53 protein-coding genes (2 of these 53 cut by a window edge) are annotated in these 57,671 nt (G+C 39.4%); 26 read left to right on the plus strand and 27 right to left on the minus strand.

The window, feature by feature from the left end; all coding sequences use genetic code 11:
• A protein-coding gene (locus NXS00_RS23115) for a B12-binding domain-containing radical SAM protein (RefSeq protein WP_258101659.1) crosses the window boundary here: on the plus strand, positions 1-117 show its end. 1,254 nt of this gene lie to the left of the window's left edge; only the last 117 of its 1,371 coding nucleotides appear in the window; its start codon lies off the left edge, out of view; its stop codon occupies positions 115-117.
• Here NXS00_RS23115 and NXS00_RS23120 read toward each other — a convergent pair.
• Positions 87-1,736: a glycosyltransferase family 87 protein gene (locus tag NXS00_RS23120; RefSeq protein ID WP_258101660.1), complete on the minus strand. Its 1,650-nt coding sequence runs from the start codon at positions 1,734-1,736 to the stop codon at positions 87-89. The genes NXS00_RS23115 and NXS00_RS23120 overlap by 31 nt on opposite strands.
• Complete coding sequence (locus tag NXS00_RS23125; RefSeq protein WP_258101661.1) at positions 1,723-2,472, minus strand: glycosyltransferase family 2 protein; 750 nt, start codon at positions 2,470-2,472, stop codon at positions 1,723-1,725. Before NXS00_RS23125 ends, NXS00_RS23120 begins: the two co-directional genes overlap by 14 nt.
• 98 nt (positions 2,473-2,570) lie before the next feature.
• On the opposite strand from NXS00_RS23125, the gene NXS00_RS23130 reads away from it, so the two are divergent.
• The 5 genes from NXS00_RS23130 to NXS00_RS23150 all read left to right on the plus strand — a co-directional run bounded on the left by NXS00_RS23130 (position 2,571) and on the right by NXS00_RS23150 (position 7,593).
• Positions 2,571-3,755, plus strand: coding sequence for an MATE family efflux transporter (locus NXS00_RS23130; protein ID WP_258101662.1), 1,185 nt, complete (start codon positions 2,571-2,573; stop codon positions 3,753-3,755).
• Complete coding sequence (locus NXS00_RS23135; protein WP_258101663.1) at positions 3,748-4,641, plus strand: glycosyltransferase family 2 protein; 894 nt, start codon at positions 3,748-3,750, stop codon at positions 4,639-4,641. Before NXS00_RS23130 ends, NXS00_RS23135 begins: the two co-directional genes overlap by 8 nt.
• Before the next feature lie 63 nt (positions 4,642-4,704).
• Entirely contained in the window at positions 4,705-5,418 is a 714-nt protein-coding gene (locus NXS00_RS23140; RefSeq protein ID WP_258101664.1) for an FkbM family methyltransferase, read from the plus strand.
• A 67-nt stretch (positions 5,419-5,485) separates the two neighbouring features.
• Positions 5,486-6,934 carry a B12-binding domain-containing radical SAM protein gene (locus tag NXS00_RS23145; protein WP_258101665.1) on the plus strand — a complete coding sequence of 483 codons (1,449 nt, stop codon included), beginning with the start codon at positions 5,486-5,488 and terminating at the stop codon, positions 6,932-6,934.
• A 62-nt stretch (positions 6,935-6,996) separates the two neighbouring features.
• Positions 6,997-7,593, plus strand: coding sequence for a methyltransferase (locus tag NXS00_RS23150; protein ID WP_258101666.1), 597 nt, complete (start codon positions 6,997-6,999; stop codon positions 7,591-7,593).
• Position 7,594: 1 nt separating this feature from the next.
• Here the strand turns inward: NXS00_RS23150 and NXS00_RS23155 are convergent, their stop codons facing one another.
• On the minus strand, positions 7,595-8,710 hold the full coding sequence (locus NXS00_RS23155; RefSeq protein WP_258101667.1) for a hypothetical protein: 1,116 nt from the start codon (positions 8,708-8,710) through the stop codon (positions 7,595-7,597).
• A 98-nt stretch (positions 8,711-8,808) separates the two neighbouring features.
• Entirely contained in the window at positions 8,809-12,054 is a 3,246-nt protein-coding gene (locus NXS00_RS23160) for a DEAD/DEAH box helicase (RefSeq protein WP_258101668.1), read from the minus strand.
• Between the two features lie 200 nt (positions 12,055-12,254).
• Here NXS00_RS23160 and NXS00_RS23165 point away from each other — a divergent pair, with 200 nt between their 5' ends.
• The 4 genes from NXS00_RS23165 (at position 12,255) to NXS00_RS23180 (ending at position 15,519) form a co-directional block, all read left to right on the plus strand.
• Positions 12,255-12,605 (plus strand): hypothetical protein, encoded by a 351-nt coding sequence (locus NXS00_RS23165; RefSeq protein WP_258101669.1) that lies wholly within the window; start codon positions 12,255-12,257, stop codon positions 12,603-12,605.
• 130 nt (positions 12,606-12,735) lie between these two features.
• On the plus strand, positions 12,736-13,560 hold the full coding sequence (locus NXS00_RS23170) for an MbnP family protein (RefSeq protein ID WP_258101670.1): 825 nt from the start codon (positions 12,736-12,738) through the stop codon (positions 13,558-13,560).
• On the plus strand, positions 13,547-14,575 hold the full coding sequence (locus NXS00_RS23175; RefSeq protein WP_258101671.1) for a cytochrome-c peroxidase: 1,029 nt from the start codon (positions 13,547-13,549) through the stop codon (positions 14,573-14,575). The genes NXS00_RS23170 and NXS00_RS23175 overlap by 14 nt, the downstream gene beginning before the upstream one ends.
• An 8-nt stretch (positions 14,576-14,583) precedes the next feature.
• Positions 14,584-15,519 carry a hypothetical protein gene (locus tag NXS00_RS23180; RefSeq protein ID WP_258101672.1) on the plus strand — a complete coding sequence of 312 codons (936 nt, stop codon included), beginning with the start codon at positions 14,584-14,586 and terminating at the stop codon, positions 15,517-15,519.
• Position 15,520: 1 nt separating this feature from the next.
• Here NXS00_RS23180 and NXS00_RS23185 read toward each other — a convergent pair whose 3' ends face one another.
• The gene (locus NXS00_RS23185) at positions 15,521-16,366 is read right to left on the minus strand and encodes an AraC family transcriptional regulator (protein ID WP_258101673.1); all 846 of its coding nucleotides are present in this window, start codon (positions 16,364-16,366) and stop codon (positions 15,521-15,523) included.
• Positions 16,367-16,476: 110 nt separating this feature from the next.
• On the opposite strand from NXS00_RS23185, the gene NXS00_RS23190 reads away from it, so the two are divergent.
• Positions 16,477-17,418, plus strand: a complete 942-nt coding sequence (locus tag NXS00_RS23190) for an NADP-dependent oxidoreductase (protein WP_258101674.1) — start codon at positions 16,477-16,479, stop codon at positions 17,416-17,418.
• A gap of 184 nt (positions 17,419-17,602) precedes the next feature.
• On the opposite strand, the gene NXS00_RS23195 is transcribed toward NXS00_RS23190, so the two are convergent.
• The gene (locus NXS00_RS23195; RefSeq protein ID WP_258101675.1) at positions 17,603-17,974 is read right to left on the minus strand and encodes a DoxX family protein; all 372 of its coding nucleotides are present in this window, start codon (positions 17,972-17,974) and stop codon (positions 17,603-17,605) included.
• A gap of 123 nt (positions 17,975-18,097) precedes the next feature.
• Between NXS00_RS23195 and NXS00_RS23200 the strand changes: the two genes are divergently transcribed.
• From NXS00_RS23200 to NXS00_RS23220, 5 genes are all read left to right on the plus strand, one after another.
• Positions 18,098-18,451, plus strand: coding sequence for a winged helix-turn-helix transcriptional regulator (locus NXS00_RS23200; protein WP_258101676.1), 354 nt, complete (start codon positions 18,098-18,100; stop codon positions 18,449-18,451).
• An 80-nt stretch (positions 18,452-18,531) separates the two neighbouring features.
• Positions 18,532-19,566, plus strand: a complete 1,035-nt coding sequence (locus tag NXS00_RS23205) for an LLM class flavin-dependent oxidoreductase (protein WP_258101677.1) — start codon at positions 18,532-18,534, stop codon at positions 19,564-19,566.
• Positions 19,563-20,057 carry an NUDIX hydrolase gene (locus NXS00_RS23210; RefSeq protein ID WP_258101678.1) on the plus strand — a complete coding sequence of 165 codons (495 nt, stop codon included), beginning with the start codon at positions 19,563-19,565 and terminating at the stop codon, positions 20,055-20,057. The genes NXS00_RS23205 and NXS00_RS23210 overlap by 4 nt, the downstream gene beginning before the upstream one ends.
• Positions 20,050-20,535 carry a nucleoside 2-deoxyribosyltransferase gene (locus tag NXS00_RS23215; protein ID WP_258101679.1) on the plus strand — a complete coding sequence of 162 codons (486 nt, stop codon included), beginning with the start codon at positions 20,050-20,052 and terminating at the stop codon, positions 20,533-20,535. The genes NXS00_RS23210 and NXS00_RS23215 overlap by 8 nt, the downstream gene beginning before the upstream one ends.
• Positions 20,536-20,783: 248 nt before the next feature.
• Positions 20,784-21,842, plus strand: coding sequence for an N-acetylmuramoyl-L-alanine amidase family protein (locus NXS00_RS23220; protein WP_258101680.1), 1,059 nt, complete (start codon positions 20,784-20,786; stop codon positions 21,840-21,842).
• Positions 21,843-21,854: 12 nt separating this feature from the next.
• On the opposite strand, the gene NXS00_RS23225 is transcribed toward NXS00_RS23220, so the two are convergent.
• Positions 21,855-22,529, minus strand: a complete 675-nt coding sequence (locus NXS00_RS23225) for a phage tail-like protein (RefSeq protein ID WP_258101681.1) — start codon at positions 22,527-22,529, stop codon at positions 21,855-21,857.
• Positions 22,530-22,898: 369 nt separating this feature from the next.
• Between NXS00_RS23225 and NXS00_RS23230 the strand changes: the two genes are divergently transcribed.
• From NXS00_RS23230 to NXS00_RS23250, 5 genes are all read left to right on the plus strand, one after another.
• Entirely contained in the window at positions 22,899-24,017 is a 1,119-nt protein-coding gene (locus tag NXS00_RS23230; protein WP_258101682.1) for a dipeptidase, read from the plus strand.
• A 59-nt stretch (positions 24,018-24,076) separates the two neighbouring features.
• The gene (locus tag NXS00_RS23235) at positions 24,077-24,634 is read left to right on the plus strand and encodes a Crp/Fnr family transcriptional regulator (protein ID WP_258101683.1); all 558 of its coding nucleotides are present in this window, start codon (positions 24,077-24,079) and stop codon (positions 24,632-24,634) included.
• 106 nt (positions 24,635-24,740) lie between these two features.
• Positions 24,741-25,349, plus strand: a complete 609-nt coding sequence (locus NXS00_RS23240) for an NAD(P)H-dependent oxidoreductase (protein ID WP_258101684.1) — start codon at positions 24,741-24,743, stop codon at positions 25,347-25,349.
• A gap of 3 nt (positions 25,350-25,352) precedes the next feature.
• Complete coding sequence (locus NXS00_RS23245; protein WP_258101685.1) at positions 25,353-26,114, plus strand: type 1 glutamine amidotransferase domain-containing protein; 762 nt, start codon at positions 25,353-25,355, stop codon at positions 26,112-26,114.
• A 200-nt stretch (positions 26,115-26,314) separates the two neighbouring features.
• The gene (locus tag NXS00_RS23250) at positions 26,315-27,226 is read left to right on the plus strand and encodes a beta-propeller fold lactonase family protein (RefSeq protein WP_258101686.1); all 912 of its coding nucleotides are present in this window, start codon (positions 26,315-26,317) and stop codon (positions 27,224-27,226) included.
• A gap of 16 nt (positions 27,227-27,242) precedes the next feature.
• On the opposite strand, the gene NXS00_RS23255 is transcribed toward NXS00_RS23250, so the two are convergent.
• From NXS00_RS23255 to NXS00_RS23270, 4 genes are all read right to left on the minus strand, one after another.
• Entirely contained in the window at positions 27,243-28,385 is a 1,143-nt protein-coding gene (locus tag NXS00_RS23255; protein ID WP_258101687.1) for an MFS transporter, read from the minus strand.
• A 303-nt stretch (positions 28,386-28,688) separates the two neighbouring features.
• Positions 28,689-30,326 (minus strand): ABC-F family ATP-binding cassette domain-containing protein, encoded by a 1,638-nt coding sequence (locus NXS00_RS23260; protein WP_258101688.1) that lies wholly within the window; start codon positions 30,324-30,326, stop codon positions 28,689-28,691.
• Positions 30,327-30,406: 80 nt separating this feature from the next.
• The gene (locus NXS00_RS23265; protein ID WP_258101689.1) at positions 30,407-31,408 is read right to left on the minus strand and encodes a toll/interleukin-1 receptor domain-containing protein; all 1,002 of its coding nucleotides are present in this window, start codon (positions 31,406-31,408) and stop codon (positions 30,407-30,409) included.
• A 185-nt stretch (positions 31,409-31,593) separates the two neighbouring features.
• Positions 31,594-32,046, minus strand: coding sequence for a DUF3592 domain-containing protein (locus NXS00_RS23270; RefSeq protein WP_258101690.1), 453 nt, complete (start codon positions 32,044-32,046; stop codon positions 31,594-31,596).
• A gap of 265 nt (positions 32,047-32,311) precedes the next feature.
• Here NXS00_RS23270 and NXS00_RS23275 point away from each other — a divergent pair, with 265 nt between their 5' ends.
• Entirely contained in the window at positions 32,312-33,556 is a 1,245-nt protein-coding gene (locus NXS00_RS23275) for an exonuclease SbcCD subunit D (protein WP_258101691.1), read from the plus strand.
• Positions 33,553-37,278 carry an SbcC/MukB-like Walker B domain-containing protein gene (locus NXS00_RS23280; protein ID WP_258101692.1) on the plus strand — a complete coding sequence of 1,242 codons (3,726 nt, stop codon included), beginning with the start codon at positions 33,553-33,555 and terminating at the stop codon, positions 37,276-37,278. The genes NXS00_RS23275 and NXS00_RS23280 overlap by 4 nt, the downstream gene beginning before the upstream one ends.
• A gap of 339 nt (positions 37,279-37,617) precedes the next feature.
• Here the strand turns inward: NXS00_RS23280 and NXS00_RS23285 are convergent, their stop codons facing one another.
• The 6 genes from NXS00_RS23285 to NXS00_RS23310 form a co-directional block, all read right to left on the minus strand.
• Positions 37,618-38,313 (minus strand): M949_RS01915 family surface polysaccharide biosynthesis protein, encoded by a 696-nt coding sequence (locus tag NXS00_RS23285; RefSeq protein WP_258101693.1) that lies wholly within the window; start codon positions 38,311-38,313, stop codon positions 37,618-37,620.
• 144 nt (positions 38,314-38,457) lie between these two features.
• A complete protein-coding gene (locus tag NXS00_RS23290; protein ID WP_258101694.1) occupies positions 38,458-39,225 on the minus strand; it encodes a toxin-antitoxin system YwqK family antitoxin in 768 nt (255 codons plus the stop codon).
• Between the two features lie 202 nt (positions 39,226-39,427).
• The gene (locus NXS00_RS23295; RefSeq protein WP_308709737.1) at positions 39,428-40,438 is read right to left on the minus strand and encodes an NAD(P)/FAD-dependent oxidoreductase; all 1,011 of its coding nucleotides are present in this window, start codon (positions 40,436-40,438) and stop codon (positions 39,428-39,430) included.
• The gene (locus tag NXS00_RS23300) at positions 40,425-40,640 is read right to left on the minus strand and encodes a putative antibiotic biosynthesis monooxygenase (RefSeq protein ID WP_258101695.1); all 216 of its coding nucleotides are present in this window, start codon (positions 40,638-40,640) and stop codon (positions 40,425-40,427) included. Before NXS00_RS23300 ends, NXS00_RS23295 begins: the two co-directional genes overlap by 14 nt.
• A gap of 8 nt (positions 40,641-40,648) precedes the next feature.
• The gene (locus NXS00_RS23305) at positions 40,649-41,245 is read right to left on the minus strand and encodes a short chain dehydrogenase (RefSeq protein ID WP_258101696.1); all 597 of its coding nucleotides are present in this window, start codon (positions 41,243-41,245) and stop codon (positions 40,649-40,651) included.
• Positions 41,246-41,441: 196 nt separating this feature from the next.
• On the minus strand, positions 41,442-42,293 hold the full coding sequence (locus NXS00_RS23310) for a helix-turn-helix domain-containing protein (protein WP_258101697.1): 852 nt from the start codon (positions 42,291-42,293) through the stop codon (positions 41,442-41,444).
• A 237-nt stretch (positions 42,294-42,530) separates the two neighbouring features.
• On the opposite strand from NXS00_RS23310, the gene NXS00_RS23315 reads away from it, so the two are divergent.
• Positions 42,531-43,178, plus strand: a complete 648-nt coding sequence (locus NXS00_RS23315) for a DUF6261 family protein (RefSeq protein WP_258101698.1) — start codon at positions 42,531-42,533, stop codon at positions 43,176-43,178.
• Between the two features lie 332 nt (positions 43,179-43,510).
• Here NXS00_RS23315 and NXS00_RS23320 read toward each other — a convergent pair whose 3' ends face one another.
• From NXS00_RS23320 to NXS00_RS23350, 7 genes are all read right to left on the minus strand, one after another.
• Entirely contained in the window at positions 43,511-44,035 is a 525-nt protein-coding gene (locus NXS00_RS23320) for a hypothetical protein (RefSeq protein ID WP_258101699.1), read from the minus strand.
• Between the two features lie 256 nt (positions 44,036-44,291).
• Entirely contained in the window at positions 44,292-44,594 is a 303-nt protein-coding gene (locus tag NXS00_RS23325; protein ID WP_258101700.1) for a hypothetical protein, read from the minus strand.
• A 35-nt stretch (positions 44,595-44,629) separates the two neighbouring features.
• A complete protein-coding gene (locus tag NXS00_RS23330; protein WP_258101701.1) occupies positions 44,630-44,962 on the minus strand; it encodes a hypothetical protein in 333 nt (110 codons plus the stop codon).
• A 1-nt stretch (position 44,963) separates the two neighbouring features.
• Positions 44,964-45,332 carry a DUF7677 family protein gene (locus tag NXS00_RS23335; RefSeq protein WP_258101702.1) on the minus strand — a complete coding sequence of 123 codons (369 nt, stop codon included), beginning with the start codon at positions 45,330-45,332 and terminating at the stop codon, positions 44,964-44,966.
• Positions 45,333-45,617: 285 nt separating this feature from the next.
• Positions 45,618-45,914 carry a hypothetical protein gene (locus NXS00_RS23340; RefSeq protein WP_258101703.1) on the minus strand — a complete coding sequence of 99 codons (297 nt, stop codon included), beginning with the start codon at positions 45,912-45,914 and terminating at the stop codon, positions 45,618-45,620.
• The gene (locus tag NXS00_RS23345) at positions 45,914-46,210 is read right to left on the minus strand and encodes a barstar family protein (RefSeq protein WP_258101704.1); all 297 of its coding nucleotides are present in this window, start codon (positions 46,208-46,210) and stop codon (positions 45,914-45,916) included. The genes NXS00_RS23340 and NXS00_RS23345 overlap by 1 nt, the downstream gene beginning before the upstream one ends.
• Positions 46,211-46,384: 174 nt before the next feature.
• Positions 46,385-46,822, minus strand: a complete 438-nt coding sequence (locus NXS00_RS23350; RefSeq protein ID WP_258101705.1) for a hypothetical protein — start codon at positions 46,820-46,822, stop codon at positions 46,385-46,387.
• A 972-nt stretch (positions 46,823-47,794) separates the two neighbouring features.
• On the opposite strand from NXS00_RS23350, the gene NXS00_RS23355 reads away from it, so the two are divergent.
• Positions 47,795-52,090: an ELWxxDGT repeat protein gene (locus NXS00_RS23355; protein ID WP_258101706.1), complete on the plus strand. Its 4,296-nt coding sequence runs from the start codon at positions 47,795-47,797 to the stop codon at positions 52,088-52,090.
• A gap of 6 nt (positions 52,091-52,096) precedes the next feature.
• On the opposite strand, the gene NXS00_RS23360 is transcribed toward NXS00_RS23355, so the two are convergent.
• On the minus strand, positions 52,097-55,714 hold the full coding sequence (locus NXS00_RS23360; protein ID WP_258101707.1) for an FG-GAP-like repeat-containing protein: 3,618 nt from the start codon (positions 55,712-55,714) through the stop codon (positions 52,097-52,099).
• Positions 55,715-55,902: 188 nt separating this feature from the next.
• Positions 55,903-56,079: a hypothetical protein gene (locus NXS00_RS23365; protein WP_258101708.1), complete on the minus strand. Its 177-nt coding sequence runs from the start codon at positions 56,077-56,079 to the stop codon at positions 55,903-55,905.
• 281 nt (positions 56,080-56,360) lie between these two features.
• On the opposite strand from NXS00_RS23365, the gene NXS00_RS23370 reads away from it, so the two are divergent.
• On the plus strand, positions 56,361-57,374 hold the full coding sequence (locus NXS00_RS23370) for a hypothetical protein (RefSeq protein ID WP_258101709.1): 1,014 nt from the start codon (positions 56,361-56,363) through the stop codon (positions 57,372-57,374).
• Between the two features lie 11 nt (positions 57,375-57,385).
• Here the strand turns inward: NXS00_RS23370 and NXS00_RS23375 are convergent, their stop codons facing one another.
• Positions 57,386-57,671: the 3' portion of an SRPBCC family protein gene (locus NXS00_RS23375; protein ID WP_258101710.1), read on the minus strand. It continues 119 nt past the right edge of the window; only the last 286 of its 405 coding nucleotides appear in the window; its start codon lies beyond the right edge, outside the window; it ends in the stop codon at positions 57,386-57,388.

The following is a 57,671-nucleotide window of genomic DNA, read 5'->3' on the forward strand; positions in this document are numbered from 1 at the left end:
TGGGTGGTGAGTGAAGTGAATTATGAAAAACAAAATGGTTTTTTCAATAAGCGAAAATTTAAGCTTAAAGTAAATTCATTCATAGGTCAATTAGGTATGAAGGTATATAAAGACTGAGTCAAATTTTTGTTCAATTGGGTTGAAATGTTGATTTTTTTTAGTGTAAACGCACCTCTTCTTGATCTTCTGTCAGTTAGATAATATATGTCTTCATTATTGATGATCATTGGTTTTTTCTTTAAGGAAGGATCAAAGGTTATTTGATTATTGTCCAGATAAATTTGGTTGTTCCGAATCGAACATCGTGAAGTGTCATTTGCAAATACTTTGATGTTTGTTTCAATTTGTAAGCTTCCACCAGCAGTAATCACGTTATAGAATAATTGATCGTTTCTAACTCCAAAATCATGTACAATGAAATGCTCCCTTTTGGATAATACATATTCTGAGTGGTCAATTAATTCATTGTCCAAGTTTTTGTAGTTGATGAGTAGTATAAAAGCTATGCCAGTTAACATATACCTATAGTCCAGCTTAGGAAGTATCAGTGCAAGAAACATTATAGAGCCTGCAACAGTAAACCATAACCTTACATATTGAAAAATAATTGGCATGTTTACAAAAAGAGGGTAAGGAACATTTGCTATGGAAAATACTAGTATAGCAAAAATTATAGTCTTCTTTATGCTCGGACTTTCTGTTTGATATACGATTAATGGGATACACCACATAATTTGCGCATAACTAGCTGTCCTAGATTGCCATAAAAAACCCGTAACAATCCAAATAGCTAATAATTTGAAAAGATGGGTGCGGTTAATAACACTTGCATATACAGCAACTCCGATAATCACACCTTTAATTAAGAGTTTTAAAGTTCTGTAGAGTATGGGTGATTCAAATAATACATTCGGATTATAATATGGGTCATATATGAATAGCGATTTACACAATACATCAAAAGACTGAGCTCGAAAATCGAAATCGATAGAACTTTCATTTGCAGAGGCATTTGGAAGTACATCAGTCAGCCAGCTTTCCCAAAACCCAAATCCACCAAGCATTATTGAAATTGTGAGGAGTAGGAATGCAGATATTGATGTCCATACCAATGAGCTCCACTTCTTGTTTGCAATTAAAGCAGGAACATAAAGGATTGGGAATACCTTAATAAACCCAGCTAATACAAATAGTCCTGGGCCAATTCGAGGGTTTTTCTTATCTATTAAAAGAAATCCTAAAGCAATCAGTGAGAATACTAATAAATAGGATTGTCCAAATAATAAATTATTTTTAATGGGTATTATGAAAATCAAAGGGATAATTCCAATTAACCAGCCATTTACGGAAAGCTGTTTAAACATTAAATAACTAGCTAACAATAGAATAGCTATACTCAGTAGATTGAATATTGCTTTCGATAAATAGGCATTTTCAATTAGTGCAAAAGGGTAGAAGAATGTGGATGTGAACGGACTGTTTAGGTAAAAATCAATAAAGACTTCCGGGTATCCTTTATTCCATGCATATGTATTGAAATCATAGATGTCAAAGACGACTTTCTCGGGTTGAATGCCATCAATCAGAAGTGTTGAAGGAAAATAGCTATTCGAATAATCATGTAGTGGAAAATTTAAGGACTTCAAGTAAAATAGGCCACAAATTAATATCAGTGGGATGAAGACTAATTTTCTTTTAAATCGATTGAGTGAGTCTAGATAATTACTTTTGTTCATATCGCCTATGCTTTATCAGCCTTGTTTTGTGTAAAAGATGCTGAGCAGAGACCAAAAGAACACCAAGGCCGTATTTAATACTGCGAAGAGCGCTTATTGATGAGGCATCCTTAAAATATCTTGTAGGGCAAGTGACTTCAGATATTTTATAACCAGCCATGATAATTTGAGATAGCATTTGGTTGTCAAAAATGAAATCATCTGAGTTTTCATCAAGATTAACCTGTTTCAAAACAGATACCTCAAATGCTCTATATCCAGTGTGGTATTCGGATAGTTTAGCACCAGTAGCAAGGTTTTGAATGAATGTCAATGCACGATTTGATATGTATTTATAAACAGGCATACCTCCTTTTAATGCTCCATTTCCTAAAATTCGAGAGCCCAACACTACTTGGTAAAGATTGCTGTTGATAATCTGAATCATCGCAGGAAGTAATTTAGGAGTATATTGATAATCCGGGTGGAGCATGATGATGATATCAGCACCTAATTCAATAGCCTTCTTATAACATGACTTTTGGTTGCCTCCATAGCCTTTGTTATTTAAGTGTTGGATGATGTGTGAAATTTTGAGCATATTAGCTATTTCCACCGTATCATCAGTACTGCCATCATCTACTAAAATTATTTCAGAAACCCAGTCTATTGGAATTTCTTCTACTGTCTTGCGAAGTGTACTTGAGGCATTGTAAGCGGGGAGTACTACGATTACCTTTTTCTGACTCTGATTCAAAAAATATATAGTTAGATTCGGTAACTAAGATAATTAGGTTAATCCATTATATTTCAATTTTGAATAAAACGGCCAAATGACCGCACGCTATTGCCTGAATGAAAAATCTAGGTAAGAAATTAAGACTAAGAATTAGTACGGCTGCACTTTACGGTGGAAGTCAAACTGTAAGTACAGTTGTTTCACTGTATACGACATACTTGGTTTTTCAAATCAAACCATCTTTATGGGGAGAGTATGTTGAAGTTTTGATCGTTGTGCAGTTGCTTAATTTGGTAACAGGCTGGGGAAATAGGGATTACTTGCTTAGAAGCTTTAGTGAAAGTCCAAAAGAAATGGTAAAGTGCTGGAATGTCAATATTTCTAATAGGTTACTGATTTTAATTTCCTCGATTTTTTTATTAGTGGTTTGGCCATTCAGTTTGTCATTGAAACTTTTGGTTGCCTTTTGGGTTATAGCTCACTTCATATCAAATTCGTTTCAGGTTTTGATTCTCTATGAAAAGAATTTTAAGTATGCATTTTTTGTAGAATGCATAGCTAGCAGTGTTTTACCAATATTAGTTCTAATAAGAGGATTAGACATAAATCTTCAAACCCTGTTGGTCGGAACAATGCTCGCCGAATTCATTAAAGCTTCGGCCTATGTGGTTCGTTATAACAAGACCTTACAATTTAGTTACTGGAAGTATGATAGAAGCGAATTGATTAGGTCTTCATCGTTTGTAATCCCGTCAATTATTGGAATAATTCAAAAAAAAATCGATACCTATTTGGTAGCCATTTTTTTGAGTGACCAAACGCTAGCTGTTTATCACTTGTTTCTTAGAGTTCTGGATTTTGGGACCAATATGATCAGTTTTACTATGAATCCTTACTTAAAGAATTTTTATAGATTGAAAATAGAATCTATTAATGTTTTGCAGAGGAATTTTGTACTTGCAACAATCATTTTTGGGTTCGTCTATCTATCAATAGTTCGCCTAATTATTGAGTTTTATTATCAGTTTACCCTCCCTGGTCTTTACTACCTTTTAGGTGTTATTATAATTATTTCTTTTAGTGCTTATATGATATCTATAAGTAAGCTATATCGATTTCATAAACAAAAAGCCGTTGCAATTATTCCACTGATTATCCTGTTAGTACAAGTTCCTTTAGGTTATTTATTCGTCTTGGAGTACGATTTGTCAGGAGCCATTTGGACAAATGTGCTCGGCCAGATACTAGCAGTGATGTGCTTTCTTTCTTTAGATTACAAAACACAGCATTCAAATGACTGATAAGGATCATCAACCTTTGATATCTGTAATAATTCCTACCTACAACCGTGAGCGATATATACTCGAAGCTGTCAATAGTGTGTTGTCCCAGACTTATGGCAACATTGAGTTAATTGTCGTTGATGATGGATCTACTGATCAGACTAAAGAATTGATTGGAAGTGTAAGAGATCCTAGGCTTGACTATTATAGAATTGATCACATTGGCCATATTTCATCAGTTAGGAATATCGGCTTGGAAAGATGTGGAGGTGAATATATTGCTTTTTTGGATTCTGATGATGTATGGAAGCGTGACAAGTTGGCGAAACAACTAAATTACCTAAACCAAACCGAGGCAAATGCTGTCATCAGTAGTTATGATATTCTTGATTCAGACGAAACGATAGAGACGAAACTGATTAATCCAGAATCAAATCAAAATGGGTCTCAATACATCCTTCAAAATTTATTGATGAATACTATCTCCATTTACATTTCCACCGCATTGATCCATTGCTCCGTTTTAAAGGACGTAAAAGGATTTAGTACTACTACAAGCATCTCAGAAGTTGATTTTATTGGCCGAATACTGGTTCATCATAAAACGGTTGTATATCTAGATTCTTTGGTTACGATAAGGAAGCATCAGGCAAATATTAGTAGTCAAACCACAATTCTGAATCTATTCAAGGAGAAATTTAAAATGATTGATGATCTTCATGATAACGGCCACATTGATAGATCTACATATAATCAGTCTATCATAAATCACATTTACAGTTGTTTGATGCAAGGTAAGCATGAGTTAAAAATGGCTGAAAAATTCAGCCTCTTTGTTGACTGTCATAAAATTAGACCAATGTCTTTGAAGCATTTTTTTATGCTAACAAGGAGTTTGATTTGATTAGATGATTAGAATAGCACATCAAGAATTCTTATATTGTTGTGAGCGAATATTTTAGAAAGAATGTTGAAAAAAGTAGTTCATCTCTGGCGAAAGCATTCTAAGAGAAAACATCAGAAGAGATTCTATTCTCAGTTCATTAATAATGGCGATTTGTGTTTTGATATTGGGGCGAATGTAGGTGCCAAAAGTGATGTTTTTCTGAGTCTTGGAGCCAAGGTTATTGCTGCAGAGCCGCAGCGCTCATGTGTGGCTTACCTGAACAAGAAGTTTGCTTCAAATTCTAATATTCAGATTCTTCCTGTTGCAATAGGTAGTAAAGAGACAATGGCTGATATTCACATTGCAAATGTTTCGCAAATCTCGACTTTTTCTGAAGACTTTATCAAAGCATATTCTGAGGGTTCTCCATTTACCTGGGAGAGTACAGAGGAAGTTCAGATGACAAGGCTTGATTCACTTATTGAACAGTATGGTATGCCGAAATTTTGTAAAATCGATGTGGAAGGCTTTGAACTGGAGGTGTTCAAAGGTCTTTCTTATAAAATCCCGATTGTTTCATTTGAATACAATTATAAGCTCAAATCAGTCGTGCTAGAGTCTATTGATAGGATTGAGGAGTCCATGGAAGGCATTTACAATTTGGTTCTGTATGAAAATGATTATTTTGAACTATTTAATTGGGCTGAAGCTGGTAAGATGAAACATTTTATTCGAGATTTAGACGTCAAGTCATTGACTGGAGATGTGTATGTGAAACCGAGAAGTAATGGGTGATAAGGTTCTTCTTTTTAATCCCTTTGCAGCCAAAAATGGCTATAGGATACCTAACTCCATTCTACAAGTGGCAGCATCAATCGATGGACTATTTGAGTTTGTTATTGTGGATGGAAATCGAGAAAACGATCCATGGAATGTTATTGACGGCTATTTGTCAGGAGGAGAGTTTAGGTTTTTTGGATGTACCGTAATGCCAGGGCCTCAACTCAAGCAGGCGATTCCATATAGTAAAAAAATTCGTACGGAATATCCAGATATTGTTATCATCTGGGGTGGATACTTTGCTTCGAATCAATATAAAACTGCCTTAGACTCTGGATTTGTCGATTTTATCATCAATGGACAAGGAGATCACGCGTTCCCGGCTTTGCTTAAGAACTTATCTAACGATGAGAGGGATTTGAAGTCTATCCATAACCTGATGTATAAGGAAGGTTCCGAAATTGTCATTACACATAAGGAATTCATTTCAGATCAGGACAACTTGCCGAGACTTCCGTATGAAAAACTAGATTCATTTTATCCCTTATCGGGATATCTCAAAAAGACCTTTTTGGGTAAACGTACAGCTGCTTATCATGCAAGTTTTGGTTGTCCTTTCACCTGTTCGTTTTGCGCTGTTGTACCTATTTACAATGCAAGGTGGAGAGGTAAGTCTGCTCAGACTGTATATGAAGATGTACTGTACTTAATCAAGGAGCATGGTGCTGATGCTGTGGAATTTCATGACAATAATTTCTTTGTCAATGAAAAGATGGTGGTAGAGTTTTCTAAGTTGATCAAACCACACAATATAGAATGGTGGGGTGAAGGACGGATTGATACTATCAATAAATATTCAGATGACTCGCTGCAACTAATGCGGGAGTCTGGTTGCAAAATGATCTTCTTTGGAGCAGAGACAGGTAATGATGAAATCCTGAAAAAAATGGACAAAGGTGGTACTCAAACCTCACAGCAAATCAAAGATTTTGCAGCCCGAATGAAGAGGTTTGACATCATTCCAGAGTATAGTTTTGTGCTTGGTATTCCGCTGGATACGGAGCAAGAAGTCAATGCCCAAATTGATTCGGACATAGCATTTATTAAAGAAATTAAGGAAATAAATCCGAATACAGAGGTAATCATTTATCTCTACAGTCCTGTGCCAACAGAGGGCTCTGAACTCTATGAAAAGGTTAAAGAAGCTGGATTTGCATTTCCTGAAAAGCTGGAAGATTGGCTCAATCCTGATTGGGAGAATTTTGACTTGAGGCGCAACCCACTAACTCCTTGGCTAAAACCATATATGGTGGATAAAATCCAGGGATTCGAAACGGTTCTTAATGCTCGATTTCCAACGGTATCAGACCTTAGAATAACGAATGATCAAAGAAAGATTATGAAACAACTTTCTTCCTTCCGATACAAAAACAACCTTTATAGGAGACCATATGAACTCAAAGTTCTGCAGAAAGTGTGGTTGAAATATAGGAGGCCAGAAATTGAAGGTTTTGAAATGGAAGTGTCGTGATTAAAAGAGTGATGAAGCTGCTTCAGCCTGTGTTGAGTCGCATCTATCAGGTTTACTCAAGAATGAATCCGTTTTATAGCTACGAAGGTATTCGATTAAAAATATTGAATGGAGTATTTCATCCGGGACTTTTTTTTAGTACTCATGTTTTTTTAGAATATCTAAAGACTAGGCAATTGTCGGAGTTGAAAATTCTGGAATTAGGGGCTGGATCTGGATTGATCTCTTTCTATTGCTCAAGAGAGGGGGCACAGGTTACAGCTTCAGATATCAATCAAGCAGCCATTGCAGGGTTGAGGCTGAATGCTGAAAGGAATAAGCTTGAGATTAATGTTGTTCATTCTGACCTTTTCGAAAACATCGCTATTAGTGATTTTGATATGATACTGATTAATCCTCCTTACTATCCTAAAGAGCCAAATAATGATTCTGAAGCTGCTTGGTTTTGTGGTGCAAATTTTGAATATTTTGACAATTTATTCGGTCAACTTGGAAATGTTTCTTCTTTGCCAGAAATATTAATGATACTCTCGGAAGACTGTGATCTCACTAAAATAAAATCAATTGCTTTAAACAGTGGTTTTGCCAATCAGCAGATTTATTCTGAAAGTAAGTGGGGAGAGGAAAACTATATTTTTCAATTTTTCAGGGTGGCTTAATTTAATTGAAAAAGTTGGGTTCATAGGACGAGTATTCTCTGGCTTCATCCGGTACCCTCAAAACTTCTTTAAGGAGAACGTTATCTACATCACTACGCTTGAATACTCCCATATGGCCTGATTCGGTCTGAGAATATGTTGGCAGGCCTTGAACCAACTCATTAACTTCAGATTCAGTCATTGACCATTCTTCCATCAATCGATCAATTGTTGGCTCCATAAAATCGATATAAAGAAATTCAGCAAATGAATGATTCTGTTTGCTTTCAAAATCAATATGTGAATGGAGAGTTTTTCTGTAATCCGATAACATGCCCATCTGCTCATTAATTATTTGAGAGAATTCATCCTTTGTTAAAGTGCTTTCAGTATTCAAAACAGGGTCAGCAGAAAAGAAAGGCTGTACTACTGTTTCATGACACCATAAACACTTGGCCGGTTTCCCTGCATTGGTCAATGAGCTATTTGCCGCTGTTTTCAGTCGTCCGTCAAGGTCATATAAGGCGAATCTAAATTGTCCATTGTCCATAATTTCGACTGTTTCATATTCTTCAACTTTAAAACTCCCCTCAGCAATTGATCCCATTCCTTCCGAACACAAATAAGCAATTTGATTAGGATTATTGTAATGGGCGATTTCAATTATTCGGTCGACCTTCGAAATAGAAGAGTTGATCACGAAAACTTCTTGATCAAATTGATGTTTTGATCTAAACTCAGTTAGTGATTTTGCAACTCCGGTAATTTCATAATAGTGATGTGAGCTATTTAGAGTGAGTACGATGAATCTTCCAATATCTATGTATTCATTTTGAATATAACTTTCGCATGTCTTAATTTCTTTGATAATTGTCTTCATTGATGCTAAGGCATTGTCAGTGAAGCCAAGTTTGGTTAAATCAACTGAAATTTTGTTATTACCCACATAATGTATTCCGATTGAATCTTTTGGTAGTGTTGCACCTAAAAATGATAATGACCACTTTAGTCCTTCAATTACTTCAGAATCACTCATTTCAAAAGAGTTGCTGAAACTTCTTAATGTGATCTTTTCATAGTCTTGAGGTGATATATCGTCAGAGTTTATTTGCTCAGAGCATGCATAGATGACAAGCATTGCATTTAGAAAAATGAAGACCCTGAGTAACCAGAAACGATTTATGGAGGTTGAACTCATACCAGTAATATAATGCATTCTGTAATCAGTAACTAGCCTCAATAAACACTCACCAATCCCAGCAACTCTTTCTTGGTTAAGCTTTTGAAGAATCCATCATTATTGCCGATCATTTGGCTGGTGAGTTCTTTTTTGTTTTGCTGTAGCTCCATGATCTTCTCTTCTAAAGTATCTGGACAGATTAGCCTGATAGCTGTGATGTTTTTTTCCTGACCAATGCGATGTAGTCTGTCAATGGCTTGATTTTCTACTGCCGGGTTCCACCATGGATCCACCAGATAGACATAGTCAGCTTCTACCAGGTTAAGCCCTGTTCCACCAGCTTTCAAGCTGATCAAAGCAACTCGTACATCATCATTGTTTCTGAACTCATTTACAATCGCCTCACGGTTGGAGCTTTTACCTGTGAGAATGATGTGATTTACATTCATGGAGGCAAGCTCTGCTTGTATCAGCTCCAGCATGCTTACAAACTGTGAGAAGATGACCATTTTGTGGTGTGGCGCATTCAGCTCTATTTGCTCTTTGAGGACTTCTATTTTTGAAGACGTTTTTTGTCCTACCACTTCATCACTCTTAAGAAGCTTGGTGGAGTTACAGATCTGACGAAGTTTTGTTAACCCTCGCAGCACGTGCATGGTAGCGTCTTTGAGTTGTTCGGCTTCCGTAGCTGAGACAAACTCCCTGAATTCCTTTTCATAAACAAGATAGGTGTCACGTTGCTCTTTGTCCATCGGGCAGTAGAGGACAGTCTCTGTTTTGAGAGGTAGCTCTCGGGCTACCTGATCTTTGGTCCTTCGAAGTAAGAATGGTTTGATCTTGTTTTGAAGGTCTTTGGCTCTGCGTTGATCTTTGAATTGATCGATAGGAACAGAGTATAACTCTTTGAAGTGTTGCTTAGTAGAAAATAGTCCAGGACATGCAAAAGAAAACTGGCTATACAAGTCAAATGTGTTGTTTTCGATCGGTGTACCTGTAATAACTACACGGTTTCTGGCTTGCAGCATTTTCACAGCTTTGAAGCGTTGTGAATTTGGATTCTTAATCCTCTGGGACTCATCCAGAAATACATAATTGAATTCAAAGTTCTTCAGATAATTGATATCGGTTAGGAGAGTACCATAAGTGGTGATGATCACTTCAAAGTTATCCAACCCTTTGATCTCTCGCATACGATCAGATCCATGAAGTGTATGAACACTTAGTGATGGAGCGAATTTCTTGAGTTCTGCCTGCCAGTTGAAGATGAGTGTTGTGGGTACAACCAGTAAGTTGGTGTTTCGCTCTACTTTCTCATTCTGCAGGAGCATAAAGGCAATGATCTGAATGGATTTGCCGAGTCCCATATCATCTGCTAAGCAGCCACCAAAGTTGAAATCATCTAGGAAGTTGAGCCACTTCAATCCGTCCAGCTGATAAGGTCTCAGTGTGCCATTCAAGGCTTCTGGTTGCTTTACTTCGCTAATCTCAGTGAAGTTCTTGACTTTGTTTTGGAAGGTTCGAATCTCATCAATTACCTGTTCATCTAATTCTTCTTGCTCAAACATCTCTTCCACATCTGAGATATGAATTTTTGGTATTGTGATTAGATCTTCCTCGGAGATATCACCTGCTGTAAAGAAATCTTCAAACCGGTCCAACCACTCTTTTGGCATGATGCCCAATGAGCCATCGTCGAGTTGAATGTATTTGCTCTTGTTTTTGACAGCAACCTGTACCTTTTTGAGACCCACTTTCTTCTTGCCAAACTTCATTTTCACTTCAGCATTGAACCAGTTCAATCCACTGTGAACTTTGATGTCAATCTTCGGCTTGTGTGGGTTGAATTTGTGACCTTCCAGCTCGTTGAATCCGAATACTCGTATATCATGTTTTTCCCATTCTTCAAAAACAGGCAAAAACCAGTTTTCGTCGAGAAACTTGCGCTTGTGTAAGTAGAAGTGATCAAGGGGGTTTTCTAACTGCTCATTGAAGTCCGGATGTTGCTTGACTAATAAAGCCAATAAATCACTTTCAGCATCATTGTTTCGGTCCACTAGAAATTCATGACCTTGTTCGTCTCTGCCATAAATCTGTCTGTTAGTTCTTACGGAGATTTCCACATCACTGTATCGCATCACTGGAATGATCATAACATGACTTCCATGATCGGTTAAGTAGATTAGTTGTTCTTTATCTTCCAGGTATTCACTAAGCGCCAGCTGTTTTGGAGAGGCTTTTTTAATGAAACTATAATCGATGCGTATCTGGCTGTCGATCTTATTCAGAAACTGAGATTTAAACTCTTCATATCCAGAAGCTGAGACCACCATTTGCCCACCTTTTTCCTTCAGTATTTTGATCGTGTTAATAACGGCAATGGAAGGGAGTAAATACCAGATCTTGTGTATTTCTATAAAGCACTGATGCCTGGTGGTAAGCTCAGAAATGGAGTGGTTTTGGCCATTGAGGTCTACTACACCTTTGATGTCATATGTGTCTTTAAACTGATTCACTTCCAGTCGGAAATTATCATAAAGCTGTTTTAATTCAACTGGTTTCAGTGAAGAAGCACTTAGCTTGGTTTTATCCTGAGTGTAGTAGAAAGAGTGGTGTAGATCGTTTTTGACCAAAACTTTGAGCGCTTCAATGTCCAGGTTATTTAGCTGGTCCTGCGTCTTTTGCAGTCTGGCCACTGCCATTAGAAATTTCAACGTGTTGGTGTCACCATATTCCCAGATTTTGTCTTCTACTTTCAGCGCTTCAATCGGGTTTTTGAGTTTGCCGTTCTTAGCCAATTCTACTGTGCACAATTCCACCTGTAGCGCCTGATAATATTTATGCGGTTTTAGTACCACTATGTTAGCCTGATCTGGCTCTTTAAAGGACGGGGAGCTATCTTTCAATACGGAATTGCTTAGTGATGCTAAATGCTTTCCGGTGATTGGTATTAAGGAGGTGTTTTTAGGAGTAGCAGAGACGTCATTATGATCATAATGAATGTCAAAGTGTTCATCTAAATCATCTTCATTTTCCAACCCATAGTCATAGGCTTGCTTTTTGAGGTAGTTTTGTCTCATTTTCAAATCAAAGAACAGCATCAGGTTGGAGTCTTTGATGAGGGCTAACAAGATGGCTGTTTGATGACTACAGAGTCCTTTCGCTTCCAACCCACAATCGCAGATCAAAAGTGTTTCTCCCATTTGCTGTTGAATGGAGACAGCATGGTGCATGTGATCTCCAGTGACCAGTACAACGAGCTGGTCTATCTCTGCCGCCTGAACTTCTACATTAAGGCTGGTCATATCACCAATCATGTGTTGGTAGATATGTTGATGGCTTATTGCGGAAACAGTAGTTTCCAGCGTGAAACGATGAAGCTTTTGGGTATTGATAGTGGCTGAAATTTTAAGAGGTTAAAGATAGAAAGAGAAATCGTTCGAGGAACAAAAATTCCTGCTATTGGGTTTGCTCTTTTAAATTCTATCATAGATTTGCCGAATTGATGAAAAGACTGGGTGTCATATTGATCCTTGTGTATGTGCTGGTGAGTACATTTTCGCTTTCTCTGCAGGAGATTTATAAAAACTACTTCTGTACGGATACGAAAGAGTATTTGACCATTGCAGGTCGTCAAATTACTGTCTGTGGTAAGACGTGTGACTTTGAAGTACAGGATTCAGACTCAGATGAAGGTAGTCACTATGTTTACAATTTTGATGCTCCATCATTGTATTTTGAACTGTATGAAATTCAATGCAATAAACATCAATTGGTAACTGGCGCCGTGGGCACATACATCAATCTCTACCAATCCACATACAGTCCTTCCAACTGGCAGCCACCTCGGAGCTAATGTTTTCTTCCTAAACTAACCGTGAAACTCTTCACGGCATTAATTATTCAAATTATTAATTAACACAAGTTAATCATTGGGATCATTATATCTAATGAATTCCACTGATCGCTTATGTCTTAAATCTTAGATGAAAACATTAAAATCAACAATCGCTCTTTTAGCGATGGCAGTACTATTTATTTCATGTGGAGAAGAAACAGAAGACCCACAAACAAAACTTGGAAGTTCAGTAGCTATAGAATTCGATAATTTCGTTGGTACATCTCAGGTCAATCTAGAAAGCGAAGCTTCTACCAGTTATGCTTACAACACTACGGGTGGACAAGAATTTAACCTGACACGTGTACAGTATTATGTAAGCAAAATCATCTTGACGGGTGAAAACGGAGAAATTTTTGAAGATGAGTTGCAGGTAAGTGCCAATGCAGACGAAATCAAAGGCTATTACTTCATTCATGAGTCCGACAATGCTAGTAAATTGATAGAGTTGACAAACGTTCCTAAGGGGACTTACACTCAGATTACATTCAATCTGGGCATTGATGAAGAAGGCGTGCAGGAAGGTGCAGCAGGAGGTATTCTTGATCCTGCAAATGGAGCTCCTTTTTGGAATTGGAACGCCGGTTACATTGGTATGACCATAGAAGGGCAGACCAGCGTGATCGATGAGAGTGAGTTCGCCATTCACATAGGTGGTTGGAAGGATATTATTCCTGAGGATGGAACAACTCAGAAGTTTTATAACAATGTGAAAACAATTACTTTGAATCTGGATGTGAATATGCAAGTGAACAGTACGCTAGAGCCTGAAATTCACATCGTTACTGATATTCAGAAGATCTTGGGAGATGTTGATTTTACTGCTACTCCTCAAGTTCATTCGCCTGCAGTAGGTAGATTGTTTGCTGATAATCTGGAATCTGCATTTGTTGTAGACCATGTACATCAGTAAGAAGAGAATACAGCTCCCTGTTTGGGGGCTGTTGCTTTTTGTGTTTGGCTGTCAGGATTCGGAAATGCAAATTGATGATACCTATGTGTTTTATCAGCCAGCACATTTTCCAGAGGCTACATATACTCTGGAGAATAACCCAGTGACAGAGAAGGGGTTTCTATTGGGTGAAAAACTGTTCAATGACCCTATACTGTCCAGAGATGGAAGCGTGGCTTGTAGTAACTGTCATCAGCAGGGTACAGCTTTCGCTGATTCACAACAGCATCCATTGAGCAAGGGAGTAGAAGATCGTGAAGGGATAAGAAACGCACCTTCCTTAGCCAATTTGGCTTTTCTTCCAGAGTTTTTCTGGGATGGAGGGGTGACTCATCTGGATTTTGTTCCGCTTAATGCCATAGAGACTGAATTTGAAATGGATGAAACCATTGAAAATGTGATAGTCAAGCTCAATAAAAGTGAAACTTATCGTGCCTTGTTCAAAGATGTATTTGATATGGATGAAGTCACTTCTCCCTATATGCTTCATGCGCTATCACAGTTTATGGTCATGATGATTTCGGACAACTCCAGATATGATCAGTATCTGCAAGGTGAAGAGGTGCTGAGTAGTGAAGAATTGGCTGGAATGGAGTTGTTTGAGTCAAAATGTGAGGGCTGTCACGCAGGAGTGTTGCAATCTGATTTTAGTTATCGAAACAATGGTCTGGATGCTATGCCATTGGATTCTGGAAGAAACCGAATTACTGAAAATAGTCAGGATTGGGGGAAGTTCCGTGTGCCGAGTTTGCGTAATGTGGAGCTAACATCTCCTTATATGCATGATGGACGGTTTGAAACACTAGAAGAGGTGTTGAAACACTATAATTCTGGTGTTCAAATTTACGAAACATTAGATCCATCATTAAAGAGTGGAATCAGTATCTCCGATGACGAGCGAGCTAAAATCATTTCATTTCTAAAGACTTTGACCGATCGTGATTTTACCCGCGATCCTAAATTCTTCATTCATTAAATCTTCCTATGAAGCGTATATATATATTCTTAATTTCTATTACAGTCTTCTCACTGTCATCCAATGCATGTGATGTGTGTGGTTGTCGATTGGGAGGCCTATCATACGGCATTTTGCCGCAGCACTTCCAGCATCTGGTAGGTGTGAAGTATAGCTATGCAAGTTTTCATGCAAAGATGATTCACGATAGCGAATACTTCGGTGACGAATATTCAGATGACTCTTACCAGCGTATTGATATCATTGGCCGGGTGAGCTTGCTTCCCAGATTGAAGCTCAATGCGCAGTTGCCGTATTTGATTAATGAGATGGATGGTTCTCACCAAAAGGTGTCTACCAGTGGTGTTGGTGATCCTGTGGCGATGCTCTATTTCACTGCTTTCAATACTGGAACAGAAATGTCCAATTGGAAAAATTCACTTTTGATAGGAGGAGGAGTGAAATTGCCATTCGGGGAATATGAAAAATTGGATGATGGTTTGATTATCAACCGAAACTTTCAAATGGGCTCAGGAAGTGTGGATTATTTGCTTTCGGCCAATTACACAGTCAGCTTCAATGATTGGGGAGTCAATGCTGAGGCGTCTTATAAAATGAACGGAACAAATGATCAGGATTATCGATTTGGTAATCAGTTTAACGCTAGTAGTTATCTGTTTCGATATCTGGAAAGTCCTGTGATTGGTTTTTTGCCTTATGCAGGAGGATATTATGAGTTCTCAGAGCATCATTATGAAGGTAAAGTGGAGCAGATCAATACCGGTGGTACAGCCTTATTTGCTACTGTTGGTGCTCAGGTTTATTGGCAGCAGTTGAGCTTGAATGTGGAATTTCAGGCTTCGTTGCATCAGTCTTACAACTCTGATGAAGTTGCCACTATTCAGACTAATGGGAGGTTTTCTGTGGGGGTGATCTGGAGTATTCAGTCAAAAAAGGAAGAATAACTCATGCACTTTTTCTTAACTCTTGCCGATAAGCCATAGGACTGACTCCACGATGTTTTCTGAAGAATTTGTTGAGGTGGCTTTCATCGGTGAATCCCAGACTATTGGCGATTTCACCGATCCGCAAGTCGGAATGTTTTAGTCGGTGTTCTATGAGTTTTTGGCGGTAGTTATTGATATAATCCTGAAGGTTTTCCTGGGTGTGCTTTTTGAAAAAGCGCCCTAGGTACCTTTCGGAAATACCGAAAACTTCACCGATTACTTTGGCTCTAATTTTCTCTGGAGAGTAAATGTTTTTATGGATATACTGCAAAATATCTATGGCTTTACTATCGGTATGTTCTCCGATTGTCTCTGGTAAGTATTTGGCAATATTTCTGGTGACTACCACAATCAATGTATTGACCAGTTGCTCCACTAGCTGTTGATTGTAAAGATCCTTGTTGGCACGTTCTCGAATAATCGCTTCCACAATTGGTCGCACCAGTTTTTTATCTGGGAGGTTTCTTAAAATACAGCCTGGTTTATGGCTGACATTTTGCAGAATGTATTCCAGGTGTATCATGTTTTGACCTGATAAACCACTTTCCTTGAGGTAGATGTCATTGAATCTTAGGAAGAAGAATGTTGTGGGAGTTTTGATATTGAAAGAATGGCAATCCTCTGGGGTCAATAGAAACATGTGATTTGCCCGATAACTAAACTGACTTTTGTTGATGCACTGCGTACCGGTTCCATCGAGTACGTATACCAACTCAAAGAACGTGTGACGATGTTCTAACTTTGGACATTGATCTAATGTAACATGACTGATTTCAAATGGCTGATATAAGTGCTCTTTTGTCATTTCTTGCATTTGTGTCCAAAAGTACAGATTTATAGAAAGTATTTACTGGTAAAGTTGTGTTTAGTCAGTATAATTTTGCCTTTCAGTTTGTTAATTAGATCTATAAGAATATGAAAGCATTTATATTAAGTGACCCAGGAGCAGCCGATATGTTACAGTTATCGGATGTTGAGAAACCAATGATCCAACCTGATCAAGTACTCGTTCAGATCAAAGCGATTAGTATCAATCCTGTTGATGCGAAAAGCCGTGCTGGAAAAGGAGTTTATGGACGTTTGAAAGAAATTAAGCCATTGATTCTTGGATGGGACATTTCGGGAATTGTCTCTGAAGTAGGGACGGAAGTGACTGATTTCAAGGTCGGAGATGAAGTTTTCGGGATGGTTAATTTTCCAGGTCATGGTCGGGCCTACGCCGAATATGTAGCTGCACCTGCAAGTCATTTAGCTTTAAAACCTGATAATATTTCACATGAAGAAGCTGCAGCTGCTACTCTTGCTGCATTGACAGCTTATCAGGGACTGGTTCAACAAGCCAAGGTACAGGCAGGACAAAAGGTGTTGATTCATGCAGCCGCTGGTGGAGTTGGACACTTTGCTGTACAAATAGCTAAACACCTAGGAGCTCATGTGACAGGTACTTCTTCTGCTGCCAATAAGGATTTGGTTTTGAAACTAGGAGCGGATGCTCACATCGATTACCGATCAGTCAAGTTTGAGGAGGTAGTGAATGATCTGGATTTTGTTTTAGAAACGATAGGAGGTGATCAGATAGATCGTTCACTCGAAGTTGTAAAAAAGGGTGGGACTATGATCAGTATTCCATCAGGTCTGAGCGAACAAATAACTGAAAAAGCCAAAGCAAAAGATATTAATGGGTTTTTCTTTTTGGTGCAGTCTAGCGGTGAAGATATGAAAATAATTGCTGAGTGGCTAGAGAAGGGAATTCTCAAGGCTCATTTGTCTAAGACTTATTCGTTTGAGCAAATGTTCGAGGCACATAAGCATGTAGAAACCGGTAGAACAGTAGGGAAGGTAGTGGTTGTTTTGTGATACCAATCCCAAAGAGGAATTGTGAACTAACTCAAATTTTAAATGAAAGAAATTTTAGTAGTAAAAGCCCCTCCCTGCCGAAGAGAGGGGTTTGGGGAGTTTGATTAAAGTCTTATTCATTACAGAAGTAACTTTTTAAGCGATATGATTGACTTTGAATAATCATACTCACATTGATGATTGATCAACTTGATGTCTTGCTGTATAGCTTATGATAAAACACATGGGAAACGATCAGCAATGCCAAGGCAATGATTGGAGCGATGGATCCGCCTAAAGTATCTCCATTAGATAAATGAGCGATGAAAGCAGAAATAAAAGTGATTCCGAACCCTGCGAAAGTCCACTCTCTAACTTTTTGAGGCACTGCTGGGATCAGTAAGATAACTGCTCCAATAAACTTCGCAATGCCTAATTCAACTCGGAAGAAATCTTTAAATCCCATTTTGGCAAATCCTTCAGATATTTCTGGATTGGTAAAATATGCATACGCACTGAACAACATCATTGCTGCTAGTAGACCAGTTGCTGCCCAGTAAATAATTTTCTTAGTCATAATCGTTTGTAATAGTTATTTCTGTGCAAACTTATTTCTAGTTGCTATACTTTCGTAAGTACTATACTGGAGTATAGTGCTATACTTTGGTATAGGATGGGTTCATACGCTAATTTTACAGTTATGACAGAGAAAGTACAACATGACCGTGTTACCTGTAGCAAAATGATGCTTCCAGTTCAGGATGCATTGGAAATACTCAGTGGCAAGTGGAAAATCCCCATTATTATCGCATTAACGCATGGTGTTAAGCGGTTTTCGGATCTATCTAAGGAGATTCCCAAGATCACTGACAGGATGTTGTCAAAGGAGCTACGTGATTTGGAAATGAATCAATTAGTCAAGCGAACGGTTTATGATACGTTCCCCGTCACGGTAGAGTATACGATGACAGAGTATGGGCAGACGCTTCATGAAGTAATAGAGGCTCTGGCCAAATGGGGATACAATCATCGTAAACGAATCATGCAGGACTAGAGCTTAATCATACAAATAGTTATAGTCAGAGTCTGATCGTTTTGTTTGATGAGGCTTAATTGGAGCAAGTAAAAACTGATATGGAAATAGGAATAAGCACATTTGTGGAGAATACTCCCAATCCAGAGACTGGAAGAATATATACACCTTACGAACGACTCCAAAACATGATGGAGGAAATCAAACTTGCCGATGAAGTAGGGCTAGACGTATACGCCATTGGTGAACATCATCGCCCAGATTTTGTAGTTTCTTCACCGGCTGTAGTACTGGGTGCCGCTGCTGCTGTCACTAAAAATGTAAAGCTCTCTAGTGCCGTTACAGTGTTAAGTTCTGACGATCCAGTTAGGGTTTTTCAGCAGTTTGCTCATGTCGATTTGTTGTCGTCTGGAAGAGCAGAGATCATGGCAGGTCGTGGGTCTTTCATCGAATCGTTTCCTTTATTTGGTAATGATTTGGATGATTACAATGAGCTCTTTTCAGAAAAACTCGATTTACTCATTGAGTTAAATAAACACGAGCGAATCACATGGAAAGGCAAACACAGACCCTCTATAGATAATCGTGGAGTATACCCGCGACCATTCCAGAATGAACTTCCTATTTGGATAGCTGTGGGCGGGACTCCACAGTCAGTGGTGCGCGCTGCAACTAAAGGTTTGCCACTGGCCCTTGCCATCATTGGTGGAATGCCAGCCAGGTTCAAAGAATTTACAGATTTATATAGACGTGCATATGTTGAAGCAGGTCATGATCCTGCGAATATTCAGATTGCAGTGCATTCTCATGGGTTTATTGCTGAGACTTCACAAAAAGCTGCTGATGAATTTTATGGTCCGTATTCATGGGTGATGAAACAGCTCGGTCGAGAACGAGGATGGCCGCCTCTTACGAAGGAACAATACGAAGGAATGCAGTCCATTCATGGTTCTTTAGTTTTGGGGAGTCCACAACAGGTGATAGACAAGATACTCATGCAGCAGGAGTTGATGGGCCTTACTCGCTATCTGATGCACCTAAGTGTGGGTACCATGCCACATGAACAATTGATGAAAGCCATAGAGTTACTCGGTACTGAGGTCGCTCCAGCGATTAGAAAAGCTTTAGCTAAATGAGTGAAGAGCAGGTAATCATTGTTGATGAGCAGAATGAGCAAGTTGAGATTGTTCCAAGATCGATTATGCGAAGAGATGTCTTACTACATCGAGCCACGTACATCATTGTAACCAATTCACAGAAGCAATTCCTTTTTCAAAAACGCTCTTTAGAAAAAGACGTCTATCCAGGCTATTTCGATCCTACAACAGGTGGAGTGGTAAAAGCAGGAGAGAGCTATGAAGAGAATGCTATTAGGGAACTAGAGGAGGAAATTGGCGTGAAAGGAGAGGAGTTGAGTCCGCTCTGGGATTTTCGAATTAATCAGGATCAATGCAATGTTTGGGGAAGAGCCTTTTGGGTAACATACGATGGCCCAATCAAATTGGTGGATGGAGAAGTTTCCGAGTATCTATTCCTTGATAGATCCGAAATAGATGCTTTCTTTGCGTCGCACGACGTTATGCTGGATGGCCAATACGTCATCAACCGATTTTTAAGCAATGAGTAAGAAATTATACATCGCCTCACCTTTTGGATTTTCAGAGGCAGGTCGCTACTACATGTACGAGACAGTTATCCCGGAGATAGCACATCTTGGTTTTGAGATTTTAGATCCCTGGAAACTTACACCCGAAGAGCTGATCTCCGAAGTTACGGCTATGTCTTATGGTGCTGAAAAAAGAGATAAATGGCGCGAAATCAATACAATCATAGGAGCTAACAATTCGAAAGCGATACGAGAAAGTGATGGACTGTTCGCCATATTGGATGGTGTAGATGTAGATAGTGGTACAGCGTCTGAAATTGGTTATGCAGCCGCATTGGGTAAACCAATTGTTGGATACAGGGGAGATTTTAGACTTTCAGCTGATAATGAAGGAGGCACGGTGAACATCCAGGTGCAATACTTTATCGAAATGCATGGTGGAAAGCTGATTCAGGAACTGTCTAATTTGCCGGAGGCATTGAAGAGTGTTTTTGGTTGACACTAGTGTCCAGTTGTCGGTAATCAGTGATTAGAGTGTAGAACAATTTCTCCACATTGAACACAATCTTGACCCTCATAGATCGATTTTCCCTGTAGGGACATAATGATGACACAAATTGATTCATTATATCACTGAATGACTAATCACTTTTCTTCTAGTCACTAATACACTATTTAACCAATCACTAATTACAAATTCTCCAAGCAATTTCTATTTTTGCCGTTACTAACAAGGATTAACCCTACATGACGAAGAAATTCTTTCTGCTGTTATTCATTTTTGCAGGGTATTGCCTCCAGGCGCAGGACAAACATATGGAAGTGATGGCCATTCAGGGAGATGGCATTTATTCACTTTTGCGCAATAGTGGTCTCGATCCTAAAAAGTACCTCCAACCTTTTATTGAGCTCAATAAGGAGAATCTTAGTTCTGAAAATGGATTATTTATTGGTAAGATCTATAAGCTGCCTAATCCCGAGGAGCAAGTCGAGAAGGCTGATGAAGACGTGGTTATGCCAGATAGTATTGACTTAAAAACGGTAAAGGCATCTAAGGTTCTAGAGAAGAGGAACTATGACATCTTCGGGAAAGACTATCAAACGGTTTATATAGAAAGTCGAGATTTGGAAGGAGCCGTTTTTTATCTCATCTCTGGTCATGGTGGACCTGATCCAGGTGCAGTGGAGACTTACAATGGCACACTGATTACCGAAGATGAATATGCCTATGATGTGACGCTTAGGTTGGCGAGAAAGCTGATTTCACAAGGAGCATTGGTGTATTTGATTACACGAGATGAAAATGATGGGATTCGTGATGAGAAAATTCTTCCTGTAGACTATGACGAACGTTTGTATCCGGATAAGAAGATTCCTAGAAGCCAGGTTTACCGATTGAGGCAACGAATTGCCGTGGTGAATGAATTGTATAAGAAATACAGCTATAAGCCGTATCAGCGAATTATAGAAACGCATGTTGATAGCCGATCAAAAGGGGAAAACATCGATGTGTTTTTCTACTATCATGAAAATAGTACATACGGTAAACGACTTGCGGATAATATGCAGACTACCTTCAAAGAGAAGTATGCTCGATACCAGCCCAATCGAAAGTATTACGGAACCATTGAACCACGAAGTAGTTTATATTCATTAAAATATTCTCAGGCTCCAGCGGTTTATATTGAGATTGGGAACTTGAAAAATACCCGCGATCAGCGCCGTATCTTGGAATGGGAAAACCGTGATGCCATTGCGGCTTGGTTGGCGGATGGAATTATCAGAGACTATAAGGAGGGGGTTTGAACAATTATAAACTCAAGGTTTAATGGCTATAAAAGAGAATCCACCATCAACGATATTATTATCATGGTTCCGAACTGTAATTCTAAAGGATGTTTCACTCATGTTCCATAAATCATAGGCTGTTGTGTGATCAGGGAAATCAGGAATCGCCATGACTAGTAGTCCTTCAAAGTTTAGGTCATGATTGATATAATAAACTCCTAGAGATGTTCTGTTAACAGTCCAGTTACCAATTTGTGGAATTTCTGTTCTTTTGGTGCCATCATCCCAAACAGCTCCACCTAATACAACCTGCTGACTTTCTTGTATCCATTGTTTAACCTGACCTTTATTGGTAGCATCATTGTCATCGACACCACTCTCAAGATTGACTATGCGGTTATTCGATAGGTCGAGGTTAGCTTGCATAGGCGATTGAACGAGTTGAAGCCAATTAGTACCAGTGTAATAGAAGAACGCATTGAAATCTACATCATATATTATTAGGCCCTGAGATTTTGCCCACCCACTTGTTCTTTGAGTGGTATTCATTCTTGGTATTAAGACACCTTTGTTAGCTGATGAAGATTCTATTTCTAAAATTGCATCTGGTTCCACATTTATAGTGCCTATGCCGATTCCTTCCTGAGAATATCCCACGAAACTCAGGAGCAATAAATAAAGAGTGATGGTTGATTTTTTGTACATAGTTGTTTTTTATCAAAGTTAACTACTTGAATGGAAGATTCATTCTTTATTCAGAAGCAATAAACTCTGTATGAGACGCTAGCTTTTATCTTTATTTGTTGTGGCTCCAGTGGGAAAGAAATAGGTAATGTCTTACAAATGCTCTAGATTATTTCTGTGATGGGGAACTTGTTTTTCCAATCCGCCGAACGTGATGCCATTGCTGCCTGGCTGGCGGATGGAGTGATTAGGGATTTTAAGGAATCTAAATGATTAATCGGTTCTTGTCGTTGATAGGGATAGTTTTGACGTTTGCCGATTAGATTATTTTGTAAAGATCAGTCCGACTAGTTTCACTGTTTCAAAAGCATATCTATCAAATTGCAACTAATGAAACACTCTCAGCTTCTAAGTTCCCGCCGACAATTTCTTCTTAAATCTTCGGCTGTTGGTGCCTTTCTTTTTGCGCATCCTATTTGGAGCTGGGCTTCACAAGAAGAGGATCCCAAAGTAAAGGCACTCGTTGCAAAGACTTTGGGGATAGATGCGCACAATCATGTGGATGTGCCGTTTGATCGATCGGTATTTGATACGCAGCAATACAAACTGGCAGATGAAATCCAGAAATCTGGTTTTTCAGCTATCTGCATGACGTTTTGTGTAGACAGACCTGAGCTCAAAGAAGAAGGCGATGCGTATTCGAGGTTCATCACTAGCCTGGATGAGATGGACAGTATGCTTGTGCAGAATGACATGACTCGTGCGCTCAACTATGCTGATCTAAAAAAGGCCAAAAAGAACCATCAACCAATTGTAATTCAGTCCGTGGAAGGTGGGCATTTTCTGGAAGGAAAAATAGAAAGACTAGATGTTGCCTATCAAAGAGGCCTGAGGCATCTGGGGCTACTGCACGATGCTCAGTCTGCATATCCACTCGGAGATATCTATACCAATCTTGAAAAATTTGGTGGACTAACTGATTTTGGAAAAGAAGTGGTAAAAGCAAGTAACCAATTAGGCTTACTTGTAGATCTCACGCACTGTAGCGACAAGGCGGTGATGGATGCTTTGGAGATTTCCAGCAAGCCCGTACTGACTTCCCACACAGGACTCAATACCCAACTTGGCACCAATGAGAAAATGGCCAAAACGATGATGCCAAGGCTCATCAATAAAGACACGGCCAAAGCGATTGCTGCAGCAGGCGGCCTTGTAGGCGTGTGGACGCATCTTGCCGAGTCTACTACAGATTTTGTGGAAAACATCAGACCCATAGTAGAGGTGATTGGAGTAGATCATGTGTGTATTGGTACAGATTCTAAAATGGCCGTAGCGGAAGGCAGTACTTCTCGTTTTGGGAAGAAAACCAATGACACCTGGACCGGTGGCAAAAAAGGTTTCCTGTATGCTGTGATCGAATCGATGCTGGAACAAGGCTTCTCTGATGATGAAATTACTAAAATCTGTGGCGCCAATTATGTACGGGTATTCCAGCAAGCAGTTGGCTAATTCGACTTTTAGCTAGCCATCAGATTGAGTAAGTTTGCCTAACAAGTTCTATATATCAGATGAGTTTAGAATTAAGGAAACATTTTGAGGAAATAGAAGCACTCACAGACGAAGAGTTTGAATTCATCAGACCGTTTTTTAAGCTTAGAAAACTCCGAAAACATCAATTCTTAATTCAAAACGGATCAGAAGTTCATCACGAACATTTCGTACTCAAAGGATTACTTAGAGCTTATTACACCAATGATCAGGGTAAGGAGCATATTCTTCAGTTTGCTATGGAAAACTGGTGGGTTTCTGACTATCAGGCATTTTTTAAGCACACTCACGCTACCATCAATGTTGATTGTTTGGAAGACTGTGAAGTGCTCAGTCTTTCCTTTGACGATCGAGAACTTATATGTCGAAAGATTCCGTCTGTTGGACATTTTTTTCGAATCAAAGCCAACCTCGGCTATGTAGCACTGCAGCGCAGAATTTTATCCCTTTTGGATCAGGATGCCAAAGGCCGCTACGAGCAGCTCCTGGAGTTATACCCTAATCTACTTCAGCGAGTTCCCAAGACTACTTTGGCAGCATATCTTGGCGTTTCAAGAGAGACACTTAGCCGACTGTGATCTACCTCACAACAAATCTGTGATCTACCTCCTGTGAGTATTCAAGGCGGTTTTTGACCTTTGCATCGCATTCGATCAAACGAACCCAAAAACTGATTTACTACAGATGAAAAATATTTTTGTGATTAACGGAGGTAAGAAATTTGCACATTCCGGTGGTCTATTCAATAAAACGCTGTTAGAACTGGACGAGCAATTTTTCACTACTGAAAAAGGCTTTGAATTTCAGTTTACAGACATCAATGATCCATATGAGATCAGCACAGAGATTGATAAATTGGTGTGGGCAGATGTAGTGATCTATCATTTTCCTGTATGGTGGATGGGATTACCTTTTGCTCTAAAAGAATATCTGGACAAAGTACTCACTGCCGGACATAGAAAGGGGCTCTACTACAGTGATGGCCGTAAGGCTGATAATCCTGCGATCAACTATGGCACAGGCGGACTTCTTCACGGCACCAAATACATGGTTACCACCACCTGGAATGCTCCCGAAACAGCCTTTACACTTCCTGGAGAATTTTTCCAACAGAAAAGTGTAGATCACGGCATTTTGTTCGGTTTTCACCGAATGAACGAATTCTGCGCCATGGAAGCAGTAGAAAGCTTTCACTTTCATGATGTGGAGAAAAATAACAGTGCCGATCAAGTGGCCATTCATCACAAAAACTATCTCCAGCATCTGCAAAAGATATTTGGGAAAAAATCATAAGCAATGAACAAGCAAATCAAACGAGCCTTACTCACATTGATGATAATCATAAGTGGCTCTCATTTTATTCACTCACAAAATAAAAAGACAATGGGTAAGAAAATCTTATTTGTGGTAACAAGCCACGAAGAAAAAGGAAACACAGGAGAAAAAACAGGATTCTATCTTTCGGAAGTAAGTCATCCATGGGAAGTGTTTATGGAGGCAGGTTACGAAATGGATTTTGTAAGTCCTAAGGGAGGAAAAGCACCTGTAGACGGTTTTGATCTGGAGGATGAAATCAATAAGAAGTTTTGGGAAGATGAAACCTACCACGCAAAAGTGGAAAACACTCTAAAACCAGCTGAGGTGAAACCGGAAGATTATGTAGCGATCTTTTATGCCGGAGGTCATGGTGCCATGTGGGATTTTCCCGACAACACGGAAATAGCAGAAATCGCTCGTAAAATCTACGAAAATAATGGGGTGGTGAGTGCTGTGTGTCATGGTCCTGCTGGACTACTCAATATCAAGCTTAGCGATGGAAAATACCTGATCGACGGTAAGAAAACCAATGGATTTACCAATGAAGAAGAAGCTGCAGTAGGTCTGACGGAAGTAGTGCCGTTCTTGCTGGAAGATCAGCTTAAGGCAAGAGGAGCAAAGTTTGAAAAAACCGATCCCTGGGGCAGTCATGTGACGGTAGATCAGCGACTGGTGACCGGACAAAACCCACAGTCGGCACACGATGTAGCTGAAGCAGCTGTGAAAGAACTACAGGACTAATACAGACATCAAAAAAAATCCAGAGGAAGGTTCGTTTCAAACCTTCCTTTTGAAGTTTAAAGCAATAACAATATGGTAATTGTCAATTTAATGGGTAGGTTCATTTTTTTAGTAGTATTCATTTTGCTAGAAATAAACGCATCCGCGCAAACAAAAAGTACATTTTAGCTAATGGAAAGGCGGAAAAAGAAGTCGTAGTTTTGGATTACAACACCCTGGAGGAAATCACCAGAATTTCTACTGGAGCTGATCCGCATGAGATCGTTACTAGTGCTGATGGCGCTGTGGCGTACATTTCTAATCCCAAACTGAAAAACAACGGACATTCTATTGATGTGATTAATCTGAAAACACTTCAGCATGACGAAACCATTGACACCCGGCCGTTTTACATTCCTCATGGGTTGGTTTACCTGGATGATCAGTTGTGGTTTACTGCGCAGGGGTCTAAGACGGTAGGTGTCTATGACTTAAAGTCCAAATCGGTGACGGAAGTGCTGGGTACAGGTCAGGATTTTACGCATTTGCTGGAAGTACTTCCCAATGGGAGAACTTTTTATTCAACCAATGTGGAGTCTGGCACAGTGAGTATTTATGAAAAGAAGGAGATACCACCCTATATGCCGCCCACAGGTAAGCTTCCTCATAATGCACAACCCCGTGTAGAATGGCGGCAAACACTGGTAGATGTAGGCTATGGAGCCGAAGGCTTTGACACCACTCCAGATTTCAAAGAGCTGTGGACAGCCAGGCCAGATGGTCATGTTTTGGTCATTGATTTAAATCAAAAAGAAGTGATCGCAGATATAGACACTGAGGTGGAAGGTTTGCACCGCCTGAAAATCTCCGCAGATGGTACCACCGCATGTATCGTAAGTGTCAAAACAGGAGATTTGCTTTTTTATGACATAGAAAGCCGGACACTCAAGCATCAAATGCAAATGGGCCAAGGAGCTGGATTATACATCGATGAAGCCAGCAACAGGTTGTTTGCGTCTTGTACTCCCAACAATTACATAGCTGTCGTTGATCTGGAGGATTTCCGTCTTTTGAAAAAAATTGAGATAGGAAGACCGGATGGAGTGACGTCTGTGGAGGTTTATCAAGAATAAATACACATGATTTCACTTACTCCTCCGAACCCTTAATCTTAAAGAAAAGTCTTGTTAATGGAATGATGGACAATCCTGTGATGGTTAGGAATAAAAATGCCCATCTTAATCCAAATCCATGGGAGAGGTAGCCAATGATTGGCGGTCCAATGAGCATGCCGGTTGTGCCATAAGTGGAGATAATTGCTACGACAATTCCGGGAGCGTATTTCTTAGAACCTCCAGCTTGAGCTAGTGCCATAGGTACGATAGGAGCTACACCAATTCCAATAATCGAGAATCCGATCAACGCAGGAACGAAGTAGGGGAACAGCACGGCAGTCAAAACTCCGGAGATGATCAGAACGGCCGAAATAGCAAAGGTCAACTTGCTGCCGATTTTATGAATGATCTTATCTGAAAGAAGCCTCGAAATCGCCATAAAGGTCATGAACAACAAAAATCCGAAAGTGAAGATTTCTGAGTTGACCACATCTCGGAAAAAGACTCCACTCCAGTCAAACATTCCACCTTCACATATTGAAGCAAAGAAGATGATAAAGCCCAAAGAAACGATATAAGGTTCTGGTTTGCTCAAAATCAACTTCGTGCCAGTTGTTGCTTTGTCAGCTGCTATTAAATTGAAATAAGAAAATAAGGATAATGGAATCACGATGCACGTGAATAGAATCAGGTGCATCAACATGCTGATGTCTGAAACAATCATCAACGTAGTAAAGCCAACTCCAGCAATCCCACCTATACTCCACATGGCATGAAACGACGCATTGATTTTCTTCTGGAACAGTTTCTGAACGGTAATTACCTGAGTGTTCATGGATACGTTCACGATTCGCATGAAAAAGGCAATGCAAAACATGGATCCAATCAACATTACAGTATTCGATGCGAAACTCAATGAAAGCAAGGACAAGGCATACAAAACGTAGCCGAAGAGTATCGGTTTGCGGGTATTGAACTTGGAAACGAGAAATCCTGATAATGGCAACCCTATCAAAGAAGCAATGGGCATGGTGAGTAAGGTAGATCCCAGCTCCGCATCATTTAATCCAATAACTTCCTTTATAGTCGGTATTCGGGAAGTCCAGGTCGAGAACCCGAATCCAGAAAGGAAATAAAACGTGCTTAAAGCAATGCGGTGTTTCAGTCTAGTTTCCATGTTGTTGGTTTGCCCTACTTTTCCATCCTGTTAAATTGTGGAATGGAGTAATAAGGGATAATGAGGAGTCTGCTAAATAGGTTAAGTCACAGTTATTTAATAAATTATATTCAAAATAACTGCCGAATGAAAAAAGTAATAATCATCACTGCTCTAATTTCGAGTTCTTTATTCTATTCATGCTCAGAAACAGGTGAAGCGTGTTGTAAAGAATGCTCAACAGGAAAGGCTTGTGGAGATACATGTATCTCTGAGTCAAAAACTTGTAATGAAGATCCTGGTTGTGCCTGCGATGTTTAGGCTTTATTTCTTTCTCTCAATATCTCTCAAATTCTCCATCTTCTTGTTGCGTAGGAATCCCGCGATATCCTCAAAGTGTTCTTTCACTCGTTGATTGCCAAATTCGAATACCTTTTTCGCTAATCCGTCTAAAAAATCCCTATCGTGAGATACCAGAATCAACGTGCCATCAAAGGCTTTCAAGGCATCTTTCAAGATGTCCTTCGTCTTGATGTCGAGATGGTTGGTAGGCTCATCGAGTATGAGGAGGTTCACCGGCTGAAGCAACAACTTGATCATTGCCAGGCGTGTTCTTTCACCTCCCGAAAGAACTTTCACCTTTTTGTCGATCGTGTCGCCGCTGAACATGAAAGCACCAAGAATGTCTTTGATCTTGGTGCGAATATCTCCTTGCGCAATTTCATCAATCGTTTGGAACACGGTCAATGATTCATCCAAGAGAGCAGCTTGATTCTGAGCAAAGTAGCCAATCTGACAGTTGTGACCCAATTGCATTTTTCCTTTGTGCTCAATTTCACCCATGATCGCCTTAATCATGGTAGACTTACCTTCACCGTTTTTGCCAACAAAAGCCACTTTTTCACCTCGGCTTATGGTCATCGATGCATCTTTGAAAACCACATGATCTCCGTAAGATTTGCTCAAGTCTTCTATGATCACCGGATAATTACCTGATCTTGGAGCAGGAGGGAACTTCAAATTCAATGCAGAAGTATCTACTTCATCCACTTCTACGATCTCCATTTTCTCCAGCATCTTCACACGAGATTGTACTTGCAACGTCTTAGAGTACGTTCCTTTGAATCGCTCGATGAACTGCTTGATGTCTGCAATTTCCTTTTGCTGATCGTCAAACTGCTTTTGCTGTTGCTCACGACGCTCTCTTCTCAGTTCGAGATAGTGCGAGTAGTTCGTTTTATAGTCGTAGATCTTCCCATTGGTTAACTCAATGGTACGATTAGTCAAATTGTCTACAAATGTCTTATCGTGGCTAATCACCATAACGGCATTTGCACTGTTTTTCAAAAAGTCTTCCAGCCACTGTACGGACTCAATGTCCAGGTGGTTGGTAGGCTCATCGAGAAGGATCAAGTCAGGTTTTTTCAATAAGATTTTTGCCAACTCAATACGCATCCTCCATCCACCACTAAAGTCTTTGGCAGGACGGGTAAAGTCCGAACGAACAAAGCCCAACCCTAAAAGCGTTTGCTCTACAGCCTGATCAAAGTTAGAGTCTTCGATGCTGTAGTATTTTTCACTGATTTCAGACACCAACTCAATTATTTTGGCATACTCGTCAGACTCGTAATCAGTCCTGGTTTCTAATTGCTTATTGAGGTCATCTAGCTGAGTTTTCATTGCTAGGATCTCCTCAAAAGCTTTGGAAGTCTCTTCGAACACATTGCAAGTGTCTTCTACCAACAAGTGCTGAGGCAAATAGGCAATTACCGCATCTTTTGGAGCTGAGATCTTGCCATAAGTAGGCTTGTCTTTGCCAGCAATGATTTTAAGGAGGGTGGATTTACCTGCACCATTCTTACCCATGAGGGCGATTTTATCCTCTGGATTGATGTTGAACTGAATGCCGCTAAACAGGGTGTGTCCACTAAATTCTACGCCGACTGAGTCTACTGAGATCATAACTTCAATTGAATAAGCCGCGAAGTTAGTGAGAAGGGTTGGGAATGTGAATGTTTCAGAAACTAGTAATAACTATTTCTTTAGAACGGAAGGTCAAATTCTTCACTATCATTTAAATCTTCTTCCGGGTGTTCATAATAGTTGTCTTTAGCAACTTTATTCAATGTTGCTAAAACAAATTCTGGTAGATCTAAAATGTGCTTTGATATTTCCTCTTTTATGCTTATTTCTTTTGGGTTTCCATAGCTTGTTGTTTCTGAAACTTCAGTGAATCCCCTTATTTCCATTTTGTTCAACACATCTGGATACTTCTGAGATAATAATGGTTTAATATCATGGATTTTTTCCCATTCTTTGATTTTAGATATTTCATAATCTTGTTGCCAGCCAGTCATTAGTTTGACTTTCCCAGTTTCGACTAGGTAATGGAAAAGAAGTAACTCGTCTGTCTTGAATTTTTGCTCTTTTATAAATTTAAGAAATTCTGAGTATTTATCAGAGAGTGATAGATCAGCTATCAAAGGAGACTTGTTAAAGTCGAGCCCATCATTGATTTGTTCCATATTAATAACTTCAGTGATAGGAACAGAAGAAGTGTCCTCTGTAAATGAACTAATATTTGCAAGAAATTTCTTAATACTTTGGGAGATTAAGATGTTATTGGTAGTAATGTCGAAAAACATAGAAAGCTGTTGAATCCAGCTATTAATTCTATCTTCATCGTTAATATAAAATCCAATTTCTCTAGGATCTAAAGCACCTGTTTGGAATTCCTTACTGTTTAAATTGAAATCAGGAGTGAAGATTGCAGCATGATTATTTTCAATAATCCAAGCGGCACCCATTTCATTCAAACAAGCAACACTTTTATAGTATTGTTCTGATAGAAGATAAATCACATAAGGTTTGTTCTCAATTTGAGATTTTAACCAATTAAAGATATTTTGTCCAATAGGTATTCCATAAGCAACATTACTTGTGAATATAATTTCGCTTTCCTTAACCCCGAGACTTCTTAATAACTCAACTATAATGTTTCCATAGTCTTTATTTTTAGAAGAATGTGAAATAAATATCTTCATTTTAGGCGAATAGAAATTAGTGGTTAACATCGATTTTCATTTTGAAAAGCTTCAAAATAAGAGAATATCTCTGAATTATCAACAATCATTAATTTATCATAACCACGAAGAGATCTTGTGGTCATTCACTTAATAAGGAGGGGAAGTCATGCCTTATTTATAATGTGAATGATAAGATTTTTAGGCTAGTATACATTCAAATTATACAGACTTGGGATAAAGCAAAGCTTGGGATTTTTAGGATCGTAGAATATGGTTAGTCTTTCTCCTTCTTGTAGGTGTCTTTTATAAGCAGACTGGTACTCATGATTAAACATCTTTCCATTTGCTTCATATCTGAAATTGTATTCCTTAACAGTACGTCCATTATGTACTGCGTTGGTATTTGTGATATGCGTTATTTCGGCAATGGATTTCTCACCGTGCTGAAGTACATAATAACCCAATTTAGCAGTATCTATTTTTCTCTTTACGATATAAAGACCTATTGCCAGGAAAAGAAGACCCCCAAGAGCCCTTAGGTCCATAACGGCAAAAAATGGCATGATGAAACCAATAATACAAAAGGCTTCTCCAAGTAAGAATGGTGCAGTATTCAGATAGATTGTGGTTCTATCGGATTTGGTGATTTTTCTCATTATGACTGTTGAAAGAAAGGTAAATTATTGAAATTATTCTTCGAAATCAATTGATGAGATTCTCTTCCGTAATCTCAAGGAATCTGCTCGTGGGAGATGAGGATTAATTTATGTGAGCTAAAACCTTACCATAGTCAGTAAAAATATTGCCCTAACGAATCAAATGACAAGAAGCCCATTCCTCCAACATTTCTATTAGTTTTACTTTTCTATAGAATGAGCTGTTTTTGTCAGCTTTTCAGTTAAGTATAAGCACATTTTTCTAATGAGATTTCTTCATACCGCAGATTGGCATATCGGGCAACTCTTTCATGAGTTTGATCGGCATTTTGAGCATCAGCAGTTTCTCAATTGGCTGGTTCAGAAGCTTCAGGATGAGCAGATAGATGTGCTGCTGATCAGCGGAGATATCTTCGATCAGGCCAACCCTTCGGCTGCTGCTATCCGTTTGTTGTATACGTTTCTCAATGAAGCAACGGCCGCTTGCCCAGACTTACAAGTCATCGTTACAGCAGGCAATCATGATTCCGCTACACGACTGGAAGCTCCAAAGCCGCTGCTGAGCTCGTCCAACATTCACATCATTGGCGTGATGCCGAGAAAAGACGATGGTGAAATTGATTATGAGGCATTGACCATTCCGATCAAATCCAAAGACGGCATTTTTGGTTGGTGTCTGGCTGTGCCATTTCTACGCATGGGCGATTATCCGGAAGTAAATGGCAGCAAGAACAACTACGTGGATGGTGTGTGTGCTTTGTATGAGGAGGCTTTCGCGTATGCGGATGAGTTACGAGATGCCAACCAACCGATCATTGCCTTGGGGCACTTGCATGCGCTGAATGCAGAAATTACGGACCTGGACAAAAGTGAGCGACTGATCATGGGAGGAGTGGAGTACATCCCAGGAACGGCTTTCCCAAAAGAACTGAGTTATGTGGCTTTGGGGCATATTCACAAATCTCAGAAAATCGGTGGACATACGGAGATTCGCTATTCTGGTAGCCCGATTCCTATGTCGTTTGGGGAGCGTGGTTATCAGCATCAGGTGTTGGTATTTGAGATGGATGAAAGAGGTTTGAGTAGTGAAGTAACGCGCATAGAAGTGCCAGTGACCATTCCTTTGCTGAGTGTGCCGGATAAGCATGAGCCGTTAGAAACGGTGATAAAAGCCCTGATGAAACTGGAAAATGCAGAAGGCCGAGCGCTGAATGTAGCGCCTTATCTACAAGTGCGTGTTTTGCTGGATGGACCAGAACCATCGCTGCGTCATAAAATAGAACAGGTGCTAGAAGGTAAATACGCGCGACTGGCAAGAATAGATGTGCGGTATCCGAAGAAGAAATCAGATGATTCCGAAGAACTGGTTTCGCCGGATTTACTTCATTCCATGAGTCCATTGGAGATTTTTACGCGTCATTACGAGAAGAGGTATCAAATAGAGTTACCAGAAACGCTAGAGAAGCATTTCAGAACGGTTGCCAACGAAATTGAGCAAAAAGAACAATGAAAATCCTCTCAATAGAAATCAATAACCTGGCCTCACTCGATGGCTACACCAAAATCGATTTTACCGAGAAACCATTGGCTTCTGCGGGCATTTTCGCCATTACGGGGCCAACCGGAGCAGGTAAATCTACTTTGCTAGATGCGCTGTGTTTGGCGCTTTACAGCAAAACGCCCAGGTATTTACAAGGCAAGGAAATTGGAATTGAGGTAGAAGATGTTCGTGGTAATAAAATCAATCAGGGAGATGTGCGTGGCATCTTGCGAGACGGTACTGCCGAAGGTTTTTCCAAAGTCGCCTTTGTGGGAGTGGATGGTCATCGGTATAAAGCCACCTGGAGTGTGCGTCGTGCCAGACAACAAGCTGAAGGTGCGATTCAAGCCGATAATATCCAGATAGAAAGTTTGGAAACGGGGCGTGTGATTGCGTCGAAGAAAACCGAGGCTTTAAAAGAAATAGAGCAGGCTATCGGTCTGAATTTTGATCAGTTCACGCGATCGGTTTTGCTGGCACAAGGTGATTTTTCAGCATTCCTCAAAGCCAATAAAGACGACAAATCTTCGCTTTTGGAAAAACTTACCGGGACGCAGATCTATTCAGAGATCAGTGTTGGGATATATGAGCATCACAAAGAAGTCAAAACGGAGCTGGACAAACTGCAAGTGCAGGCAGATGGTGTAGAGAGTTTGACTGAAGTGGAAATATATGCCTTACAAGAGGAGCAGAAGGATCTCATCGACTCGGCTAAGATTCTGGAAAGTCAGGTTACCCAATATCAGAAAGCAGTTGATTGGCAGACACAGCTTGAGAAGTTAAAACTACAGCTAGAAGAGGCTGGAACTGCACTTGAGCAAGCTGCCCAGCTGGAAAAGGACTCACAACCGAGAAAGGCCAAATTGGCGTTATTGGATAGCGTACAGTCGATCCGAACAGAAGCATCTTCACTCAAGCAAAAGGAAAACGAAGCAGAAGAAAGAAAATCCGTTGTTGCCTCGCTTAAGCAGGAAATGGCAAAACTCGAGCAGGAGAGTGAATCTGTTCAGGCATTGCAGGAAACTGCCAATCAAGCGTTAGCGAAAGCAAATGACCATATTAAAGAAGCTCAGCCTAGACTTGATCAGGCTTCTAAACTGGATACACAGCTAGAGGAGGCTCAACACCAACAGGAGCGATCATCTAAGGACGCTCAGCAAGCCATGGAAGCCTTCCAGCAAATGAATGAGGCGTTGCAGCAATCTGGCGAAGAGCTGGAGAAGGTTAAGCTGAGTATAGAGCAACTAGAGCAGTGGCAACAAAATAACGCCTCTCGTCAGCCAATAGCGGAGAACAAAACGGAGATCATTTCGCGATTGACAGATGCCGAAAAGTATTGGAGCGATCTGCAGGTGACTAAAGAGAAACTGGAGTCGGTTGATTCTGAGATCAAGCAAAAGGAACGAGCAGTAAAGCAATTCGAAGAAAAGTCGAAGGAGCTGCAGGAAACCATTGCTGCCAAGCAAAAGTCCTGGGAGGCGCTTAACGAAGAACTAAAGAAATCCCCTATAGCAGCTATTGAAGCCAAGGCTAGTCAACTGCAGAGTAGAAAAGATGCGTTGAATGAAGGACTGGGAAGTTGGAAAAGAGTAGATGAACTGCAGACGACAGAGCGACAGTTGCAGCAGCAAATAGCGTCACTCAAGTCACAAAAGGATACTTCCGAAAAGCAATTACAAACTACTGAGAAGGAACTGCAAACTGCTGAAATCACCCGTACGGCAAGTCAGAAGATGCTTGATCGTGCGAGACTCGAGTCTGCGGAAAATGTGGAGGCTCTGAGACAAAATCTGGAAGAAAATGAGCCTTGTCCGGTATGCGGTAGCACTCATCACCCTTACAGTGAAGGCCATGTGGCGGTTGAGAATGTGCTGAAATCGCTGGAGCAGGAGCATCAACAAAATGAACAGCAGTATGTTCAGGTATTGCAAAAGCAAACAAGCTTATCCAAAGAACTACAAACGCTGGAAAGTAAGCTGAAGGAGTCGGAGGAGCAAGTGAAAGGGGAGTCCGAAAAACTACATGCTGCTCAAACGGAGTGGAAGGCTCAAAGCATTTTCGCGGAAGCAGAGAAAGCATCTGATGAGGAGCGAATCACCTGGATTCAAAACGAATGGACTCAGACGAATGAGGCGCTGAAAAACCTCCATCAGCAACTGGAAAGTCAGCGTAAGCAAGTTCTGCAAGCCGATCAGCAAAAAGAGGATTTGGAGAAGCAGAAAGCTTTACTCGGTCAGGCGGAGAAGGATTTACAGGCAGCTGAGTTTGACTTGAAAAGTTTGAAATCTAACTCTGAGCGTGATCTGAAGGATCAGGACCGTCTGGAAAAGGAATTGGCCAATGTGGAAAAATCCCTGAATCCATATTTTGAACACAATGAGTGGATGGATAACTGGAAAGCCAATCCTGACACCTTTAGAGATCAGTTGAAGGGTTTTGCTGTGAAATGGGAGGAGAAAGCCAAGGAATTGACCAAAGCGAAGGATGCATTGATTCAGCTTCAAGCAACCCATGAAAAAGCCAAAACGCAGGAGGAACACTCCAGCAAAGAGCACAAGAAAGCCAATCAATTGCTTGCAGAATATAAGGAGAAACTAGACAAGCTAAGACAAGAGCGTGGATTGTTGTTTGACGGTAAGTCTGTGCTGGAAATCAGGAAATCACTTCAAGAGGCACGCAGTGAAGCAGAGCAACAACTCAAAGAACTGGCAGACAAGAAGGAAGCTATCCAGTCTCAATTGGTGGAGAATAAGACAAAGGTGAAAGAAGGGCAGGAGACCATTGAAAAGCTAGGTCTTGAAATCACCAACTTGTCAAAAACCATTGAGCAATGGCGTCAAAATTACAATGCTGAACATGAAGATGAGCTTTCTTCGGACTCGCTCATGGAGCTTCTGGGTATTTCGCTTGACTGGATTCGTCAGGAACGTACAGATCTTCAGCAGTTGACTGATGCTGTCAATCAGGCCAGGGCAACAAGAGATGAGCGTATGCGGCAATTGGACAGTCATGAGGCTTCTCGAGATACATCCATCGATTTTGAAGATGTGCTGAAAGAATTGGGCCAGGTGAAGGGTGAGTTGGAGTCTTCCAAAAGTCGGATCAATGAAATTGGCTTCGAGTTGCAGAAAGATAAGGAGAACAAGCAGCGAATTGGTGGATTGCTGACGCAGATAGAGAAGAAGCGTCTGGTTTTTGATGAGTGGGACAAACTCAACTCGTTGATAGGTTCGGCAGATGGTAAGAAGTTCCGCCAGATTGCTCAGGAATATACGCTGGACGTATTGCTGCAGCATGCCAATGTCCATTTGAAAAACCTGACACCACGCTATCGCATCGAGCGCATTCCAGAAACGCTCGGCCTGCAAGTGCTTGATCACGACATGGGCGACGAATACCGTACGGTTTACAGTTTGTCAGGAGGGGAGTCGTTCCTCGTTTCGCTGGCACTGGCACTCGGACTGGCATCTATTTCGTCCAGCAAGATGAAAGTAGAGTCACTATTTATCGATGAAGGATTCGGAACGCTGGATCCAACTACATTGAGCATTGCCATGGACGCACTGGAAAGACTGCACAATCAAGGTCGAAAGGTAGGAGTGATCTCACACGTGGAGGAAATGAAAGAGCGCATCCCTGTCGAGATCCGTGTGGTGAAAGAGAGCAATGGCAAGAGTAAAGTGGTGATTTAATTAGCTAAAGCTAAAAGGCTAGTTAGTGACACTTGTCATGGCTGTAACGTCATGAACTCCAACTAGGGTTGATGAAATCGTCATTCCCTGAATTTCGTTATAAAGCGCAATAACTGTAGAGGATTAAAGTGAAATTCTAAGGGAATCTCACGAGCAAATAGCACGATAGACTCCCCTAGAATCCATAATAATTATGATGTTTAAACGGTACTTGTTTCAGGATTCGGGGAGTGACGATGGGAAATAACCCTTCAAACATAATTTAGAATTGCCCTAAGTTTTATTCACGAAGTGATATGCTATGATTATGCACTTAAAGCTCTCAATAGAGGTAGTCGTTCAGTTTTCGTCAAAGTGCAACTTTCCCAACTTCATATTTGCTTCCCAGCCATAAGGAAAAATTCCATTTTGATCCGATGTTATTCGCTGCATAATTTCAATCACCGCGGTTCGAGCAGAGTTAGGAAGTTGATAGAAGAGTTTGTCCACTTGTGTGTTGCGTTCCGAGTCATGCACACCATTCTGATGCCTGATGGCTCTTTTCTCTCCTTTGTAGTAGGTCAGTATTTTGATTCTGCCGTCATCAGTTCCATTCATTCCAGAAGTTCCGTAAATGATTACCGGATCGATAATGCCATCATTATCAAGATCAGTTAAACTCAGATATTTGGTCCAAAACCAAATGGAATACTCTATAGGGTTAGTCTCACTTTCAGCGAAGATAAAGTCTCTTAGTTGCCAATCAAGCTGCAGATCAGAACCATTTCTCGAAAGACAAAATGCTTTAATGGAGTCATTGTAGTCCGGCTTGAGTCCATTAGCATCTTGATTTTCCGTTAAAATCAAGTAATGAGTTCCAAGTTTGTCTTGATATTCATAAGCTCGATAAATGGAATAATTAATATTCAGCTTTGCCTTGAGGTCCTCGGTAACAAGTTGTTCAATTTCAGAAGTATCGAATTGTCTGCTCGACGGTTGTCCTATTAGAGAATTGAAAGTTGTTAAGGCAATAATTAAAAATAGGAATTTGCTCATAAGTGAAATTGACAGACAAGATGCCTAATCTAACCCATTTCACTGCTGAAAGCAATACTAAGATGCATAGCGCATCTGCTTATAGAATGTCTATATTTTAAAGTCACACGCGGAACGCGTGCGACAGATTGGGGGCTTTATCGCTCACGGCCGTCTACTCGATAAGAGTGAGTTCAAGTTAACACTATCAGTAATATTGCCTTCGAAATCAATGTATCTCATAAAGCTGGAATATTTGCCGTTAGCAAATTCAATCTCTTGGGTTCGTTGGCCATTAGAATATTTAATTGCTTTTCCATGTTTGATTCCGTTGACCCAGTTGACGGTGTATAAAAGTTTTCCGTCGTGAAAAATTGAATCAGGGCCATGTCGCAGGCCATTTTGGAAGAACTCCTTCCTAATAATGTTTGTCTTATGCGTATCGGAGTAATTAAGCCATACTCCTTGTTTATCGCCGTTTATCCGTTCTCCAAATTGCTGTTTAGAAGGTACTTCCGCTAGTCTAACAAATGTTACCGAATCGAGATATGTTCGCTTAGTTTCACCATGTCTATTTACAATAAGTGCCCCATAGATGGTGATAAATTTAGGACTTGAAGGTTCGTTTGTGGTTTCTTCCAAAATATCTCCCTCCCAGTAAATTGGTAAAGTATCCCTGATATAATCTTTATCGAATTTTTTAAAATCTAAAGTATCATCAGACCATGTTTTGCTATGAATCTCAAATTTTATTGAGGTTACTTCGCTAGAGTTTACAGCGTTTCTTAGTCCATTAATGACAAATGCAGTTTCAATGGGGTGAAATGAAAGCACAGAGTCTTCGCTTATGATTGAAAAACTTTCTATTTCATCTTGTGGCGCGACATTACATGCAACACATCCTAAAAATAAAACTATTAACCACTTCTCCATTTTTCACACTAACACCATCATAACACGTCCACTCATATTATAAAATGCCTAATCTAACTCATTTCACCCCTGAAAGCAACACGGGAATTCAGCGGGCATCAGCTTATGAAGGGTCTTGAGATTTTAAAGTCACACGCGGAACGCGTGCGCCATCTTTGGATTATTCATGGAATCGCTTGTTGACTGTTCTTTAATTATAATATCATAATCTTTCCAATACAAATTCTTTGTTCAACATCATTCCAGCCGTTGTTCCCATAGAAACTGCATTTGCGACTGTTCGCATTCGGGTTGTGTTGTCACCACAGGCGTAAATGTTCTCTATATTTGTTTTCTGTAAATGGTCGATTTTTATGTACCCTTCATCAGTTAATTGGCAACCGAGTTGTTCGGGAATGGGGCAATGCTGTTCGAAGGTTGTTTTGGTGTAAATGGCTCTAATCGTTTTTTTTGAACCGTCTTTAAAAATGACATTTTGAACATAGCCGTTTTTATGCTCCAATTTTTCAATCTCAATTTCAATAATATTGATGTGATGTTTTTGCAATGTCTCGGTTTGCTCAGTTGTTAATGTAGATTTTCCGTTAGTGAGCAACAAAAGGCTTTTGGTCCAATTTAATATAAGCCTGGAAAATTCATAGGCATATTCTCCATTACCTAAAATTGCGGTTGACTCATTTTTCACTTCGTATCCGTGGCAATATGGACAATGAAGAACCGAGATTCCCCAACATTCCTGAAAACCCTTTATTGTGGGAAAGATGTCTTTAACACCCGTAGCAAAGATTAATTTTGAGGCAGAGTATTTACCACCTGATAGAGTATGAATATAAAAACCAGCTTCTGTTTTTTCTCCATTGGTTGCCAAATCGTTGAGAAATTCGATGGTATCATATTCAGACACTTGTTGTTTTCCAGTCTTTGCTATTTCTTGAGGTGTTTTTCCATCTTGAGTTAAAAAGTTATGAGAGTGTGGAGTTTGCCAGTTGCATGGTTGTTCACTATCAATAACAAGCACGTTTCTCAAGGCTCTACCCAAAGCCATGGCTGCAGCAAGGCCTGAGTAACTTCCGCCAACGATAATTACGTCGAAATGTTTAATGGCTATCATGTTTTTGTTTTTTAAAAGTTCTTTGAAATTGAATGGTAATAGAAAAGTCGTTGACAAAACTCCTCCTTGTTTAATAAATGTTCGTCTTTTAAGGTTTTTCACTTTTTTGAAATTTTTCTATTAGGATATTCAGCACTGGTATACCAACAAACATCATCCACGGTACTAAAATCAAGGTTAATATGAGTGTTCGCAAAGGCACAGGAATATTGATCAGGTGCTTGCCGAAAATCAAGTAGAATACGGTAATAGATGGATATATCACAAACCAAATCTTTACTGCTTGGATAATTCTTCCTTTCATCAGTTTCATTATGGTTTTATAATTCTTCCTGTTACTGCTCCAAATAAACTTTTGCGAAATAGAAACTCCAGCTGTTTCATAGTAGTAGGTAATTCGCCGGGGAAATAAGGGAAATATTGTGGCGAATTTTCTATTACCGTTGGGCTTACTGCATTGATACGTACTTCATTTTCCAGCTCAATGGAAGCAGCACGAACAAAGCCTTCTATCGCTCCATTGACCGCTGAAGCGTTAGCGAAATTCCGCTGTGGGTTGTGAGTTAGACCGCCAGTTATCAATGTGAATGAACCTTTGGGGCGAATGTATTGCTGACCCATAAGAACGAGATTGATTTGTCCCATCATTTTACCCTCAATACCCGTTCTAAAAGTATTGTCATTTAGTTTTTTCCATGAGCCAACAAATGTCGGTCCGGCTGTTGAGATCAATGCGTCGAATTCTCCGATTTGATTGAACATTTCTTTAATGGATTCGATGGAAGTTATATCCACCTTCACATCCCCGGTTGTGCGGCTGGTTTTAATTATTTCATGGTTTTCCTTTTCCAAAACATTGACCAGGTATCGTCCCATGGTGCCAGACGCACCTATAATTATGATTTTCATATTTTGCTTTTCTTAAATTGCTGAGCAAAATTATTTCTATTATCAGGGTAGTTTATAGGACAAAAGTCAAGTCTGGCAGGACTTAATTAAAGATTCCTTTCTGTATAGAAGAACCATCAACCTTCTTTGAACGATTTTAGCAAAAGACTTTACAGGAAAGCCTCCCTAATCATGCCAACAGCTGACTGGACTAGAATTATTTGAATTTTTTTCTAAAGACTTCCGGGGAATCACCTGTGTGTTTCTTAAAAAACCGGATAAAGTATGAAGTGTCTTCGTAACCTAGATTGTAGGCAACATGATTGATTTGTTGAGATGTTCCAAGTAAGTTTCTTTTGGCTTCAAGTATTATTTGCTCATTAATAATTTGAGAGCAGGTTTTTCCAGCAGCTTCTTTGGTTATTTTATTGAGTTGAAAGGAAGAAAGGTTCATCATCTCAGCATATTCTGTCACTTGCTTGTGGGATGAAATGTTGTTTTGCAAGAACTCCATCAACTCTTCAAATCGCTGGATATAATATTGATTTTCGCTAATCGAAATTATTTTAGGGTTTTGACTTTGCCTCACAATCTCTATGAATAGAACTTTCAAATTTGCTTTAATTACTTCCTGATAATTATCTAGTTTGTGGTCGTTTTCTTCATAAATAATGGACAAAATAGAAAGTATTTTTTTGAATTTCTCAGAACTAAGGGGGCAGTGGTTTTTGTAGCTGACTTTCCGCAATGCAAAATTTGTAGGTTCTTCTCTGGGCATGTAAAACTCTCGGCTAAATTGAATTATGTAGCCCACACTTCCTTTCTCGAGTGTAAGTTGGTGTACTTGTCCGGGCCGCATAAAGAAAATGGAATAGTCGTAGACTGGGTAGGGAATGAAGTCAATGACGTGTTCACCACCTCCGTTTTCTAAAAATAAAGCAAAGAAAAAGTTGTGGCGGTGAATCTCTTGAATTAAGTCATTTTCAGAAAGTAAGTTTTCAAGCTTTATGATGTTAAATCCTTTCTGGAATTGAGGTTCGTCAATATGTCTTATAGGAATTTTTGACATTAAGGTTCTCTAATGAAGGCAAGCATAGTTAAAACATGCCTAATCTAACCCATTTCACCCCTGAAAGCAATCCTGAACCATCAGGCATGATTAAAAAGGTGATCTGACTCACTATTTTCACCCATGAGTTGTGCTGGATACAAGAAATCTCGTCGCAGATACGTTATCCTCCAATATTGTACTATTTCACCCTGACGAAAGCATTGCTGAGTCAGGGCAAACCTAAAATTTATCGCTATGCAGATGATTAATGTACCCAAGCTGCGCATGGCGCAGCTACAAACCTTCACGGAAGGCGTATTGAAAACCACCGCTAACCTTACCGAGGTGGCCCCACAGGTCGCTGACGTGAAGGCAAAACTCAAGGTCTTTCTGGACGGGATGACCAAAGCCACTGCCAGTTCCAATAAATCGGTTTTGGATCGCACCAGAGATGAGCTGAACTCCGGATTCTTCAAAGGTGTGGAGTCGGAGCAGTTGTTTCCGCATGCAGCGGACGTTGCAAAACTTCTTAGTCAGGTAGTTGGTATCACTTCCCGCTATGGCTTTGGTCTCAATAGGCTCAGCTATGACGAGCAGACGGCCCAGACGGATAACATGATCAAGGAACTGGAAGCTCTAAAACTCAATAAGTTGCCTAATATCTCCAGGTGGCTGGCACCCATGAAAGCCGCCAATGCGGAGTTTAAGTCCCTGGCGGAGGCGTATTACAAAGATCTGACTGCTGCCGGAGAGACCTCTGCTGCCAGCCATGCAGCGCCTGCTCTTACCGATGCCATCAACGCACTCTTCACCATGCTGTTTGCGCATGTACAGATATCAGGCAGCGAGACGTTGACTACTGCCTACAAGGAGTTGATTACCCAGGTGGAGTCTTTTAAGTAGGAGAGCAGGGCCAGAGGTGAAACCTGCATGTTTGGAGCCTCCGCGGCTTGCGGAATGCTAAAACACGCATGTTTGGACGTTCCGCTGGTCTTCCGAAGGCATAAACACAGCCGTTTGGAGGTTCTGCAGCTTGCAGCAAGGCAAAACGTGGATGTTTGGGGCTTCCGCACACGTGCGGAGACCTCTTTCAGGACCTGACCTAGGGAAATTTGAGGGTTTTTAAGCGTGATGAAGGCTGTGTTATGCCTGTTGTTGGAAACCGGTCTTAGCTTCGGCGGAATTCAAAGTGAGGGGGGAGGCAAAGGGCCATCATCGTTTGTTGTGCTCCTTTACTAGTCATTTGGTTCGTAAATGAGATACACTTTGTGTTGAATCACAATAGTCAAGGTGAACGCACTCAATAGCGTCGCAAATGCATTGTTGTCGATTGTAATTCTCCATTTTGCTGGTTTAAGAGGATGTTCAATTTCTGTTGTTAATCGACCGATACGATCCTGGTTGTCCAAAATCAGTTTCCAATCTTTCTGATCCAAAACCTTGAATTCAGTTGAGTTAGATTTTAAAAAACAATATTCAGGAGCGATAGAAATAAGAACTTTTGATTTTGGAATATGGTATTCCCAAAGTTCATTGTTTAAATGATCTTGGATTGTGTATTCGGTTCTCAGATTATCCGTGAATTTTACTGTTGCTGCTAGTGAGTTGTTGGAATTGTAAAGTTCAAAAACCCCAGTCCGTTTGGTAGTTCTAGTAACATTACAGGAATAGATCAATTGGTTATCATCGTAAAAGTTAATTGCGTTAACCTCGCCGATTATAGGAATAGTTCTACTTAGTTTAATGTTTAAAAAATACATCTGTTTTGGACTACAATATGGAGCATAACACAGTCATACACATGACCATTTATATTATGACATGCCTAATCTAACCCATTTCACCTCTGAAAGCAACACTGGGATGCAATGGGCATCTGCTTAGGGAGTTTCTTGATATTTAAAATCACACGTGGTACGATTGGGCTAGATTGAGGGATTTTATTGGCTAGTGTGGCAATCAACTAGTTGGAGCAACTCCAACTAGTGCAGGGGCGCTTGTTATGTCCTGTTTTTTTTACGGTTTGTTTGTTCCGGTGGCTAGAAGTTGCGCCACTTCCGAGATGTTCTCAGATAGTTCGTCAAATGTTCGAAGTTCAGACCAAGTTGCACCGGAATACTTTTCATGTGGTTCACTCGAATCGACTCTCAGTTGGCGTTCACGTCCGTCATAGGTTAATCTATAACAATTGCCGTTAATCCGATAACCAAGACGTCCGTTTCCAAAAGAGTATGGTTGATATAGGAATTCTTGCAGTTCGAATTTTTCTATAGTCTGAAGTTTGGCTTCAAGTTCTGTTCGAAAGTCTTCAAATTTCATTATTCATCTAGTTCGGCCATTCGCTATATCGCTTGTTACATGCCGTCTTCTACAATTTTGCTGAACACAGAAGTTAGTTCGTCTTGCTTGAGGAGTTCGTCAATTACCTGTTCAATGTCCTGTCGAGAGCATTTGTCGATCAGAATCATGTCGCTTGACCATAGGTATTTACCGTTCAAGTTCTCGCCAGTTCGCTGGTTCTTATTTTTCAGTTCCTTGATATTAGAATAGGTGAAAAATGATCCGACATATCTTTCACCATTCGTTAGAGTTACAATGACGTCTGTGTTGTTATTATCATAGTTCCATTGACCCTCAACCCATTCTTCTGCTTCAATCCAAATGTTTTTTAATTTATCAGCTTTCATATTAATGGAGATGAACTTCCCAATCTTCAAATTCAGGCTCAATCATATAGTTATCTATTCTATGGGTGCATACGTGCCTGATCCATTGTGCTGCTCTTTTCATTGCCTGTGTTTGGTTAAGAACTTTACCGGAAGAATCCATCTTTATGACATTGGCAAAAATTGCATACGCTTGCTCAACTAAGCTTGCCTCTTCTTTAAGAATTTCTCTATAGTCAACATTTTTCAAAATTGATTCATCGCCAATTACAAAAGGAAGTGTTCCATTGGTATAATAATAGGCAAAATGCCTCAGCGCACTTTTGAAGTCGTTAGAAAGCTCAACAACTACTTCTTGATTCTGTTTTTCTTGTTTCTTCTTGAAGAACATTAATCGATCCTATAATGGCATGTAACATAGTAATAACATAAGCGATCATGTCATTTGATAATATCTCGCCTAATCTAACCCATTTCACTTCTGAAAGCAATTCTAGGTTGAAGGGCATCCTGCTTATGAAGTGTCTTGATATGATAAAGTCATACGGGAACGCGTGAGGCAGCTTGGGAAGAAAGCACTTCAGTTTTCTTGGCTGTAGATAAGCAGGATGTTGAGCATGCACTTAGAAGATGGCTAAGTAAGGCTATGCGACATCATCGTTTGTTATGAGCTTTTTCACGCTCTAGTTTGCGTTAGTTGAGCCGTTACGGTGTTACAGTCAAAACATACAAAGTTGTGAATTACCATACAATCTGCTATATCATAGTTATCTCCGATTGAATCAATTTGAGCGTAAAACGTCATTTTATTCGAGCATACGGAGCAGTTTGGATACTCACTCTCTGAAAGTTCATCTGGTTGACCTCCCAAGAAATGTCGGGTTCCAGCAACCTCGTTCCATTCATATCCAACAGCATTCTTTGCCTCTTCTGTTTCAGGTTGAGGAATTAACTTGATTTTAGGGATTTTCATTAATACAACTGAGTAGAGATCATTAGAGTTGGGTGTTTACCCTGTTCGATTTTTCTGTAATTCACAAAGGCCGAGCATTCAAAAATTGCCTCCAATTGTTCAGGAGCTCGTTCTTTAAGAAGATGTCCTTTTGTTATTTCGATAATTGTTGGTGCGTCACTTAGTTCATCTACACAATCCATCCATGCGTTCATGTTCTCCCCGTAATAATCCGGAAAATTCATCTGCTTCTTGAATTCATTGTGGAAGGTTTTCCAGTTCGTGATCTTGGTTCCGTTAGTTCTGCAGGTTTTCATTCTTCAAGTTGCTGATAACACAGTCATAACATGACCATCTATATTATGACATGCCTAAGCTAACCCATTTTACCTCTGAAAGCAATACTGGGATGCCGGGGAGCATTCTGCTTATAGAGTGTCTTGATGTCACACGCGGAACGTTAATGCCAGCTTGGAAAATTTAGAAACGAGTCATGCCCAAAACTTCCACCAGGGCTTGCTATGTTCTATGATCGAGACCAATTGGCCAGAGCCATCAGGAAAAAAGATGTCTGAGTTGCCACTAGCATCAAAGAATCCTACCTGATACTTGGCAGCCAGGTTCTTCACGAATGGATAGGCCTGATCGGCAAACACCCACCCAAAAGCCACATAGATCATGTCTTGTCCAATACTGTAATCGGCTAGTGTCTGATCTTCGCTCACGTCATCAGATGCATACGGGCCATTCATGGGCGGGAATGTTTCTTTGATCTCCATAAACCAGTTGTGCAGTTCCTCTGAACTTACCTCAGGGTTATTGTAGTCATGATCTTCAACCCATTTAGCCTGTTGTTGATACCATACCATAAACGCTTCTTGATTTCGTGGCGCTGCAGCAGGATTAAAAACAATTAAGTCGTAACTCATAGTTCAGAATTAAGTACAAAGACTAACATCATGCTCAAAGTAAGTTCAATTAACCTAGATGTCACTATTTATTGCCATGGAAACCCTAATTTGAAGTAATAATTCGGGTAATGATTATGTGCTCCTTACCTCTAAAATACCCTCCAACACGGATTAAAAACGGAATAGTTTGATTTCATCTTTGTTGGATAACTGATGAATCTATGACAGAGAAAGTATTTTGCTGGTGTGATGTACTGAACAGGTGCGGATTGATGAGTATCTGTCATTGTCGCCAGCGTTAATAACATCTCCTGTTCGTTTGTATGATAGCCTGAAGCGCTTATGTCATTCCTATGTCCGGTTGAGTTCTTGAAGTAAATAAACCCTGTTTCCATTTCATCTGGAAATTCAATATAGTGGTACTCTAAATTTTTCGCACGTTTTCTTACGCCATCGTTTCATTCTAATCAAGTAACTTATATAAGGATAATATTCGACCAGTCAGTACCAATATTAACCGGATCACGGGTAGGATTTGAATAAATACTAATGGTGTGATGCTTGTATTCCTTTCCTGATTTAAACTACTCTACACAATAAACATCCGGGCAAGACATCTTTTTATAATTAGGTGTTGGATAATGCAATTCGAACTGTTTGGTATCAAAAACGGCAGAGGTTATAACATGAAAGGATTGATACGCACTGCATTGAGCTGGTCAGGACAGGTAAACTTCTTGAAAAGGATCAATTTTTTTAAACTATCCTCCACATATTCAGGAATGGCATCGATCAATAATAGAGGAGCCGAATCGAAATAGCTTACTTGAACAGAAAGTTTGAAACCTCACAAACACTATTTGATACGACTTTGATTAATGATGGAAAACATTGCAAATGTTTGAAATGGGAAAAATGTTTTTGGAATAATTTTAGCCGGTGTAATCCAAAGTAAACCCTATATTTACACGGCCATTGATGATTGCAAGCATGAAACAACATTCTCTTTTTTTCTTTCTATTTCTTTCTTCATTACTTTCTTTCTCTCAGAAAAAAGTAGTTGATTTCGAAAGTATTGGGAGTTCCATTAATTATAAAGGGGAATTATATTTTTCTGCGCATATTGAGGGTTACGGTTACGAATTGTGGAGAACCGATGGGACAGAAGACGGAACCGAGCTAGTTAAAGATATCTCCCCTGGACCAGGAAGTTCTAATCCAGACAGATTCTTTGTTGTGGATAATAATCTTTACTTCATGGCAAGTACTGGTTCTTTGGGTAGGGAACTCTGGGTGACAGATGGAAGTGCGACAGGTACTAGAAACCTTCTCGATCTTGCTAGTGGAACAAGAAATTTTCTCCTCAGTCAATGGTTAGTGTATAAGGAGAATCTTATTGTAGTTGGAGATAATAGAGCCTACTTAATCGATCTAAAAACACTAGAGGATGAATGCTTACTTAGTTATTGTTATTCTGGAATATCTGGTAAGTTATTTGTGAGAAATGAGGAGTTGTATCTGCACAATACCTATAATGGTTTCCTGGCGAAATTTATTGACGATACGCGTGAGTTTATTCCATTTAATTTTAACGGGTTTGATCAATTAAAAGTGTCTTACATTGATGAAAACGAAATTTATCTGTTCTCTGGTCGCGATTATGGCGGGGTTCAAAAAATGGGTAAATTTAGTTTTGATACTCAAACCTTTGACTCGTTAGCTAGTTGGACCACTGATACTTATGGAAGTATTGAAATTGGGGATCAACTTGCAACTGGTGGACTGCTGTATTTTTCTGTCAGAATTTATCCTGACTCAGGAGAGCCTACTGACGCATTGTGGGTAACTGATGGTACCACCAGTGGAACATTAGAAGTTAGAAGTACCTCATGGAGCCCTCATACATATGAATCTGAGTTGCTCAATTTTATCTCTTATAACAACAAACTGTATTATATATCCAATGAAGTGGATGGAAGTTCACTATGGGTGTCTGATGGAACGCCATCTGGAACTCATAAGGTTAATGACACATACATTGCTAAATATGGGCGAGATGGTGATAATGATATCAGAATGACTCTATGGAAAGATGAACTTTACTTTCAGACCAGTGGAAGATACCTGGCCATAATGAATATGGAGCACCCTGAAGAAATATATGTTTATCGTGATGACCTGGATGGCTTGCAGTTTATGTCATCAACTGATACTCATTTCTTCTTTAAAACCGAAGGTGATTTTTATAATGAATCCGTGTGGATTTCTGATCCTTCTGGCAAAATTGTTGTTCAGGAGCAGCTCAATTTTGGGGATGTGGATACTAATGGATGCAAAGAAATGTCCATTCAGATTGCTAATGTTGGAAGGGACGAATTATATATAGGTAATCTGGAGGTGTCAGGTGATTATTTTTACATAGAAAGTGATTTTTCTGGAATTATTCCTGTTTCTGGTTCTATGTCAGGGACGCTATCGTTCTTTCCCGCTCAAAGTGGTTATTTCAATGGAGCATTGCATGTTTTAAGTAGTGATCCTTCATCTATTGGAAGCAAAACAGTTTTAACAGGTTCAAGCACGATTTTGAGTAGTGACTCTCTGTCATGTTTTGATCAAATTTCACCTCTTCGTAAAACCCTGAACTTATCTTTGTCAGATTCCAGTTCCATTAAACTTTCTGTTCATCAAATTGATGAGAATAAACCCTCAGGCAGTGAAATTGGTAGATTGTCTTTTAATGGTTCAGATGAAGTGTCATATGCCTTTGTTCAAGGTGAGGGAGATGCCCATAATCATTTATTTCAAATTGAAAATGACCAATTATTAACGAATACGGTTTTTGATTATGAGCAACAGACAACCTACGGAATAAGGGTTCAAGCAAGTGATGGGATTGTAAGCGATACAGGTATTCTATTTATCAGTGTCGTAGATCTTTTTGAACAAATTACACCTTCCGAAGGATGTGAAGAGACTTTTAAAACTGGCGCAAGTCCGCTTAATGATGTAGCTATACTTGATAATGGACGAGTTGTGGCAGTAGGAGTTGGTGAAGTACTTCTTTCGGATGATAATGGGTACTCCTGGAGAAATTTGAATTTACCTCTCATTAGTTCTTATGACAAGCTGAAGTTCTTCGATGATATCGGTTATGCTATTGGCGCAAATGGGATCCTAAAAACCATGGATCAAGGCGAAAATTGGAAACTTTTATCCTTAGGAATGAATGAGACCAGGATATTGGGTGGTGATTTTGTGAATGATACGTTAGGTTATGTAATTGATCTCGAAAGTAAACTTCGCAGGACTCAGAATGGAGGTGACTCGTGGATTGCATTGAGCAAAATTCCTGTTGATGAAATTTCATCTCTCAAGTTTCAAAGTGATAGTATCGGTTACTTAGGTACCGAAATGGGTATCTTATACCAAACATCAGATGGTGGTATTAGCTGGAAGGAAATGTCAAGGGTTGGGGTAGAATCCGTCAACGGGATTACTGAAATTGAAGTTTTAGATGATGCTATTTACTATAATTCATATGGGGGCTCTTACATTTCCTCTAATGGTGGAGGTTCATGGAGCTTGCTGGTTAGTTCTGATTATTATAATGAAGTAACAGGGGTTCAAATGACTACTTCTACTGAAGGGTATATGTATCGCTCTGGGCAAGGTTTGTATAAGACAACTGATGCGGGTAAAAATTGGAGTTTGGCGTTTTCAGCTAGAGGAGAAATTGAGTCAATAGATATAAAGGATGGTTTAATCATTGGAGTTGGGAGGTCTGAAGATACCTATAGTAATAATTACCCATTTAAGATGATAATTAGGGGTGAAGATTCTTCTTTTGAATTGATATCCTATATCAATACCAGATACTTTAGCGGTTTTTCAGGACCTAATAAAGTGAATACCGATGGACCAATAATGATTGTATATGGTGAAGGTAGCATTGCATTATCCACAGATTATGGATTGACCTTCAAAGACGCTTCATTGAGTGCTCCTTATTTTAATGATGCTGTTTTCTATGATGAACTTAATGGACTTGCTACTACCTCATTGACTTCATTTAGAACTACTGATGGTGGTTTTAATTGGGAGGAAATGGTAGATGCTCCAGCAATGTCTAAGTTTTGTTATGTTTCCAAAGATGTAGTTCTTGGTCATATATTCGACCCAGAGGGAGATGGAGAGAATAGAATGTATCGTAGCGAGGATGCCGGAATTACCTGGGAAAGATACTTTCCTGAAGGCTTTGAAGAAGTTCCATATCCTGCAGAATGGAAATTTCTTACTCCTACTTTCGGTGTTCTACATGATAATTACCGTATTTACACCACTCAAGATGGTGGGGCTCACTGGCAATTAATTAATACTGGTAGTTCGTTTTCTAAAATAGACATAGTCAATGAACAACTAATTAATCTGGTAAGCTACGATGGTAGAATAACCAGAACTGTAGACGGAGGCCAAAACTGGTTTGATGTCCCTCGTAATGATGTTTCACTAGAATTGGATATGGTGTTTTTTACGGAGAATTGGGGGTTCGGTGTGGATCGCAGTTATGTTTATGAAACACTTGATGGTGGTACTAATTGGGAGGTAATTTCCAGCTCTCATTATGATGTTGATCACATTCACAAAGATTCCGAAGGGAATTTATATCTTACTGGTCGAGATGGCGCTTTTTTTACTTATAAACCTACTATTCCAATATTTGCATTTAATATATCAGGTGATCATAGAGTTATTCCTACTTATCCATACACTTATAGTGTGAATCTCGCAAGCACTAGAACATCTATAACTGGATGGACAATAGAAGGAGGTATTATCACAGGGTTTACTGAAAATGGCGTGATGGTGAAATGGGACTCTACTTCTTCTGTCCATCAAATTGCTGTTGACATGTCGGGATGTGGGGAATCCACCTCAATAGTAAAGATAATTCAGTTAACAAAAGAGCGTTCTCGGTCACAAATTGAAGAAGAAGAAGAAGAAGAAGAAGAAGAAGAAGAAGAAGAAGAAGAAACTCTTTTAAATTCTGATTTAAAGAATCTTTCAATTTATCCTAATCCCACATCAGACTATATTACAATTCCAGGAGAGCATAACTTTCTCAATGTGCAGATTATGTCAATAGATGGTAAACTCGTACAGTCTTTGGCATTCTATAAAGCTAAAGGAGAAATACAGATATCCGTTTCCAAATTACCCTCAGGAGTTTATATACTCAATGCATGGTCGGATACTGATCGATTTCATTCCAAATTTATCAAAGAGTGAGTTTAATTATTCTTTTATTAGTTTATTTGTACCAATAAGCTCTCCAAATTCATTTTTCAACATGACTATATAAAGTCCTTTGTTCAATGTTTTAATGTTCAATTGAACGGTTTTATTAGCTGAAGATTCAAACTTTCTAGAAGTGATAGTTCTCCCTAATAGGTCCTGAATAATTATTTCACCGATCGATTGGTTTACTTCTATATTCACATCATCTGCAGCTGGCGATGGGTAAATGGTAATTTTATCTGAAACTTGACTATTCAATACATTCGTTTCTACAATTTCAAATTCTTGCGAGTTTGAGAACTCTGAACCTTGGAAAGTACCGTCAATTGATTGTACTAACCACTTGTAGTTACCCATTTCCAGACTGTCAATTTTTAATTGTAAGTTAAGATTGGCATTACCCAATCCAACTACTTTTCTTATACCATTACTATGGCTTAAGGGAAATAGGATTGTATCCGAGTCATCCTTAATCAAAGCTACATTATAGGATAGTTGATCCACTGATGTTAGGTCATCGGATCCATTGTTCCAACTCAAAATTACACTATTACCTTTAGTTTGGTTGGTTAGAGAAGTAGGGGGTAACGGAGCAGCGTTGGAAATTCCCCAACCGTCGACTATTGTGTTCTCAAACAACACGATTCGTGGAGAAGTATAATTATATTCACCCAAATGAATGATATCAAGATCTCCATCATTATCTATATCACCCGTGACCACCTGTCCATGCTGAGTTTCAGATTCGAATAATCCAAACGTTTGCTCGAAATGATAATCTCCAATATTGTGATAGAGAACTGTACCATCATGTGATTGAGTTGGCGATAATTCAAAGTAGCCCATTGTTATCAAGTCAGTACTGCCATCATTGTAGAAATCCCCAAAAGCAATTGAGGCTTCATTCTGATTTGATTGCAATAGGTTAGTATTTGTTTTTTCAATAAATTCTCCCTGATTATTGGAGAGAATAATACTCTGTCCGTATTGATTTTCCTCATAATATGGCCCCATTAATACCGCATCAAGGTATGTGTCTTCATTCAATGGGGCGAAAATGATGGTTTTTTGAAAATTAGTGAGCCCAGAATTCATTGAGATGTACTCAAATGTTAGATTGTCCTTATTCATTAGATAACCCAGGTTATTTTGCGTGAGAGCAGTATTCAAAACCGGAAAGTCCAGGAATCCATCATTGTTAAGATCTGTAGGTGAGGTTAATAACTTAACTCCCTGCATGATCTCTTTAATACCTACAGAATTGTCTTGATTAAAGGAAAGGATAAATATGTTACGATTGTTTGATGCAAATTCAGAGGATGCACTAAAGATAAGCTGTCTTTTTTGATCATTATTTAAGTTTATCCAAAAGAGGTCATCGACATTTTCGAACCCTTCAAACAGAGAATCAAGTTGAATTTGTTCAAACCCATTGTCTCCATTATTTTGATAAACACTTATGGTTTTGTCCCAATAACTATCACTTACCATAAATATATCTAGCTGTCCGTCATTGTTATAATCAATCCATTCCAATTGACTCAACTCATTATTTTCGAAGAATATCCCAGATGGAATGAATTGGCCTTGAACATTTTTGTATAGTTCAACTTTATAATCTCTGGTTATCTCATCTCTATAATTAATCAAAAGATCAAGGAAGCTGTCATTGTTGTAGTCTCCAAGGTTAGCAGCTCTACCTTTAGCCTGAGAAAGTATAAACTTAGAGTTTTGGCTAAAATGCATAGGAAATGTTTCCGCTAGTACTGTATTACTGTATTCACTTTCCGAAGCACAGTTAACGGCTTTAACTCGGTATTCTATCAAAGTAGAAGCACCTTCAAATGTAGTGTCAGTATAAACTGTTTGATTGGCAGGGATCATCTTTAATACAAAGAACTGATCTTGATTAGGTGTTCTTTTCTCAATAACGTATTCCGTTTCATTGTCTGAAGTAGAATCCCATGATAATGAAATAATCTTATCTGATAGAGTTTCTGCACTTAAATTAATGGGTGATGATGGGTTTCTCCCTGTAATAGTAAACTCCTGAAAATCTGAAAATGAAGAAGCTTTTCCGGAATTATCTATCGCTTGTACTGCCCATTGATACGTCCCATCAGAAAGACAATTTACAGGAAGTGTTGTATGGCTTCCTACATTAGAGGTAAAGGTTTTAAATTGTTTACCAGTGCTTACATCAGCAGATGGGGCCAGGACATATTCGTCATCTTTTTTTATAGCTACGTTGTAATAGATGCCGTATTGTCCGCATTTGTCATCTGATGAAGAATTCCAGCTTAATTCATTTGCAAAGTTCCCTATCGAATGATTTGAAAGATTGTCAGGAACTGTAGGTGCTGAAGTTGTATTTCCTAAATCAGCCCAATCATTGATGCAAACTCTTATTCCTTGGGAGAAAGATTCTTTCTCATACTGGAAAAATATATCAGTGTCTCCGTCATTATCATAATCAGATAGTTTTAACTCACTGCGCCAATCATAGGCCTTTGATTCCAGGTCTGACTCTACAAATTCGTTTAGTCCACGTTGGAAGAATACCTTGGTAACATAGAGGATGGTAAAAGTGGGATTTTCTTTTGGAGGAGAGGATTCAAGAATCAAATCGGCCCAACCATCATTATCTAGATCATGCCAAATCGCTCGATTTGCGGATGGAAAGCTTTTGTAAAAACTGAAGTTAAAAGAGCCATCGTTAATATAGAGGTGGGTTTCTAAACTGTAACCTTCTGAGCCTACAGGAGGAAGTGTCAATAAATCCTTATCACCATCTTGGTCATAATCATAGAAGGTGAAGGTCTCGACATTTGAAAAATCAATATTTAGATTTAAATCAAGTGTAATGAAAGTATCACTAATTGAGTCATAACGATAAATGATTTGTTCGGATATGTCAGAATAATCTTGTCTGTAAATAGTAAAGATTTCGTCTATCCCATTATTATCCACATCCACCCATTCTTGCCACGAACTATTTTCTTCATTGAGGCTATAAGTCATTGGCCATCCAGAATGGCTATCTAGATAAGATACAATATTCGTATTAGCAGCATTGGTGAGTATTTCTGGGTATGTGTCATGATTAAAATCACCAAGTTCGAAATTATTTCCATAGGAGCCAATTACGTGTCCAGGCAATAGTTCCCATTCTTGATCATTCTTAGTGTAGATATTTAATGTGCTACCTCCATTCGCACCAATTATATCTAAGCTATTATCTTTTGTAAAATCAGAGGTTAATAGTCCATTTCTAAATTCTGTCAAATACGTGTCACCAGCAATATGGTCCGAATAAACACTACAAGAATTTGAGGAATTAAAAATAGCTTCTCCAATTGTGCCATGTCCAGCGTTATTGAAAGTAATGATTAACTCTTTTGCACCATCTTTATTAATATCAGCGATATCAAACGCGTATATATCATCAACATCTGTAACCTCTAAATTTACCTCAGTAAAATTAGATTTAACAGGTGATTGTGCTTCCAACTGATATATTGAGCAATAAAACAACACTGCATAAATTAAACTGATACTAAATGATTTGAGAAGTTTTTGAGTAGTACAAACTTCGAGTTGCTTTGATGAACGCATTTTTAGTTAATATTCTGGCTAAAATTTATATTCCATTAATGATTTGTAGGCCGAATTTAAGAATATATAAACAAACAATTGATCTTTCCGTGATACTAGTTAAATGGTGAGGTAATTTACTTTTCCAAAGGGATAAACATATCTCCGTTAGACTTGCCGACAATACAAAACATCCGCACAAGTTTCTTTTAGGAATAGTCATAGCGAACACCTATGTCCGTTTTGAAGCCATAGGAATTTACATAGACTCTTGCGTTGAAGTCATTCATGTTTGCTAATCTAGAGCAGTCTGTGTTAATTTTTACCTGAGCAAATCCAGTTGTTATAGTATTATTGAAAATAGGATTTTGATAATGTTTTGTCATTTTGGTTTGCTGCTAAATTAACTTATGGCCCTTGTTCTAAACATTAGACAGGATGAATCGGGAATAATGTGTCTTGCGGGGGAGCTATTGCGGTTTGTGATTTAGAATGAGAAAGAGTTCTTAGATAGTGGAAAGGACAGGTAACCCAGTAGAATTCGATACAATTGAGTTCAAGTGAAGACTCTCAGGCATATCTGTAACCATTACCTCCAAAATACCCTCCAACACGGATTAAAAGCGGAGTAGTTTGATTTCATCTTTGTTGGATAACTGATGAATCTATGACAGAGCAACATCCACTAACGCCAGAGGAGATAAAGAAACTACGAAATAGGCTGTTTCCTATAGCGGTTTTTTCGGTTTTTACGGCTGGGATCTTTGCTGCCATGTACCATTTTGTCCTGAGCAATATCGTTGACGGGTTTGATGACGAGCCTTTCGTAATGATCGTTTTTGGCTTCTTTATCATGATATTCGCTGGAGTGATTGCTTTTCAGGTTTGGGCCATTTATAAGGATATTACTAATGGTTATAAAGAGCGAATTGCCGGAGAGGTAACGGACAAACGAATGAATGTTCACACCTCTACAACTCATCGTTCATCGGGTCGTCGTTCAGGTACGTCGACCAAAACAACCAGGCATTATTATCTGTATATCAATGGTCAGGAACACAGTGTAGATTACAGGTATTACAGTCAAGCCAGAGTTGGTGATCATGTGGTAATGGACCGTGCGCCTAAGTCTAAGGTTGTGTTAAACTTTGAGTGCATAGAAGGTGAGACGGAAGATCAGCACGAAGAGATTGCTATTGATACCAAGTTCCTGATGAAGGAATTTCCGGATCAGCGACTTACAGAAAAGGATTTGAAAGTACTGAAGAAGAACTTTTATAAGGATTTACGAACTCGATTACTCTTTATGAGTCCCTTTCTGTTCATTCTCTATGGATTGTTGGTCAGTGAATTGATTGGCCTGGTGATCATCTTCTTCCCTTTGTTTATGGTGCCTATGTGGAATGGCTTTCGGGTGATGCGTAATCTTGGTTTTTGGATACGCAACAAACAATATGCTCACAAACACGCTGTGCCAGTACTGGTGACAGACAAGCAAACGCACACCTCCAATAGAACAGCCACCAAGCAAACGGTTTATACCTCTTCCGGGAATGTGGCAGTAGAAACCAGATTGTATGATCAATTGCAGGTAGGAGATAAGCTAATTATGTTTAAGCCTAAATATGGTAAGCAAATCCTGAGTGTGATGACAATGGATCAGGAGGAGTCTTATGTGTGAGTTTCTAAATATTAAAAATCACTGAACTTTGGTAGATCGATCGTGTCCTTTTTTAATTCTTCTATAGAACGAAGGTCTTGACAATTAGCTTTTGCGCTTCTAAATGGATGCAACTGTTTTACCCATTGATTAAAATCTAAAGAATCTTGAGATGTAAAGTCAATGGCCTTTCTCATTCTGTGAAATTTCAAGTGACCTTTTAAGGAATTATCAGAATAAATCAGCCAGTGAAGCGTGTCTTGTTCTAATGTTGCTGAATGAACGAAGCTGATTACTCCTTGAAATTCACCCTGAACA

This window comes from Marinoscillum pacificum (assembly GCF_024714495.1).
Lineage (GTDB): Bacteria > Bacteroidota > Bacteroidia > Cytophagales > Cyclobacteriaceae > Marinoscillum > Marinoscillum pacificum.

Excerpts from the sequence above, each read along its gene's own strand:
- NXS00_RS23300 (WP_258101695.1), bottom strand. The coding sequence starts at position 40,640 with ATGAAAGGAAGAATTATCCAAGCAGTAAAGATTTGGTTTGTGATATAT.
- NXS00_RS23150 (WP_258101666.1), top strand. The coding sequence starts at position 6,997 with ATGAATCCGTTTTATAGCTACGAAGGTATTCGATTAAAAATATTGAAT.
- NXS00_RS23260 (WP_258101688.1), bottom strand. The coding sequence starts at position 30,326 with ATGATCTCAGTAGACTCAGTCGGCGTAGAATTTAGTGGACACACCCTG.
- NXS00_RS23360 (WP_258101707.1), bottom strand. The coding sequence starts at position 55,714 with ATGCGTTCATCAAAGCAACTCGAAGTTTGTACTACTCAAAAACTTCTC.
- NXS00_RS23190 (WP_258101674.1), top strand. The coding sequence starts at position 16,477 with ATGAAAGCATTTATATTAAGTGACCCAGGAGCAGCCGATATGTTACAG.
- NXS00_RS23180 (WP_258101672.1), top strand. The coding sequence starts at position 14,584 with ATGAAGCGTATATATATATTCTTAATTTCTATTACAGTCTTCTCACTG.
- NXS00_RS23255 (WP_258101687.1), bottom strand. The coding sequence starts at position 28,385 with ATGGAAACTAGACTGAAACACCGCATTGCTTTAAGCACGTTTTATTTC.
- NXS00_RS23335 (WP_258101702.1), bottom strand. The coding sequence starts at position 45,332 with ATGTTCTTCAAGAAGAAACAAGAAAAACAGAATCAAGAAGTAGTTGTT.
- NXS00_RS23210 (WP_258101678.1), top strand. The coding sequence starts at position 19,563 with ATGAGTGAAGAGCAGGTAATCATTGTTGATGAGCAGAATGAGCAAGTT.
- NXS00_RS23280 (WP_258101692.1), top strand. The coding sequence starts at position 33,553 with ATGAAAATCCTCTCAATAGAAATCAATAACCTGGCCTCACTCGATGGC.
- NXS00_RS23140 (WP_258101664.1), top strand. The coding sequence starts at position 4,705 with ATGTTGAAAAAAGTAGTTCATCTCTGGCGAAAGCATTCTAAGAGAAAA.
- NXS00_RS23205 (WP_258101677.1), top strand. The coding sequence starts at position 18,532 with ATGGAAATAGGAATAAGCACATTTGTGGAGAATACTCCCAATCCAGAG.
- NXS00_RS23155 (WP_258101667.1), bottom strand. The coding sequence starts at position 8,710 with ATGCTTGTCATCTATGCATGCTCTGAGCAAATAAACTCTGACGATATA.
- NXS00_RS23345 (WP_258101704.1), bottom strand. The coding sequence starts at position 46,210 with ATGAAAACCTGCAGAACTAACGGAACCAAGATCACGAACTGGAAAACC.
- NXS00_RS23195 (WP_258101675.1), bottom strand. The coding sequence starts at position 17,974 with ATGACTAAGAAAATTATTTACTGGGCAGCAACTGGTCTACTAGCAGCA.
- NXS00_RS23355 (WP_258101706.1), top strand. The coding sequence starts at position 47,795 with ATGAAACAACATTCTCTTTTTTTCTTTCTATTTCTTTCTTCATTACTT.
- NXS00_RS23285 (WP_258101693.1), bottom strand. The coding sequence starts at position 38,313 with ATGAGCAAATTCCTATTTTTAATTATTGCCTTAACAACTTTCAATTCT.
- NXS00_RS23320 (WP_258101699.1), bottom strand. The coding sequence starts at position 44,035 with ATGTATTTTTTAAACATTAAACTAAGTAGAACTATTCCTATAATCGGC.
- NXS00_RS23310 (WP_258101697.1), bottom strand. The coding sequence starts at position 42,293 with ATGTCAAAAATTCCTATAAGACATATTGACGAACCTCAATTCCAGAAA.
- NXS00_RS23305 (WP_258101696.1), bottom strand. The coding sequence starts at position 41,245 with ATGAAAATCATAATTATAGGTGCGTCTGGCACCATGGGACGATACCTG.
- NXS00_RS23270 (WP_258101690.1), bottom strand. The coding sequence starts at position 32,046 with ATGAGAAAAATCACCAAATCCGATAGAACCACAATCTATCTGAATACT.
- NXS00_RS23365 (WP_258101708.1), bottom strand. The coding sequence starts at position 56,079 with ATGACAAAACATTATCAAAATCCTATTTTCAATAATACTATAACAACT.
- NXS00_RS23265 (WP_258101689.1), bottom strand. The coding sequence starts at position 31,408 with ATGAAGATATTTATTTCACATTCTTCTAAAAATAAAGACTATGGAAAC.
- NXS00_RS23230 (WP_258101682.1), top strand. The coding sequence starts at position 22,899 with ATGAAACACTCTCAGCTTCTAAGTTCCCGCCGACAATTTCTTCTTAAA.
- NXS00_RS23350 (WP_258101705.1), bottom strand. The coding sequence starts at position 46,822 with ATGAGTTACGACTTAATTGTTTTTAATCCTGCTGCAGCGCCACGAAAT.
- NXS00_RS23130 (WP_258101662.1), top strand. The coding sequence starts at position 2,571 with ATGAAAAATCTAGGTAAGAAATTAAGACTAAGAATTAGTACGGCTGCA.
- NXS00_RS23370 (WP_258101709.1), top strand. The coding sequence starts at position 56,361 with ATGACAGAGCAACATCCACTAACGCCAGAGGAGATAAAGAAACTACGA.
- NXS00_RS23185 (WP_258101673.1), bottom strand. The coding sequence starts at position 16,366 with ATGACAAAAGAGCACTTATATCAGCCATTTGAAATCAGTCATGTTACA.
- NXS00_RS23215 (WP_258101679.1), top strand. The coding sequence starts at position 20,050 with ATGAGTAAGAAATTATACATCGCCTCACCTTTTGGATTTTCAGAGGCA.
- NXS00_RS23120 (WP_258101660.1), bottom strand. The coding sequence starts at position 1,736 with ATGAACAAAAGTAATTATCTAGACTCACTCAATCGATTTAAAAGAAAA.
- NXS00_RS23170 (WP_258101670.1), top strand. The coding sequence starts at position 12,736 with ATGAAAACATTAAAATCAACAATCGCTCTTTTAGCGATGGCAGTACTA.
- NXS00_RS23175 (WP_258101671.1), top strand. The coding sequence starts at position 13,547 with ATGTACATCAGTAAGAAGAGAATACAGCTCCCTGTTTGGGGGCTGTTG.
- NXS00_RS23240 (WP_258101684.1), top strand. The coding sequence starts at position 24,741 with ATGAAAAATATTTTTGTGATTAACGGAGGTAAGAAATTTGCACATTCC.
- NXS00_RS23330 (WP_258101701.1), bottom strand. The coding sequence starts at position 44,962 with ATGAAAGCTGATAAATTAAAAAACATTTGGATTGAAGCAGAAGAATGG.
- NXS00_RS23160 (WP_258101668.1), bottom strand. The coding sequence starts at position 12,054 with ATGACCAGCCTTAATGTAGAAGTTCAGGCGGCAGAGATAGACCAGCTC.
- NXS00_RS23165 (WP_258101669.1), top strand. The coding sequence starts at position 12,255 with ATGAAAAGACTGGGTGTCATATTGATCCTTGTGTATGTGCTGGTGAGT.
- NXS00_RS23325 (WP_258101700.1), bottom strand. The coding sequence starts at position 44,594 with ATGAAATTTGAAGACTTTCGAACAGAACTTGAAGCCAAACTTCAGACT.
- NXS00_RS23200 (WP_258101676.1), top strand. The coding sequence starts at position 18,098 with ATGACAGAGAAAGTACAACATGACCGTGTTACCTGTAGCAAAATGATG.
- NXS00_RS23220 (WP_258101680.1), top strand. The coding sequence starts at position 20,784 with ATGACGAAGAAATTCTTTCTGCTGTTATTCATTTTTGCAGGGTATTGC.
- NXS00_RS23290 (WP_258101694.1), bottom strand. The coding sequence starts at position 39,225 with ATGGAGAAGTGGTTAATAGTTTTATTTTTAGGATGTGTTGCATGTAAT.
- NXS00_RS23135 (WP_258101663.1), top strand. The coding sequence starts at position 3,748 with ATGACTGATAAGGATCATCAACCTTTGATATCTGTAATAATTCCTACC.
- NXS00_RS23275 (WP_258101691.1), top strand. The coding sequence starts at position 32,312 with ATGAGATTTCTTCATACCGCAGATTGGCATATCGGGCAACTCTTTCAT.
- NXS00_RS23340 (WP_258101703.1), bottom strand. The coding sequence starts at position 45,914 with ATGAAAATCCCTAAAATCAAGTTAATTCCTCAACCTGAAACAGAAGAG.
- NXS00_RS23225 (WP_258101681.1), bottom strand. The coding sequence starts at position 22,529 with ATGTACAAAAAATCAACCATCACTCTTTATTTATTGCTCCTGAGTTTC.
- NXS00_RS23315 (WP_258101698.1), top strand. The coding sequence starts at position 42,531 with ATGCAGATGATTAATGTACCCAAGCTGCGCATGGCGCAGCTACAAACC.
- NXS00_RS23235 (WP_258101683.1), top strand. The coding sequence starts at position 24,077 with ATGAGTTTAGAATTAAGGAAACATTTTGAGGAAATAGAAGCACTCACA.
- NXS00_RS23245 (WP_258101685.1), top strand. The coding sequence starts at position 25,353 with ATGAACAAGCAAATCAAACGAGCCTTACTCACATTGATGATAATCATA.